The following is a 46,254-nucleotide window of genomic DNA, read 5'->3' on the forward strand; positions in this document are numbered from 1 at the left end:
GATCTGTGTTGATGTAAGTCATGTTGTTGGATGATGGTTGTGTTCGATCGGTATATGTTTAAAAGTTTGTAGGAAAATTCGCTATCGCGTTCGTCGAAACTAAACAGCTCGAACACTAGATGCATTCTTCCGGAAATTCACGATGTACTGGGTGATGGTTTCCTGTCGAGTATTTGGGTGTAAGAAAATGTGTGTTCGCTAGTCGTTTGCCGATCCAGCCTTTTTTGAATAAAGAGTGCAATATGCCCATGAAATATAAATGCGCACGTTGAAGCGACGACTTGCTGCCCGTGCCCGGACGACCCTCTGTCAGTAAGAAAACGAGTGTCGTTAGAGGGCGTAATAATAGGTAAACCATCCTCAGAAGGAGGGTTCTACCATGCGTAATCATCACTATGCCCTTGGCGCTGCGCTACTGCTCACCTTGGCCATGCCTTGGACGTTGGCGGCGGCTGCCGACCTCAATGCACCTATCGACATGCAGGCTGTCCAGCTGCAGCCGCAAGAGCAAAACGGCATCCGTTACCTGGAAGGCGGTATCGGCCAGGATGAAGCCAACGCCCTGCGCAAGACCAAAGGGTACGACTTGCATGTCGAACTCTCTGCAGGCCCGGGGAGCGAGTTCCAGAGTGGCGCCACAGTCGACATACAGAGCGCACAGGGCCAGCCCGTGCTGAGCGTTACCGACGTAGGCCCACTGCTGTATGTGCAGTTGCCACCGGGCCATTACAAAGTCACCGGCAACGCCCAAGGTGAGACGGTACAACAACAGGTGGCCGTCGACGGCAAAGCGCCTGCCACGGTGAACCTGCACTGGCGTTGAATGGTACAGTCCGGGCAGGAGTACATCTGTACTCCTGCCGAATGGGAGCGCACCGCCATGAGCCTGGACCTTCAGCTGGAGATGTTGGACGAGCGGGGTTTTGTGTTGATCCCCGGTGTGCTCGAACCCCTGCGTATCGCTTTGCTGCGCTGCGCCATCGATGACTTGCAGCCCATTCACTGGGATTACCAAGGGCTGCTCGAACACTACAAGTGCGTGTTCAACCGCAACCCCCTGTGGTTGCCCTTTCTTGATCTGCCACCGCTTATCAACCTGGCCGAGGCCGCGCTCGGCGAGGACTGCCACGTGATCGGCCAGACCGCCTGGCGCAGCCACCCCGGCTACCCCGGCATGGCGCTGCACCTTGATCACCTGCCCATGCAACTGCCCGCGTGGATCAGTGAGCGAGGTGCCTTTACCCAACCCATGCAGATCCTTACCGTGCAGTTATACCTCAGTGATATCGATCACAGCATCGGGCCGACCTGGATCGTGCCTGGTAGCCATCGGGCAGCACGCCCACCCGAGGCCGGCGAGTCCGAGTGGCAAGGGCGTGAAGCGCATCCGGTGTTGTGCAAGGCGGGGGATGCATTGGTGTTTCGCAGTGATGTCTGGCACAGCGGCGGCGCCAATTGCACGCAGTCGCGTGAGCGCGACATGCTGCAGGTGCATTACGGCCGACGCATGGTGGCGCAGAAGTTTTCGCCGTACTTGCACTGGCAATTCAACCCGCAGGTGTTGCAGGAGGCGACGCCGAGGCAGCGGCGGCTGTTGGGTGAGCATGAAGAGGCGGCCTACGACTGAACGGCGACAGGGCCCGTGATAAGGCCGTCGCCCTGGTATTAGCCAATGGTGGCAAACAGCTTTCAACTTTCTGATTATCTGGACAATAATCAGAGAAGTATTACTTGGTGTGACCGGTTTGGATGCGCCGGCCACCGCATAAGCTCGAGGGGCTCAAGCCCCCACTTTGCCCGTGTTGTAGACCATCAGGAGATGTCATTGATGAAAACCCGTCTCGCTGCTTCGCTGGCCGCTGCAGTGCTGGCCTTCGCGGGGGCCAACCTGGCCCAGGCCGCGCAGGTATCGGCTGCAGTTGGCGCCACCAGCCAAGGCGACATGACCTACCGTATCGGCCTTTCGTTCGACTGGGACAAGAAATGGCTGGAAAGCAGTACCGGTTATGTGACCGGTTACTGGGATGCGGCCTATACCTATTGGGAAGGCGGCGACGCCAGCGGCGCGCACTCGCTGTCGTTCAGCCCGGTATTCACCTACGAGTTCAGCGGTTTCACCTACACCCCCTACATCGAGGCCGGTATTGGCTTGGCGGCGTTTTCCAAGACAGAAGTGGGCGACCAGCGCCTGGGTTCGGCGGTCAACTTCGAAGACCGCATCGGTTTTGGCCTGAAGCTGCCGGGTGCGCAGAAGGTCGGCATCCGCGCGATGCATTACTCCAACGCGGGTATCAAACAGCCTAACGACGGGATCGAGTCGTACGCGCTGTTCTACAGCAAGGCGTTCTGAGTTTGATGCGCTTTTTGTAGGAGCAGCCTTGCGCTGCGAAGAGGCCGGTACTGGCACTGCATATATGTTGCCGGTACCGGCCTCTTCGCAGCACAAGGCTGCTCCTACAGTCAGCTAGAAGGTGTACGAAACCCCGGCCTGCACCGTTCGCGGTGCGCCCGGGTACACGTAGTTGTTGAACGCCCCTTCGTCATAACCCTTGTTGAAGACGTTCTTCACATCCAGGTTCAGCCGCACGTGTTCATTGACCTTGTAGAAGCTGAGCAGGTCAACCACGCTGTAGCGCTCCATGGTGTAGGTCGTCACGGCTGTCTGGCCGGCGCGATCATCCACGTACTTCAGGCCAACCCCCAACCCCAGGCCCTTGGCCAGGCCGTCCTGGAACTCGTAAGTGTTCAGCAGGCTGAAACTGTTGCGCGGGATGTTGGCCAGGTGGGTGCCGGTAGGCAAGCTGGTGTCCTTGGTCACTTCGGCATCGACATAGGCGTAGCCACCGATCACGCGCCACTCAGGGGTGATGTTGCCCGCAATGTTGATGTCCAGCCCGCGGCTGCGCACCTCACCTGCTGCGATGCTGTAGACCCCGGTGGGGTCGTTGGGGTCGCGTGCCAGCACGTTTTCCTTGACGATGTGGTACACCGCCGCATCGATGCTCAGTTGGCGATCGAGCGCTTCCCACTTCACGCCCAGCTCGTAGGATTTACCCTTCTCCGGGTCGAAGCTGCCGCCCCCCGCAGGGGCGCCACTGTTGGGCTTGAATGACCGCGCCGTGTTGGCATAGACCGCCACCGTGTCGGTCAGGTCGTAGATCAGGCCAACGCGCGGGGTGACGCCGTTCTCGCCCTTGCTGAAGTCAAGGGTGTCGACCAGCTTGTCGTCATAGTCGTGCTCGAAGCGCTCGAAGCGGATGCCGGCCAACGCTTTGAGGCGCTCGGTCAACGCCACCTGGTCCTGAATGAAGAAGGCCCAGGTCTGCAGGTTTTCCTTGTCCCAGGTGGTGGTGCGTGTCAATGCGGGCCTTGGCTGGCCGAGCACCGGGTCGTAGATATCGATGGGGTAGGTGCCGACGGCTGCCGAGGAACGCTGGATGATCGAGTTGTAATCGTAGTTTTCGTACTCGATGCCGGTCAGCAGGGTGTGGCTAAAACCACCGGTGTCGAAATGCCCGGTAAGGTTCAACTGCCAGTCACGGTCAGTCCATTCCAGCTTGCGGTAGTTGAAGTTGCGCTGCAGGGTACGCCCGTCAGCGGGTGCGCCGTTGGCTTCCACCGCGTTGCCCTTGAGCGAGCCATCGAGGAACTGGAACCCGCCCCCCAACGTCCAGTTGTCATTGAGCAGGTGCTCGAAGCGCACCTGGGCCATGTTGTTGTCGTTGTGCAACAAGTTGTCGCTGCCTTTCTCCCAGATGTAGGTGTCGCGAGAGGCACTGCCGGTCTGGGTGGCATAGCGGGTCAGGCCGCGGTCCAGTGGGTGGTTGTTGCGCATGAAGTCGCCTTCGAAGACGATTCTGGTGCTGTCGTTGACCTGCCAGCTGACCACGGGCGCCACGTCGTAGCGCTCGCTCTCGACATCATCGCGAAAGCTCTCGCCACCTTCGCCAAGCACGTTCAACCGGTAAGCGAGCGAACCGTCCTCATTCAGCGGGCCGGTGGCATCGAGGGTGGCGCGGTGCATGCCTTGGTCGTCGATCTGGCTGCCCAGGGTGACCTTGCGTTCAGCCAGGGGTTGCTTGCTGACCACGTTGAAGGTGCCACCAGGGTCGCCACGGCCATACAGGCTGGTGGCTGGGCCGCGGATCACTTCAAGGCGCTCGACGGTGTTGGCGTCGGGGGCGTTGGGGTAGCCGCGGTTGATCGGGAAGCCATTGCGGTAGAACTCGCCCGTGGTAAAGCCACGCACCGTGAACGTGGTCAGGCCCTGGCCGCCAAAGTTGTTGGCGCGGCCAACGCCGCCGGCGTAGTCCAGGCCATCTTGCAGCCGTGTGGCGCCGGTGTCTTCGAGCACGTCCTTGGGGACCACGCTGACCGATTGCGGGGTTTCGTGCAGGGCGGTGTCGGTGCGCGTGGCGCTTGCCGAACGGCCGGCCTTGTAGCCGACGACCGGGCCATCGGCGCGCTCACTGTCGGCAGTACCGGTGATACTCAAGGCCTGGAGTTCGATCTGGGCGGGGTCGCTGGGCGATTCGGGCTCAGCCCAGGCCAACGGGGAGACAGCATGAAGCACACAAAGCGAAACGAACGTGCGACGCATCGACGGTACGATCCTGGAGTAGGGCGCAAGGGATAGGGATAGAAAGCGTCGCGAAACTACTACGAATCATTATCAAATGCATTCTTTTTAAATGGAGCGCGCGTACCAAACTCCAAGCTCAGTCTCCGCCCATACGCGATCCCGGTAGGAGCAGCCTTGTGCTGCGAAGAGGCCGTAAACCCCAATACCTATCTGTTGCTGGAACAGGCCTCTTCGCAGCACAAGGCTGCTCCTACCGGGACAGGCAGTTTGCCGATTAATGCATCGCCTTGATCGCCAGCACATTGCACAGCGGATGCTCCAGCACATGCGCCGTGGTACCGCCCAAAAAGGTCTGCATGGCGTCGTGGCGATGGCTGCCCATGACGATCACATCGACCCGGCTATGGCTGACGAACTGGGCAATCGCACGAATCGCTGGCCCCTCGACGAAATGCCTGCGCTCCAAGGGCACCTGGTGATGGTCGCCCAGGCGGTTGAATGCTGAACGCTGTGCGGTACGCACACTGCCATCGAAGCCAGGCATGGTGACGGTGCCGGCACCGAAGTCGGCGATGTGGGTTTTGGCCGCGTCGCACACATGCAACAGGTGCAGTTCGGCATTGCACTGCAGCGCCAACGCATGGGCGCTGTGAATGACCTGCTCGTCGAGGTGTTCACCGGCGCCATGGCTGTTCAGGTCCACTGCGGCGGCAATCTGCTTGGGCAGAGGCAGGCGGATATCACTGACCAGGTGCACGGCGACCGGGCTGTCCTTGAGCAACTGCCAGTCCAGGGGTGTCACCAGCAAGCGTTTGAGCACCGGTTCGTGCTGCACGTCCTTGATCAGCAGGTCGCAGCCCAAGCGTTCGATGCGCTCGAGCACGCTGGCCAACGGGTCGCGGGTCAGCAGCAGTTCGGTCGACACATCCAGGCCGGCGTCGGCCATCTGCTCGGCTTCATCGGCCAGCCACTGGCGATTGTCGCTGAGCAGCCGTTCACGCTCCCGGCCATCGCTCATCAAACCGAAAGTGTCGACATCGTCGACGAATACGTTGATATCGAGTAGCGCACCGCTTGACTCTGCCAATGCCGCTGCGCGTTGTAGAGCCGGCGTGTGGCGCATCTGCGGGCCGAGCATGACGAACAAACGCTTGAACTGGCTCATCTCACACCTCCGCGTGTGGAAGCCCCCCGGTTCATGCCTGGTGATCTGGCCCTGTTCAGTCTAGACCCACGTAGGCACCCTTGGGCGCCGCTTCGCTTGCGCTTGCCGCAGACGGAGCCTGGGTGTCAGCGGCCTCTTTCCACCCGCCACCCAACGCCGCGTACAGATTCACCTCTGCCACCAACTGCGCCAGGCGGTCATTGATCAGCCCCTGCTGGGCACTGAACAACGAGCGCTGCGCGTCGAGAAAGGTCAGGCTGCTGTCCACGCCGATCCGGTAGCGGTGTTCAGCAAGGTTGTAGTAACGCTGGTTGGAGGCCACCAAGTCGCGTTGCGCCTGCAATTGCCGCTGGTAAGTCGCCCGCGCCGCCAAGCCGTCGGCCACTTCCTGAAAGGCGCTTTGGATTGCTTTTTCGTACTGCGCTACCTGAATGTCCTTCTGCAACTGGGCATAGTCCAGGCTGGCACGCAGGCTGCCGGCGGTGAAGATCGGCAGGTTGATCTGTGGCTGGAACAGCCAGGTCCCTGACCCTGCATCGAACAGCCCACTGAGCGCCGGGCTGGTACTGCCGGCATTGGCGGTCAGGCTGATGCTCGGGAAAAACGCCGCACGCGCGGCGCCAATATCGGCGTTGGCCGCACGCAGCTGGTATTCGGCCTGGAGGATGTCGGGGCGGCGTTGCAGCAGGTCTGACGGCAGCCCGGCTTGCAAACCGGCGATCTGTTCGTCGGCCAGCGGCAAGGCGCCGAGGCCGTCGGCCACAGGGGCGCCCACCAGTACCGTCAGTTGGTTGAGGTCTTGGGCGACTTGGCGTTTGTAACGGGCGACGGCCGCCCGGGTACTGTCGACACTGGTCCGCGCCTGGATCTGGTCCAGGGCCGACACTGTGCCGGCGCGGCGCTGGTTGGCGGTCAGGCGCAGGCTGCGCTCGTCCGCGGCCAGGGTTTCGTTGGCCAGCGTCAGCAGTTCCTGGTCGGCACGCCAGGTCAGGTACACGCTGGCGACACTGGCCACCAGGCTCAATTGGGTGCTGCGCCGGGCCTGGTCGCTGGCCAGGTAAGTCAACAGCGCTTGGTCACTGAGGCTGCGCAGGCGACCGAACAGGTCCAGTTCATAAGCACTCACGCCTAGCGTCGCAGCAGTGGTGGAACTGATCATGCCCTGGTCGGTACCGGTCATGCGCCGCGGCAGGTACTGGCGTTGCCCCTGGCCATTGGCCGAGACCTTTGGCAACAGCTCGGCGCGCTGAATGCGGTATTGGGCGCGGTAGGCTTCGACATTGAGCGCCGCGCTGCGCAGGTCGCGGTTATTGGCCAGGGCGCTGTCGATCAGTTGGCGCAGGGTCGGGTCGTGGAACACCTGGCGCCAGTCCTCGATGGCCGGGTGCTTCTGCACATCGCCGGCGTAGGCCGGCCCTTGCGGGTACTGGGTGGCGACGGGGGTGTCCGGGCGCTGGTAGTCAGGGGCCAACGAACAGCCGCACAACAGCGCCGCGCACAGGATAAGGCTGGGTCGGGGCATCAGAGGGTCTCGCAGAGTCAGGCGCCTGCCATCCATTTGGTCAGCCCATGGCGGCCACTGACCCCCAGCTTGGCGGTGGCGCGCTTGAGGTAGGTTTCGATCGAGCTGTTCTTCACGTTAAGCCGCTGCGCCATTTCTGGCACCGTGCCGCCCGTCAGCAGGCCCAGGCAGACCTCCTGCTCACGCGTCGAAAGCCGCACGGCTTCCTGCACCAGCCGTTCGCCAAAGGAGTGGCGTAACGCGCCCGCCTGCAGATCGCACAGCGGCGACCCGGCCTGCCGCGCGGCCCCTTGGTTGAGCAACTGGCCGTGGTGCTCGACCAGGGGCAGCAAGGTGTCGGACAGGCTTTTCAACTGCGACAACTCACTCAACGAAAAGCCCCGCTGGCTAGGCAGGCGGTGAAAGCAGATGACCCAGCGCCGGGCGCCGCTGCAAGACACCAAGTTGCACTGGTGGGCGCTGTGGCGCGGGTGGTCGGTGTCCGGGGGGGCCTTGAACTCGATCAGCAGCGGGTCCTTCATCTGCATGATGCTCTGCAGCAAAGGATGGCGCAGAGGATCGACGCCGGGCAGTTCAGGTGCAGGGCCGGCGCTGCCGAGTACCCTGATGCGGCTGATGCTGGCGCCACGTGGCTCGAGGGTCCATTCGCTGAGGTCGAGCCTGTGGATCGGCACTTGGGCATCGACCAGGTGCAACATCTGTTCGGCAAAGCCCTCGGCGCCGGTACTGGCGATCAGTTCGCCAAGTTGCAGATACAGCTGGGGGTCGGGGCGGTGTTCGAGGCTGTCGGTCAGCTTCATAGCGTTGTCATCCTTGATCCAAAGCGTTACGGCGGGTGGTGTCGCTGGCGAGTCCTCCGGGTGGTGAGTGGTTTGTGGCGGTATTCAAGCCCGGCCTGGGGGCCGCGTCTGTAATGGAAAACAGGGACAGAAAGTGCCACCGATTACGGATCAGTGGGGCAGGGCACTTACAGGCGAGACGCTGCACATGAACGGATCAGCCAGCCAATTGACGTCAGAAGCGTGGCGATCAACGCCTGATCCCGACCGATGGCCCCTGGCGTAGGCCAAACCGGGCAGCCGCTGTGGCAAATCTCCTACATGTTTTTCAGCAGCCATCGACAGGCCCGGTGCGTGTCCGGGTTTCGGGGGCCATACAGCCTGAAGGTAGGGTGCTTGAATCCGCGGATGATCAACCAGAAGGACCTGCCGAACCATGCCTGCCGCCCAAACCTTTGCCTTGACCGTTGCCCAGCGCGACATCTGGCTGGACCAGATCAGCCACGGCGACTCGCCGCTGTACAACATCGGCGCGTACGTCGAACTGGCCGGCGGGGTGGATGCCGAGCGGCTAAACCGGGCACTGGCGCACCTGGTCGCCCAGCATGATGGCCTGCGCACCGTGCTGGTGACGCACGCGGGCCAGGGTGGGGTAGCCCGCCAGTACTTTGCCGAGGCCCTCGATGTGCCGCTGGTGCAGCACGATGTCCGCAGCGCGGATGACCCGTTCGGCGCTGCCCAAGGCCTGTTGCAAACACAGATGCAGACACCGTACCGCCTGGATGCCAGCCCATTGTGGGGGGCGACATTGATCCGCCTGGGCGAGCAGCGGTACCTGTTTGCCGTGCAGGCCCATCACCTGATTCTCGATGGCTGGGGCGTGGACCAGTGGTTCAAGCAGATCGCCGACCATTATCGCCTGCTTGAACAAGGGCTGGCATTGCCAGACAGCGCCCCGTCTTACCGCGCGTTCATCGAGGACGATGCCCAGTACCAGGGTTCGCCACGCCATGACCGCGACCGCGATTACTGGCTGGCCAAGTACCAGCAGCTACCCGATGCCTTGCTGGCACCCCGCGAGCGCAATGCGCAGCACGTGTCGCCGCCCAGTGCGGTACTCGAACAGCCCTTCGATACCCGCTTGCTGGCACGTATGCGTGCCCTCGGTACCACGCTGCAGGCCTCGCCCTTCCATGTGCTGCTGGCGGCGTTGCATGTGTGCAGTGCACGTTCCTGGCAGCGTGACGAGTGGGTAGTCGGCCTGCCGGTGCGCAACCGTGGCAACGCCCAGTTCAAGTCGACCCTGGGGCTGTTTACCCAAGTTAGCGCGCTGCGCATGGACTTTGGCCGTGAACGCTCGTTCAGCGCGCTGGTACAAGAGATCCGCGATGCGCTCAAGCAAGACTTTCGCCATCAGCGTTTCGCCCTTAGCGAACTCAACCGCAGCCTTGGTGCATTGCGTGAAGAGCGGCCCCACCTGTTCGAGCTGATGGTGTCGTTCGAGGAGGATGGCAACGACCTGCGCTTCGGTGACGTACCCGGCCACACGGTGATGGTCTGCAATGGCCACGAGCCCACGCCCTTGAGCATCCACCTGCGCTGCAACAGCCAACGCGACAGCGCGTGCCTGCACCTGGTGCACAACCGTGCCTGGTTCAGCGATGAAGACGTGACAGCGTTGGCCGAGCGCCTGCTGCATGTGCTGGAGCAAGGCCTGGAGCAGCCGGAACAGAGCATCGCGGCGTTCGACCTGCTGACCGCCCGCGAGCACGCCCGCCTGCGGCAGTGGAATGCGACGGCGCAAGCAGCGCCTGAACAGGTTGAGGCGTTGATCCATCGTCGTATCCAAGCCCAGGCCAACGCCACGCCACACGCCGTGGCAGCGCTGCACGACGGCCAGCGCCTGAGCTATGGCGAACTCGACCGGCGTGCCGACGCGCTGGCCCGGCACCTGGCAGCCCTTGGCACCAAACCTGACCAGCGGGTTGCGGTGGTCGCCCAGCGCGGCCTGGACACCTTGGTCGGCCTGCTGGCCGTGCTCAAGGCCGGGGCCGCTTACGTGCCGATTGACCCAGCCCACCCGCAGGAGCGCCTGGCCTATCTGCTGCAAGACAGCGCGCCGGCCGTGGTGCTGACCCAGTCGCGGCTGCTCGACCGCCTTCCGCCCCATGGCCTGCCACAAATCGTGTTGGACCGCTGGGACTGGAACACGGCAACCGCCGCAATGCCAGCACCTGTGCAGCCGCAAGCGAGCGACCTGGCCTATGTCATCTACACCTCCGGCTCCACCGGCCAGCCTAAGGGCGTGATGGTCGAGCACCACATGCTGGCCAACCTGGTCGACTGGCACTGCAATGCCTTCAACCTGGGCCCCGGGCGCCACCAGTCGAGCCTGGCCGGCTTCGGCTTTGACGCCATGGCTTGGGAGGTGTGGCCCGCGCTGTGCAGTGGCGCTACTTTGCACCTGGCACCGGTGCGTGACGGTGCTGAAGACATCGACGCGTTGCTCAGTTGGTGGCGCGCCCAGCCGCTGGATGTCAGCTTTCTGCCCACCCCGGTGGCTGAGCATGCCTTCGCCCAGGGCGAGCTGCACCCAACCTTGCAGACCCTGCTGATTGGCGGCGACCGCCTGCGGCGCCTGGCCCGCGAGCGGCGCTACCGGGTCATCAACAACTATGGCCCCACCGAAGCCACGGTGGTGGCGACGTCGGGCGAAGTAAACGCCGGCGGCCCGCTGCATATCGGCCGCCCGGTGGCCAACACCCAGGTGTACGTCCTCGATGAGCAGTGCCGTCTACTGCCGATCGGCGCCCCTGGCGAATTGTATGTGGGCGGCAAGGGGGTGGCCCGGGGTTACCTCAACCGGCCGCAGATGACCGCCGAGCGTTTTCTCGACGACCCGTTCAGTGCGCTGCCAGGGGCACGCATGTACCGCACGGGCGACCTGGTGCGCTGGCTGCCCGATGGCACGCTGGAGTACCTCGGGCGCAATGACGACCAGGTGAAAATCCGCGGTGTGCGGGTTGAACTGGCCGAAATCGAAGCTGCCCTGGCCAGCCATGCGGCGGTGCGCGAGTGTGTGGTGATGCTGCGCGAAGGCCAGTTGCAGGCTTGGTTCATTGGCGAGGCGGCGGTGGAGCCCAGGGCGCTGCATGACCACTTGCGCGAACGCCTGCCAGTCGCTTTGTTGCCGGTGGCCTATGTCAACCTGGCCAGTTGGCCATTGACTGCCAATGGCAAACTCGACCGCCGTGCCTTGCCGACAGCGGACGAAGCCGCCAAGGTGCGTCGCGAGCACGAGGCGCCGATCGGCGACGTCGAGCAACGCCTGGCCTTGCTGTGGGCCGAATTGCTGCAGGTCGAGCGGGTAGGGCGCCAGGACCACTTCTTCGAGCTGGGCGGCCACTCGCTGCTGGCCGTGCAACTGATCGAGCGCATGCGCCAGCAAGGCCTGCAAGCCGATGTACAGGTACTGTTCGGCCAATCGACCCTGGCCAGCCTTGCGGCCAGCGTAGTGGTCGGCGAAGCCGCGCGCGTGCCGGCCAACCGGGTTCCGCCAGGGTGCCAGCACATCACGCCGGGCATGCTCACCCTCAGCGAACTGTCGCAGGTTGATATCGACCGCATCGTTGCCACGGTGCCGGGGGGCGCAGGCAACGTGCAGGAAATCTATCCGCTGGCGCCCCTGCAACAAGGCCTGCTTTACCACCACGTCACCGATGCTCGCGACCCGTACCAGCAACAGGCTTTGTTTACCTTTGCCAGCCGCATGCAGTTAGAGGCCTTCACCGAAGCGTTGCAGCAGGTGGTCGACCGTCACGACATCTTGCGCACCAGCCTGGCCTGGGAGGGGCTAGAACAGCCCCAGCAGGTGGTCTGGCGCCAGGCCCTTCTGACGGTCGACAACTGGGTGGGGGAGGCACACGCAGGCAACATTGCCGGGCAAATGCGCAGCCACTTCGACCCCCAGCAACGGCCCTTGGACCTGCGCCAGGCACCGATGCTGGCGCTGGCCTGCGCCGAGGATGCCCAGCACGGGCGTTGGTTGGGCTTGCTGCGCTTCCACCACTTGGTCAACGATGCCGTTTCGCTGCAGGTGCTGTTGGGCGAGCTGGACGCCTTCATGGCTGGGCGCAGCGAGCCGTTGCCGGCACCTGTGCCGTATCGTGACTACGTGGCGTTAAGCGCTGCCCCCGAGCGCCAGGCCCGGCACGAAGCCTTCTTCCGCGAGCAACTGGCTGGCGTCGAGCCGCCAGCGCCGATTGCCGGGCTGGGTGGCGAGCCGGTCGACGAGGGTGACCTGCACAGCCACAGCCAGGTGATCGATGCGCCGCTGGCAGGCCAGTTGCGCGCTCAGGCCCGGCACCACGGCGCGAGCCTGGCCAGCCTGCTGCACCTGGCCTGGGCTCAGGTGCTTGGCGCCCTCGGTGGGCGTGATGAGGTCACCCTGGGCACCGTGTTGCTGGGCCGCAGCATGGCTGGCAACGGGGCTGATCGTGCCCTGGGCATGTTCATCAACAGCGTGCCCTTGCGGGTAGGCCTGGCGAATCGCTCGGTCGACCAGGCGCTGAGCGAGACCCACGCGCGGCTGGCCGCCTTGCTTGGCCATGAAGATGCGCCGCTGATCCTCGCCCAGCAGTGCAGTGGCTTGCCCGCCGGCACGCCGCTGTTCAACAGCCTGATCAACTACCGCCAAGGGGCAGTAATGCTCGGTCCGGTATTGCCGGGCGTAGAGCTGGCCGAAGCCAGTGAAGTACACAGCCATGGCCTGGTCCTCACGGTGGACGACCATGCCGACGGGCTACAGTTCGCCCTGCGCGCGCCGCGTGCGATTGGCGCGCAGCGGGTGCTGAACTACCTGTTGACCACCTTGCGCCAACTGGGCAATGCCCTGGCCGAGCACCGCAGCACGCGCTTGGATGCACTGTGCGCGGTGCCAGACGGCGAGCTGCACCGCTTGCTGCAGGGTTTCAACGCCACCGAAGACCCGCAAAGCCCGGTCAGGCAGACCTTGCCGGCGCTGTTCCAGGCCCAGGTGCGGCGTACACCCCATGCCATCGCCCTGCAGGCTGAGGACGGCTGCCTCGATTACCAGGCCCTCAACGCCCAGGCCAACCGCCTGGCCCACCACCTGATCGCCCTGGGTGTTAAGCCCGATGCGCGGGTGGCGGTTTGTGTCGAACGTGGCGTTGCACTGATGGTCGCCTTGCTGGGCGTGCTCAAGGCCGGCGGCGCCTACGTGCCACTCGACCCCGCTTACCCGGCCGAGCGGCTGCGCTTCATGCTGGAAGACAGCACGCCGTCGGTGGTGCTGGTGCACGGCGCTACCCTGGGCCTGTTCGAGCCAATGCCAGGCCCTGTGCTTGACCTTGACCGGGGCGATTGGCACGCCTGCTCGGCAGCCGACCCGCAAGTGCCGGGCCTGGGCCCGAGGCAGTTGGCCTATGTGATGTACACCTCGGGCTCCACCGGCACCCCGAAGGGGGTGATGGTCGAGCACCGTGGCCTGTGCAACCTGATGCACTGGGGTTCGCGCATCTGCCCGCCACGCCCGGGCGATGCCTTGCTGCAACGGGCGCCGTTCACCTTCGACGGTTCGGTCTGGGAGCTGTTCTGGCCGCTGACCGCTGGTTTGCGCCTGGTCCTGGCGCGCCCTGACGGGCACCGTGACCCGGCGTACCTGGTGCAGTTGGTGCAGGCCAGGCAGGTGACCACGATCAAATTCGTCCCGGCGCTGCTGCATCAGTTTCTGGAAGAGCCGGGTGTTGAGCGTTGCACTAGCCTGACGGACATCTTCTGCGGCGGCGGTGAACTGACATTGGCGCTGGTACAACGCCTGCGCGAATGTCTGCCCACGGTGCGCCTGCACAACGTCTATGGCCCGACCGAAGCGACGGTAGACAGCACCGCCTGGACCCTGCAGCCGCACGAACCGCTGCCGTTGATCGCGCCGCCGATCGGCCGGCCGATCGCCAATACCCGCCTGTATGTGCTCGATGCGCATGACCGCCCGGTGCCACTCGGCGCGGTGGGCCAGTTGCACATTGGCGGCGTCGGCGTGGCCCGCGGCTACCTCGGGTTGCCGGCATTGCAGGCTGAGCGCTTCATCGCCAGCCCATTCGTCGAGGGCGACCGCCTGTATCGCACGGGGGACTTGGTGCGGTACCGCCTGGACGGTGAGCTGGACTTTGTCGGCCGCAACGATTTCCAGGTCAAGCTGCGTGGGTTGCGGGTCGAGCTGGGGGAAATCGAAGCGTCGCTGACGGCGCACCCGGCCATCGGGCAGGCCGTGGTGCTGATGCGCGAAGAGCGCCTGGTTGCCTACTTCACCTGCCGCGAGGGCAGCAGCGCACCCGCGCTTGAAGTGCTGCGCAGCCACGTGCTGGCGCGCATGCCCGATTACATGGTGCCGCAGGCGTTCGTTGCCCTGGGCGAGCTGCCGTTGAGCAACAACGGCAAGGTCGACCGCCAGGCCTTGCCAGCGCCCGGGGCCGAGTCGGTGATCAGCCGCCAGTACCAGGCCCCGCGTGGCGAGTTGGAAACCGCGCTGGCCGAGATCTGGACCGATGTGCTGAAGATCGAGCAGGTTGGGCGTGACGACAACTTCTTCGAACTGGGCGGCCACTCACTGCTGGCGGTCAGCCTGGTGGCACGCATGCGCCAGGCCGGGTTGCATGTGGATGCCCGCACCTTGTTCAGCCAGCCGACCCTGGCTGCGCTGGCCGCCAGCACCCGCCTCGAGCAGGTCGAGGTGGTGATACCGCAGACCACCATTCCCAGCCTGGGTAAACGCAGGCGCATCTGAGATCGCCGGGGCCGCGTTGCGGCCCATCGCCGGCAAGCCAGCTCCCACAGGGTGCTCACAAGGTCTGAGCCTGCGCAGATACCTGTGGGAGCCGTCTTGCCGGCGATGGCGCTTTCCGAAATTGTCCCCGCTTCCCATGTCAGACCGACCGGTCACGATCCTTTAGCGTGTCCACGATTCCCATTCCAGGCAAAGCAGGATGCTTACCGATGCACTTCAGCGAACTGATGGCTGCTCTTTCCACCCGTGCGATCCGACTCCAGCGTGAAGACCAGGACCTGATCGTCCTCGGCGATGACGATACCCTGGACGATAGCTTGTGGGAGGCGTTGTCACGGCACAAGCCGGCGTTGCTGGAGATGCTCGCCGAACGCGATGACGACTGGCTCAGCCCGGCCTTCCGCATAACCCCCGACATGCTGCCGCTGGTCACGCTGGACCAGGAAGCCATCGACCGCATCGTCGCCAGCGTGCCGGGCGGCGCAGCCAACGTTCAGGACATCTACCCGTTGGCCCCGCTGCAGCAGGGCATGTTGTACCACCACCTGTCCGCCACCGAGGGCGACCCGTACCTGTCGCAGGTGCAACTGCGCTTCGCCAGCAAAACCCACCTGGAAGCCTTCGCCGAGGCGCTGCAGTGGGTGATCCAGCGCCATGACATCCTGCGCACCGCACTGCACTGGGAATACCTCGACCAACCGGTGCAGGTGGTCTGGCATGAAGCGACGCTGGTCCGCGAAGCCGTGCCAGTCGCTGGCAGCACAGCCCTTGCCGAGCTGTGCGCGCGCTTCGACCCGCGCCAGTATCGTCTCGACCTGCGCCAGGCACCGCTGATGCAACTGATGCACGCGCAAGGCGAGGGCACTACGTGGGTGGCGCTGCTGATGTTCCACCACGTGGTGATGGACCATACCGCCTTGGATATCGTGCGCCGTGAAATCCAGGCGCACATCGCCGGCCAGTCCGACCGACTGGCGGCCCCCATGCCGTTTCGCAATGTGCTGGCCGCCGCTCGCCAGGCACTGGATGAGGACGCCCATGAGCGCTTCTTCCGCGAGATGCTGGGCGACATCGATGAGCCCACGCTTGCCTTCGCCCTGCAGGACAAAGGTGATGTGCAACTGGAGCAAGCACGCCTGACCCTGCCGCCTACGCTCAGCCAGCGCCTGCGCAGCCAGGCCCGGCAACTCGGCGTGAGCCCGGCAAGCGTGTTGCACCTGGGCTTTGGCCGGTTGATCGGGCAACTGTCGGGCCGCCAGCAGGTGGTGTTCGGCAGCGTGCTGCTGGGCCGCATGACCACCGGCGACGGCAGCGAGCAGGCGCTGGGGATGTTCATCAACAGCTTGCCGTTGCGCATCGACCTGGGCCCAACCAGCGTGCGTGACGCCCTGCTGGCCACCCACCGACGGCTCAGCGCCTTGCTCGGCCACGAACAGGCGTCGCTGGCCCTGGCCCAACGCTGCAGCGGTGTGGCCGCGCCGGCGCCGCTGTTCAATAGTCTGCTCAACTACCGGCACAGTGACGCCGGTGATGCCGCCGAGATCATCCCGGTGGCTGCTGGCATCGATATCGTCGGCGCCGAGGAACGCACCGATTACCCGCTGACTGTCAGCGTCGACGACCTGGGCGACGCGCTGCGCCTGACCGTGCAGAGCCTGCCGGCGTGGAGCGCGTCACGCCTGTGCGCGCAGTTCGAACAGGTGTTGGCAAGCCTGGTCGACGCCCTGGAACACACCCCCGCGTCAGCGCTGCAAGGGTTGCAGGTATTGCCGCCTGCCGAGCGTGATCAGGTGCTGCAACAGTTCAACCACACCGCTCAGCTTTACCCGCAGGGGCAGACCGTACACGCCATGGTCGAGGCCCGTGCCGCCACCGCGCCAGCAGCGGTTGCGCTGTTGCAGGATGGCCAGGCGCTGCGTTACGACGAACTCAACCGCCGTGCCAACCAACTGGCTCACCAACTGATCGAACGCGGCGTTCAGGTGGGGGACCGCGTGGCCCTGTGCCTGCCGCGCAACAGCGGGCGCGTGGTTGCGTTGCTGGCAGTGCTTAAAGCGGGCGCGGCCTACGTGCCGGTGGACCCGGCGTACCCAGCTGAGCGCATTGCCTACCTGCTGGCTGACAGTGCCCCGGCACTGGTCGTGAGCGAGACTGCGGTAAATGGGCTGCCGGCCCAGGTGCCGCGCCTGGACCTGGACCACATCAGCACCTGTACTGCGCACGACAGCAACCCACAGCGACCTGGGCTGGGCGCGCAGCAACTGGCCTATGTGGTCTACACCTCCGGCTCCACCGGCCAGCCCAAGGGGGTGATGATTGAGCACCACACGCTCGCCAACCTGGTGCATTGGCACTGCCAGGCCTTTGCGCTGGACGCCGATGCGCACACGTCAAGCGTGGCCGGTTTCGGGTTTGACGCCATGGCCTGGGAGGTTTGGCCAGCCTTGTGCGCCGGGGCCACGTTGCACCTGCCACCCGCCCACATCGCCAACGAGCATGTCGATGAGTTGCTCGACTGGTGGCTGTTGCAGCCACTGAAGGTCAGCTTCCTGCCCACCCCGGTAGCGGAGCAGGCCCTGCGCCGCGAACACCAGCACCCGACCCTGCGCACCTTGCTGGTGGGCGGGGACCGCCTGCGCCAGTTCGAGCGAGCGCCAGGCTTTGCCCTGATCAACAACTATGGGCCGACCGAATCCACTGTTGTCGCCACCTCTGGGCAGGTCTTGCCCAACGGCGCACTGCACATCGGCCGGCCCATCGCCAATACCCGCGTCTATGTACTGGACGAAGGCTTGCAGCCAGTCCCGGTTGGCGTCGCGGGTGAGCTGTTCATCGGCGGCGCGCAAGTGGCGCGGGGCTACTTCAATCGCCCGGCGTTGACCGAGCAGGCTTTTCTTGTCGACCCGTTCAGCGAGCAGCCCAACGCACGCATGTACCGCAGCGGTGATCGGGTGCGCTGGAATGCCGACGGCACCCTCGACTACCTCGGCCGCAACGACGACCAGGTGAAGATCCGTGGTGTGCGGGTTGAGCTGGGTGAAATCGAGGCCACCCTCGCGGCGCAGCCGGGTATCGACGCCGCCGTGGTGCTGGTGCGGGGCGAGCGTTTGCTGGCCTGGTTCACCGAGACTGCCCCTGTCTCTCTTGACGCCTTGCGCCAGGCCCTGCAGGCCCGTTTGCCGGCGCACATGGTGCCGCTGGCGTTCGTGCGCCTCGATGAGCTGCCGCTGACCAGCCATGGCAAACTCGACCGCCGCGCGCTGCCTGACCCAGAGACCTCGCAGTTGTTCGGCCAGGCCTACGAAGCGCCCACGGGCGAAACCGAAGCGACGATGGCGGCGATCTGGGCCGATGTGCTGGGTGTGCAGCGGGTAGGGCGCCATGACAACTTCTTCGAACTGGGCGGCCACTCGCTGCTGGCGGTGACGTTGGTCGAGCGCTTGCGCAAGGCTGGCCTGCTGATCGATGTGCGGGTGCTGTTCGCCCAACCGACCCTGGCGGCCTTGGCCGGCGCGGCGGGCATCGGCCACGAAGTGAAGGTGCCGGCCAACTGGGTGCCCGCGCAGGCCCAACGCATCACGCCGAGCATGCTCAGCCTGATCGACCTGGACCAGGCAGCAATCGACGACATCGTCGCAACGGTGCCGGGTGGCGCCGCTAATGTGCAGGAAATCTACCCGCTGGCCCCGCTGCAGGAAGGCATTCTCTATCACCACCTGAGCGCCGAGCAGGGCGACCCCTACCTGCTGCAGACCCGTCTGGCCTTCGACAGTGTCGAGCGCTTGCTGGCCTGGGCCGGTGCGCTGCAACAGGTCATCGATCGCCACGATATCCTGCGCACCGCCGTGCTCTGGCAAGGGCTGGCGCAGCCGCTGCAGGTGGTATGGCGCAAGGCCGAGCTGGTGGTCAGCGAAATCGACGACCTGGCCGATGACGATGGCCTGGCGCGGATTGAACAGTTGCATGCCCGGTTCGATGCGCGGCACCACCGGTTGGACCTGACCCAGGCGCCATTGACCCGCCTGTATTACAGCCTGGACCCTGCCAACCAGCAGGTGGTGGCGATTCTGCTGTTCCATCACCTGACCCTCGACCACACGGCCATGGATGTGGTCGCCCGCGAAATGCGCGCCTTGCTGTTCGGCCAGGGGCACACGCTGCCGGCAGCGGTGCCATACCGCAATTACGTGGCCCAGGCTCGCCTGGGTGACCAGGCGGCCCACGAAGCGTTCTTCCGCGAGATGCTGGCGGATGTCGAAGAACCGACCTTGCCACTGGGCTATGCCGATGTGCAGGGCGATGGCCGCGGCATCGAAACGGCATTCGAGGCACTGGACGGCGAAGTTGCCCACGGTTTGCGCACCCAGGCGCGGCAACTGGGCGTCAGTGCCGCCAGCCTCATGCACCTGGCCTGGGCGCGCGTACTGGGCGTGCTGGCCAACCGCGATGATGTGGTGTTTGGCACGGTACTGATGGGCCGCCTGCAGGGCGGCGAGGGCGCCGACCGGGCATTGGGGATGTTCATCAACACCCTGCCGCTGCGGGTGGACACCACGCTGGCCGTGCGTGCCGCCGTGCGCGCCACCCACCGCAACCTCTCGGCCTTGCTGGGCCATGAGCACGCGCCGCTGGCCTTGGCCCAGCGCTGCAGTGGCGTGACCGCGTCCGCGCCGTTGTTCAGTGCCTTGCTCAACTATCGGCACAGCGCCGACGCGGCCGCCGCCGAGGCAATCTGGGAGGGTGTGCGCCTGCTTGGTGGCGAGGAGCGCAGCAACTACCCGCTGACCCTCAGCGTCAATGACTTGGGTGAAGGTTTCACTTTCAGTGTATTGGCTATCGCAGGGATGGGTGCGGCGCGGGTCGCCGCCTGGATGGTCAATGCCGTCACCCAGCTGCTGCAAGCATTGCAGCAAGGGCAGGAGGCGCGGGTCGACAGCTTGTCGATCTTGAGCGACGAAGCGCGCCAACAGCTGCTGGGCAGTTTCAACGCCACCGCACAGCACTACCCGCAAGGGCTGACGGTGCACGCGCTGGTGGAGGCCCGAGCAGCCGAGACCCCGGATGCCACGGCCGTGAGCCAGGATGGCCAGGCACTCAGCTATGGTGACCTGAACCTGCGGGCCAACCGCCTGGCGCATCAGTTGATCGCACGCGGCGTGCGCGGCGGTGACCGCGTGGCATTGTGCGTGGGCCGCAGCGCCGAGCGAGTAATCGGCCTGCTGGCCGTGCTCAAGGCCGGCGCTGCCTATGTGCCGGTCGACCCGGGCTATCCTGCCGAACGCATAGCCTACCTGCTGGCCGACAGCGTGCCCGCCCTGGTGCTGAGCGAAACGGGCATTGCCGGCCTGCCAGCTGACATACCCCGCCTGAACCTCGACCAGGCCGCCGCCGATGATGCCCTGGACAGCAACCCGCACGTACCTGGGCTGGATGCGCACCACTTGGCCTACCTGGTCTACACCTCCGGCTCCACTGGCCAGCCCAAGGGCGTGATGATCGAACACCACACCCTGGCCAACCTGGTGCACTGGCACTGCCAGGCCTTCGCGCTGGAGGCCGGTGTGCGTACCTCGAGCGTTGCTGGCTTTGGCTTCGACGCCATGGCCTGGGAAGTATGGCCGGCGCTGTGTGGCGGTGCCACGCTGCACCTGCCACCTGCGCACATCGGCAATGAACATGTGGATGAACTGCTCGACTGGTGGCTCGAGCAGCCGCTGGCGGTCAGCTTCTTGCCCACGCCGGTGGCCGAACAGGCGCTGCGCCGCGAACGGCAACACCCGACCTTGCGCACCTTGCTGATCGGTGGCGACCGCCTGCGCCAGTTCGACCGCGATCCAGGCTTCGCCCTGATCAACAACTATGGGCCGACCGAGACCACGGTGGTCGCCACGTCTGGCCAGGTCTTGCCGGGTGCGGCGTTGCACATCGGCACGCCCATCGCCAATACCCGCGTCTATGTGCTCGATGCCCATCGCCAAGCGGTGCCCGTGGGCGTCGTGGGCGAGCTGTACATCGGCGGCGCGCAGGTAGCGCGGGGCTATTTCAATCGCCCTGAATTGACCGAAGAGCGCTTCCTCGCCGACCCGTTCAGCCGCAAGCCCGGCGCGCGCATGTACCGCAGTGGCGACCTGGTGCGCTGGAACGCCGATGGCACGCTGGACTACCTCGGCCGCAATGACGACCAGGTGAAGATCCGCGGCGTGCGCGTGGAGTTGGGTGAAATCGAGGCGGCGCTGACGGCCCAGGCCGGTATTGCCGATGCCGTGGTATTGGTGCGTGGCGAGCGTCTGCTGGCCTGGTTCACCGAACAGGTGCCGGTGGCGGTCGAGGCCGTGCGTCACGCGCTGCAGGCCAGCTTGCCGGGGCACATGGTGCCGCAGGCGTTCATCCGCCTGGACCAATGGCCGTTGACCCGCCATGGCAAGCTGGACCGCCGGGCCCTGCCTGAGCCGGATGCGGCCCAACTGATCAGCCAGGGCTATGAAGCCCCTGCCAGCGAGACCGAAGCGGCCATGGCCAGCGTCTGGGCCGACGTGCTGGGCGTGGAACGGGTAGGGCGGCACGACAACTTCTTCGAGCTGGGCGGCCACTCGCTGCTGGTTGTGACCCTGATCGAACGCTTGCGCCAACAGGGCCTGCAGACCGACGTGCGGGTGCTGTTCGGCCAGCCCACCGTGGCTGCACTGGCTGCCGCGCTGGGCAAAGGTCGCCAGGTCAGCGTGCCCGAGAACCGTATTCCAGCGGGCTGCACCCACATCACCCCCGCCATGCTGCCTTTGCTGACGTTGGACGCCAGTACCCTCGAGCACATCGTCGCCACGGTGCCAGGTGGTGCTGCCAACGTGCAGGACATCTACCCGTTGGCACCGCTGCAGGAGGGCATTCTCTACCATCACCTGAGTGCCGCAGACGAAGACCCGTACCTGCTGCAGTGGCGCGTCGCATTCGACAGTCACGCCCGCCTGCTGGCCTTCGCCCAGGCCTTGGACAAGGTCATCGCGCGCCACGATATCCTGCGTACCGCCGTGCTCTGGGACGGCCTGGTGCAGCCGGTGCAGGTGGTATGGCGCAGCGTGCCGGGCTCGGTGCTGGTCAATAGCAGCGAAGCCACCGGCCCTCTCGACCTGAGCCAAGCCCCACTGATCCGCCTGCTGCAGACCCCACAGCCAGGCACCGAAGGCCTCGAAGCCACCCTGCAGTTCCACCACATCGCCTTGGACCACACGGCCATGAAGGTGGTGCTGGAAGAAATCCGCGATCACCTGCGCGGCCAGCAGCCCAGCCAACCGGCCGTGCCGTACCGCAACTACGTGGCCCAGGCGCGCCTGGCCATCAGCGAGGCCGAGCACGAGGCGTTCTTCCGCGCCGAGCTGGCCGACATCGACGAACCGACCTTGCCCTATGGCCTGGCCGACCTGCAGGGCCAGGCCAGCGCCTTCGAGTTGGCCACGGTGCAACTGGCCCCTGAGCAGTACCGGCGCCTGCGCAGCCAGGCCCAGCAGTTGGGCGTGAGCGCTGCCAGCGTGCTGCACCTGGCCTGGGCGCGGCTGGTGGCCGCCACCAGTGGCAACGACCGCGTGGTGTTCGGCACCGTGCTGTTGGGCCGCCTGCAAGGGGGCGCCGGGGCTGATCGGGGCCTAGGCATGTTCATCAATACCTTGCCGCTGCGCCTGGACCTGCAAGGGCTAGGCGTGCGTGCAGGGGTGCGCCTGGCCCACCAGCGGCTGAGTGCGTTGCTGATGCACGAGCACGCCTCGCTGGCCTTGGCCCAGCGTTGCAGCGGCGTGGCTGCGCCGACGCCGTTGTTCAGCGCCATGCTCAACTACCGGCATGGCGCCAGCCAGCCCGAGCAGCAAGCGCAACGCGAAGCCCTGGAAGGCATCCAGGCACTGCCCAGCGGCGGCCACGGCAACTACCCGCTGAGTGTCAACGTGGACGACCTGGGCGACGGCCTGCGGCTGACGGCCCAGGTCAGCGCCCAAGTGGGCGCGCAGCGTGTCTGCGACCAACTGCTGCAGGTGCTGCACGGGTTGCTGGATGCGCTTGAGCACGCGCCTGACACGCCAGTGCAGCAGTTACCGGTATTGACGCCTGATGAGCGCCGGCGACTGCTGGCCAATGCCCCGCAAACGCCTCACGACATGGCGCAACCGCTGCACGGGCTGTTCGAAGCCCAGGTACGGCGCACGCCCACTGCCATTGCACTGGTCGCCGAGGAAGGCGAGCTGAGCTATCGCCAGCTCGATGAGCAAGCCAATCGGCTTGCCCATCATTTGATCGGCTTGGGCGTCAAACCGGATGATCGTGTAGCGATCTGCGTCGAGCGCGGGCTGTCGATGGTGGTCGGCTTGCTGGCCATCCTCAAGGCAGGCGGCGCCTATGTGCCAGTTGACCCGGGCTACCCGGCTGAACGTATCCGCCACATGCTGAGCGACAGTGCGCCGCTGGCCGTGCTGATGCACAGCGCTACCCGTGAGGTCGTACACGGCACCCCGGTGCAGCTGGTCGACCTCGATCAGCCTTGCTGGGAAGCCCAGCCGATCAGCAACCCTCGCGTAGCCGCGCTGAACGCGAGCCACCTGGCGTACGTGATCTACACCTCCGGCTCCACAGGCCAACCCAAAGGGGTGATGGTCGAACACCGCAACGTGGTCAACCTGGTGCGCTGGAGCCAGCGCCTTTGCCAGCTACCTGGCAAAGGCGCTGTGCTGCACAAGACCCCGGTCAGCTTCGATGCCTCGGTGTGGGAACTGTTCTGGCCGTTGTGCAGCGGCCTACGCCTGGTACTGGCGCGCCCGCACGGCCAACGTGACCCGCACTACCTCGCGCAATTGATCGAGGCGCAGCAGGTCAGCGTGGTGCAATTCGTGCCGGCGTTGCTGCAGCAGTTCCTTGAAGCACCTGCCAGCGCTCGCTGCGCCAGCCTCAGCGATATCGTCTGCGGTGGTGGTGAGTTGACCCAGGCGCTGGCCGCCCAGGTACGCGAGTGCCTGCCGGGTGTGCGCCTGCACAACGTGTATGGCCCGACCGAGACCACCGTCGATTGCAGCGCCTGGACGCTGGAACCGGGCGCGGACCTGCCGCACGGGGCGTTGCCGATTGGTACCGCCATCGACAATACCCGGCTGTATGTACTCGACCACTACGACCAACCCGTGCCGTGGGGCGTGGTCGGCCACCTGCATATCGGCGGCGCGGGCGTAGCGCGGGGTTACCTGGGTTTGCCCGAACAGCAGGCCGAACGCTTCATCGCCAGCCCCTTCGTTGACGGTGATCGCCTGTACCGCAGCGGTGACCTGGTGCGCCAGCGCGAGGATGGCAACCTGGTCTTCCTCGGCCGTAACGACCACCAGGTCAAAATCCGTGGCCTGCGCATCGAGGCGGGCGAGATCGAAGCCTGCCTGGTGCGTGTGCCCGGTGTGCGCGAGGCCGTGGTACTGGCTTACGACGCCCCGGCCAGTGGGCCGCGCCTGGTCGCCTACTTCACCGGTGAGCCGCGCGAGGCGGACAGCCTGCGTCAGGCGCTGCTGCACGACCTGCCGGAATACATGCTGCCGGCACAGTACATCCACCTCAACCAGTTGCCGTTGACGCCCAATGGCAAGCTCGACCGTAAAGCGCTGCCGGCGCCGGATGCCGCCTTGCATGAACGCCCCTACCAGGCGCCGCAGGGCCAGACCGAAACCCTGCTGGCCCACCTGTGGGCGCAACTGCTGGGCGTCGAGCACGTGGGCCGTCACGACAACTTCTTCGAGCTGGGTGGCCACTCGCTGCTGGCGGTAAGCCTGACCGCGCGGCTGCGCCTGGAAGGTCTGCAAGTCGATGTACGGACCCTGTTCGGCCAGCCTACCGTCGCGGCCCTGGCCGAGACCTTGGGGCGCAACCAGCAAGTGCTGGTACCTGAAAACCGCATCCCTGCCGGTTGCACCCACATCACCCCGGGCCTGCTGAGCCTGATCGACCTCGACCAACCCTCGATCGATCGCATCGTCGCGCGCGTGCCGGGCGGTGCGGCCAATGTGCAGGACATCTACCCGCTGGCTCCGCTGCAGGAAGGTATCCTTTACCATCACCTAAGCGCCGAGCACGACCCCTATGTGCTGTATTCCCGGCTGCGTTTTGACAACGGCGAACGCCTGCAAGCCTTCGCCAGCGCGCTGGACCAGGTCATCGCCCGCCACGACGTGCTGCGCACAGCTGTGCTATGGGACGGCCTGCCGCAGGCTGTGCAGGTGGTCTGGCGTCACGCACCGCTGCAGGTCCTGCGCGACGACGATGCGGCTACCGTTGGCCTGGACTTGAGCCAAGCGCCGCTGATTCGTCTGCTTCATCGCCAGGCACCGGGCAGCGGGTGCATCGAAGCCACCTTGCAGTTCCACCACATCGTCCTCGACCACACCGCCCTGGAGGTGGTCGGTGAGGAGTTGATTGGCTTCCTGCAGAGCACGCCGCCGGTCCAAACCCCCGTGCCGTATCGCAACTATGTGGCCCAGGCGCGCCTGGGTGTCAGCCAGGCCGAGCATGAGGCGTTCTTCCGCGAGCAGTTGGCGGATGTCGACGAGCCGACGTTGCCGTTCGGCCTTAGCGATGTGCAAGGCGATGGCCTTGGCATGCAAGAAGCCAAGCTGGCGCTGTCGGCCGAGCTGGCCGCAGGGCTGCGGCGCCAGGCACGGCACCTGGGCATCAGTGTCGCCAGCCTATTCCACCTGGCTTGGGCGCGCCTGTTGGCCGCTGCCAGCGGCAAGGACCGCGTGGTGTTCGGCACGGTGTTGCTGGGGCGCCTGCAAGGCGGTGAAGGCGCCGAGCGGGCGCTCGGCATGTTCATCAATACCTTGCCGCTGCGGGTCGACCTGGGCGAGGTGAGCCTGCGCGAAGGGGCGCAGGCCGTGCATCAGCGCCTCAGTGCACTGCTAGCGCACGAACACGCGTCCTTGGCGTTGGCCCAGCGCTGCAGCGCTGTGGCTACACCGTTGCCGTTGTTCAGCGCCATGCTCAACTACCGCCATGGCGCAGAAGCCAGCGCCGAACAGCGGCAGGCGTGGCAAGGCATCGACGTGCTCGAAGGCCAGGAGCGCACCAACTACCCGTTGAGCCTGAACGTCGACGATTTGGGGGAGGGCTTCCGCCTGGTTGCCATGACCCCGGCCGACGTAGGCGCGGCGCGTATCTGTGGGCAGATGAACCAGGTGTTGGAGGCCATGGTCGAGGCGCTGGAGCAGACACCGGAACTGCCGGTGCAGCGCTTGCCGGTGCTGGAAGCGCAGGAGCGTGAGCGTGTATTGCTGGGCTTCAACGACACGGCGGTGGACTATGACCTTGAGCAGACCCTGCACGGGATGATCGAGGCGCAGGTGTTGCGTACGCCGGATGCGGTCGCGGTTAAAGCCGAAGAAGGGGTACTGAGCTATCGCCAGCTGAATGAGCAGGCCAACCGATTAGCGCATCACCTGATTGAACTGGGTGTTAAACCTGATGATCGGGTGGCGATCTGCGTCGAGCGTGGGCTGTCGATGGTGGTTGGCCTGCTGGCCATCCTCAAGTCTGGTGGCGCATATGTGCCGGTTGACCCCGATTACCCAGCGGAGCGCGTGCGACATATGCTGAGCGACAGCGCGCCGGTGGCGGTGCTGGTGCACAGCGCTACGCGTCACGTACCGGATTCGGCCCAGGTTATCGACCTGGATCAGCCGACCTGGAACGCCCAGCCGTCCAGCAACCCAGTTGTCACCGGCTTGACCCCGCGTCATCTTGCCTACGTGATCTACACCTCAGGCTCCACCGGCTTGCCGAAAGGCGTGATGAACGAGCATGCCGGCGTGGTCAATCGACTGCTTTGGATGCAAGACGCCTACAACCTCGGCGCTGACGACGTGGTCTTGCAGAAGACCCCATTCAGCTTCGACGTGTCGGTGTGGGAATTCCTCTGGCCGCTGCAAACCGGCGCACGTCTGGTCATGGCGCGCCCCGGCGGCCATCGCGATCCGGAGTACCTGCGTCAGGTGATCCGCAGCGAAAACGTCACCACCTTGCACTTCGTGCCTTCGATGCTGGATGTATTCCTGGCCCATGGTGACGTCTCGGCGGCTTCGTTGAAGCGCGTCCTGTGCAGCGGCGAAGCCTTGCCGGGCGGCCTGGTCCGACGCTTCCACGCGCAATTGCCAGCCGTTGAACTGCACAACCTGTACGGCCCGACCGAAGCAGCGGTGGACGTGAGCGCCTGGCATTGCGTGACGGCGCCGGACAACACCCCCATCGGCAAACCCATCGCCAACACCACGCTGTACGTACTCGACAGCCAAGGCCAGCCGGTCCCGCAAGGCGTGGCCGGCGAACTGTTCATCGGCGGCGTGCAAGTCGCCCGAGGCTACCTGAACCGCGCCGAACTGACCGCCGAACGCTTCCTCGACGACCCGTTCAGCACCCGCCCTGGTGCACGCCTGTACCGCACCGGCGACCTGGCGCGGCACCTGGCCGATGGCAACATCGAATACCTGGGCCGCAACGATGACCAAGTGAAGCTGCGCGGCCTACGCATCGAGCTGGGTGAAATCCAGGCTGGCCTGACGGCCATCGAAGGCGTGAAAGAAGCAGTCGTGGTCGCCCGCGACCAGCGTCTGGTGGCGTATTACACCGGTGAGCAGCAGGCCGCAGACGTTCTGCGCACGGCATTGCTGGCCCACCTGCCGGAGTTCATGGTGCCCGCGCTGTTCCTGCACCTGGACGCATTGCCCCTGAGCCCCAACGGCAAACTCGACCGCAAGGCTTTGCCATTACCGGATACCGACGCCCTGCAAAGCCGCGTGTACGAAGCCCCAGAAGGCGAAACCGAAACCCTGTTGGCCGCGATCTGGGCCGAGCTGCTGGGCGTTGAGCGGGTAGGGCGGCATGACAACTTCTTCGAACTGGGCGGCCATTCGCTGCTGGCGGTGACCCTCACCTCCCGCCTGCGTGATCAAGGCCTGGAAGCCGACGTGCGCGCCCTGTTCGACCAACCGACCTTGGCGGGCTACGCAGCCATCACAGACAGAATGGAGATCGTCCTGTGAGCATCAACCAACTACTGGCAACACTGACGGCCAAAAACGTGCAACTGGCGTTGAAGGACGGCCAACTGGCCGTCCAGGGCAACCGTCAGGCCCTGACCGACCCCGCGTTGGTGGCGCAACTGCGTGAACACAAGCCAACGCTGGTGGCGATGATCGAGCGCGGCGAGTACGTGGCCGTGAAACAGGGTGCGGTACACGTGCCGTCCAACCTCATCGGCCCGGGCTGCACGCGCATTACGCCGCAGCACCTCAACCTGATCGACCTCGACCAGGGCACCCTTGACCGCATCGTCGCTTGCATCCCCGGCGGCGCGGCCAACGTGCAAGACATCTACCCACTGGCACCGCTGCAGCAAGGCATGCTGTTCCACCACGCCAGCGCCACCGACAGCGACCCGTACGTGATGCAGGCGCGTTTCGTGTTTGCCAGCGAGGCCCGCTTGCAGGCGTTTGCCGATGCGCTGCGTGGTGTAATTGCCCGCCACGACATCTTGCGCACCTCGGTGCACTGGGAAGGGCTGGAAACGCCGGTGCAGGTGGTCTGGCGCCGCGCCGACCTGCAGGTGGCGACGTTACCCGACAACGACCCCACGCGCGGCAGGCTCGACCTGACCCAGGCACCGCTAATCCGCCTGCTACGTGAGGCCGAGCAAGCCGATGGCGCACTGACCGCCACCCTGCAGTTCCACCATATCGCCATGGACCACAGTGCCTTGGAGGTGGTGCGTCACGAACTGATCGCGTTTCTGGCCGGCGAGGGTGATCGGCTGGGTACCCCGGTGCCGTTTCGCAATTATGTGGCACAAGCCGTGCTGGGTATCAGCGAGGCCGAACACGAGGCGTTTTTCCGCGACATGCTGGGGGGGATCGACGCGTCGACCCTGGCCTGCGGCATCCAGGATGTGCAAGGCGTGGGCGAGGTGCACAACGAGCACGCGCTCGACCTGCCACTTGCGCTGTGCCAGCAGCTACGCAGCCAGGCGCGTAGCCTGTGCGTGAGCGTCGCCAGCCTCTTCCACCTGGCCTGGGGCCGCGTGCTGGGCGGGCTGACGGGGCGCGAACAGGTGGTGTTCGGCACAGTGCTGATGGGGCGCTTGCAGGGCGCCGAAGCCACCGACCGGGCGCTGGGGATTTTCATCAATACCCTGCCAGTACGCGTTGACCTGGACAGTGCTGATTTGCCGACGGCGATCCGCGCTACCCACCAACGGCTGAGCGCATTGATGCGCCATGAACACGCGCCACTGGCCCTGGCCCAGCGGTGCAGCGGTGTGGCGGCGCCGGCGCCGCTGTTCAATGCCTTGCTCAACTACCGCCACAGCGCAGTGGACAGCACCCAGCCACGCCGCGCAGCCCTGGCCGGCATCGACATCGTCGAGTCGGCCGAGGCCACCAACTACCCCTTGACGCTTAGCGTCGACGACCTGGGCGAAGCGTTTCGCCTGACCTTGCTGGCCAGCGCCGAAGTGCCGGCGCAGCGCGTCTGTGCTTACCTGCAGCAGACCCTCGAAAGCCTGGTGAAAGCACCGCAGTCGTCGGTCCTGGCGCTGGCCATGCTCCCCGACAGCGAGCGCACGGAGCTGCTGGAAGCGTTCAACGATTATCCGGCCCCGTATGAGCGGCAACTGACCCTGCACCAGCGCATTGCACAGCGCGCCGAGCTGCACCCTGACACCGTCGCCGCCACCTGTGACGGTACGCGCTTGAGTTACGCCGAGCTCAACCGGCAGGCCAATGCCCTGGCGCAGCACCTGATCAACCTGGGCGTGCGGCCTGACGACCGCGTCGCCGTGGTAGCGCGGCGCAGCCTTCAGACGCTGGTGGGCTTGTTGGCGGTACTCAAGGCCGGAGCCGGTTACGTGCCGGTAGACCCCGCCCACCCGGATGAGCGCGTGCACTACCTGCTGAATGACAGCGGCCCGGTAGCGGTGCTGACGCAGCAGGCGCTGCGTGAGCGCCTGGGGCCTGTCGCGGTGCCGGTGGTGCTGCTCGACCAGCCGCACTGGCCTGTATGCGAGAGCGACCCGGTTGTGCCGGGGCTGAGCGCGAGCCACCTGGCCTATGTGATCTATACCTCCGGTTCCACCGGGCAGCCCAAGGGTGTGATGGTCGAGCACCAGACCGTCAACAACCTGGTCGACTGGCACTGCCGCGCCTTCGACCTGTGCCATGGCCGGCACACTTCGAGCCTGGCCGGTTTTGGTTTCGACGCCATGGCCTGGGAAGTCTGGCCGGCGTTGTGCGCCGGGGCCACGTTGCACCTGGCGCCGGCGTCGGAGGGCAACGACGACCTGGATGCCATGCTTGCCTGGTGGCAGGCGCAGCCCCTGGACGTGAGCTTCTTGCCGACGCCGGTGGCCGAGTATGCCTTCAACCATCAGCTCGAACACCCGACCCTACGCACCCTGTTGATCGGCGGTGACCGCCTGCGCCAGTTCAACCGCACCCAGCGCTTTGCCGTGGTCAACAACTACGGCCCGACCGAAACCACGGTAGTGGCCAGCTCCGGCGCGGTGGAAGCGGGCGGGGCGCTGCACATCGGTCGGCCGGTCGATAACGCCCGTCTGTACGTACTCGACCCACACCTGCAGCCTGTCGCGCTGGGTGTGCCAGGTGAGCTGTACATTGGTGGCGCCGGGGTTGCCCGGGGCTACCTGAACCGCCCGGCGCTCACCGCCGAGCGCTTCCTGGACGACCCCTTCGTCGCCCGTGGGCGCATGTACCGCACAGGCGACCTGGTGCGCTGGCTGGCGGACGGCACTCTGGACTACCTGGGGCGCAACGATGACCAGGTCAAGATCCGCGGCGTGCGCATCGAACTGGGCGAGATCGAAAGCCGGCTGAACGCCCTGGCTGGCATCGATGAAGCGGTGGTGCTGGCCCGCGAGGACCAGCCCGGGCAGCCGCGCCTAGTGGCCTACTTCACTGCCCAGGCAGGCGTCGAACCGCTCACCCCAGAAGGCCTACGCAGCCAATTGCAGGCGCACCTGCCGGAATACATGGTGCCGGTGGCCTATGTCGAGCTGCCGGCGTTGCCGCTGACGGCCAACGGCAAACTCGACCGCCGCGCATTGCCACGCCCGGAGCGCTCGGCGCTGTTCGAGCAGGGCTACGAGGCCCCCGAAGGGGCGTTGGAGCAGGCGCTGGCAGCACTATGGGCCGAGTTGCTGCACGTTGAGCGAGTCGGCCGTCGCGACCATTTTTTCAGCTTGGGCGGGCATTCACTGCTGGCGATGCGCATGGTCTCCCAGGTGCGCCTGCGCCTGGGTGTCGAACTGAGCCTGGCCGACCTGTTCGCCAACCCCGAGCTGGCCGCCGTGGCCGAGGTACTGGCCCATGCCGGGCGCTGTGAGCTGCCAGCGATACGCCCGGTGCCGCGCGATGCGCCGCTGCCGATGTCGTTCGCCCAACAGCGGCTGTGGTTCCTGGCGCAAATGGAAGGCGGCAACCAGGCTTACAATGTGCCGCTGGCCCTGGGCCTGCGCGGGGCACTGGATGCCGATGCGCTGGAGGCGGCCTTGCTGGACATCATCGAGCGCCACGAGACCTTGCGCAGCCGCTTCGTACCACGCGATGACAGTGCCGAGGTGGTGCTGGCTACCACTGCGGGTGCCGATTGGTTCCAGCGTGAAGACCTGAGCGTCGAGGCGCTGCCGGCCCGCTTGCATGAAGTGGCCAGCGCGCCTTTCGACCTGGCCCACGGGCCACTGCTGCGTGCGCGTTTGCTGCGTTTGAGCGCAGAGCATCACGTGCTAGCGCTGACCGTGCACCACATCGTTGCCGATGGCTGGTCGCTGGGCGTGCTGACCCGCGAACTGAGCGCGCTGTATACGGCCTGCTGCCAGGGCCAGGATAATCCGCTGCCGGCCCTGGACATCCAGTACGGCGACTATGCCGTGTGGCAGCGCCGCTGGTTGGCCGGCGCCCAGTTGCATCGCCAGGCCGATTACTGGCGCCAGGCCCTGGACGGTGCACCCAGCCTGCTCAAGCTGCCCAGTGATCGCCCACGCCCCGAACGCCAGGACTTTGCCGGCGCAAGCCTGCCACTGCAGTTGCAGCCCCGCCTGGCGGCAGGCCTGCGCAGCCTGGCCCAGCGCCACGGGGTAACCCTGTACATGGCCGTGCTCAGTGCCTGGGCCGCCGTGTTGACGCGGCTGTCCGGCCAGGGCGAAATCGTCATCGGTTGCCCTGTGGCGGGCCGCGGCCGTGCCGAGCTGGAGCCGCTGGTGGGCCTGTTCGTCAATACCCTGGCCGTGCGCATCGACACGGCTGCCGCACCGACGGCGCAAACCCTGCTGGAGCAGGTCCGTACACGCGTGCTGGAGGCTCAGGCGCACCAAGACCTGCCATTCGAGCAGGTGGTGGAAATCGTCCGCCCAGTGCGCAGCCTTGGCCACACCCCCTTGTTCCAGGCCACGCTCAACTGGCAGGCGATCGAAGGTGGCGCCTTGCAACTGCCGGGCCTGCAGTTGGAGGCCGTGGCCCAGGCTGGCCAGGTCGCCAAGTTCGACCTGACGCTGAACCTCGGCGAATTCGGCGACACGCTGGCCGGCAGCCTGGACTACGCCACCTCGCTGTTCGACGAAGCAACCGTGCGGCGCTATGTTGGCTACTTCGAGACCTTGCTCTGGGCCATGATCGGCGATGATCAACAGCCGCTGGCACAGGTGCCGTTGCTTGGCGACGCCGAGCGCCACACCCTGCTGCACAGTTTCAATGCCACGCAGCGCGATTACCCCCGTGACCTGGCCGTGCAGCAGCTGTTTGAGCAGCGCGTATCGCGCCATCCCCTGGCCGTGGCGGCAGTGCAGGGCGGCCAGGCGCTGTGCTACGGGGCACTTAACGAACGCGCCAACCGCCTGGCCCATTACCTGATGGGCGCAGGTGTGGCACCGGGTGCCTATGTGGCCGTGCTGCTGCCGCGCTCGTTGCACCTGCTGGTGGCGCAACTGGCTGTGCTCAAGTGTGGCGCGGTCTATGTACCGCTCGACATTCATGCCCCGACCGAGCGCCAGGCCTTCATGGTCGAGGATTGCCAGGCCACCGCGTTGCTGACGCTTGCTGGCACACCGGTTGAGTATGCGGTGCGGCGGGTCGACCTGGACCAACTGGTCCTCGATGACCAGCCTGGCCACAACCCTGGGGTGGCCCAGGACGCTGGCAGTGCGGCCTATGTGATGTACACCTCTGGCACCACAGGCAAACCCAAGGGCGTGTGCGTGCCGCACCGGGGTATTGCGCGGTTGGTGCTGAACGAGCGGTATGCCGGGTTGCTGGCCAGCGACCGCATCGCTTTCGCATCCAACCCGGCGTTCGATGCCAGCACCCTGGAAGTGTGGGGCGCGTTGCTCAATGGCGGGCAGGTGCGAGTGATCGACCACCGCACGCTGGTCGACCCAGCGCTTTTCGCGAAGGCGCTGGCGGAGCAGGGCATCACCGTTCTGTTCTTGACCACGGCGTTGTTCAACCAGTACGTGCAGTTGATCCCCGAGGCCCTGGCCGCGCTGCGCGTGCTGATCAGCGGCGGTGAGCGTGCCGAACCTGCAGCCTTCCGCACGCTGCTGCACAAAGCACCTGGGCTGCGCCTGCTCAATGGCTACGGGCCCACCGAAACCACCACGTTCGCGGTTACCTGCGAAGTGCGCGGATTGGCGCCCGATGCAGCCCAAGTGCCGATTGGCCGGCCGATCGGCAATACCCAGGTGTATGTGCTGGACGCCTGGCAACAGCCCGTGCCGCAAGGCGTGGTCGGTGAACTGTATATCGGCGGCGACGGCGTGGCGCTGGGTTACCTGAACCGCCCAGAATTGACGGCGCAGCGGTTTATCGATGACCCGTTCAGCCCGCAACCGGGCGCTCGGCTGTACCGCACCGGCGACCTAGTGCGCTGGCAGGCAGATGGCCAACTGGAGTGCCTGGGGCGCAATGACGACCAGGTCAAAATTCGCGGTTACCGGATCGAGCTGGGCGAAATCGAGCAGCAGTTGGCACTGGCACCGGGTGTCGGTGAAGTCGTGGTGATGGCTGTGCCGAGCGAGCAGGGCCCACTTCGGCTGGTAGCCTGGTTTACCCGGCACGAGGCCCCAGTGGAGGCCGCTGACCTGCGAGCCTTCCTGCGTGGGCGCTTGCCGGATTACATGGTGCCTACCGCATTTGTGGCATTGCCGCGGATGCCACTGAACAACAATGGCAAAGTTGATCGCCAGGCCTTGCCGGCGCCGGCACCCCAGGACTTGGCGGTGACAGCGTACGAAGCACCGGAAGGCGAGCGCGAGCAGGCGCTGGCCACGTTGTGGGGCGAACTGCTGCACCTGGAACGCGTCGGGCGTCACGACCGCTTCTTCGAATTGGGCGGCCATTCACTGCTGGCGATGCGCATGCTGGCCCAAGTTCGCCAACGCCTGGGGCTGGAGCTGGCATTGGGCGACCTGTTTGCCGATGACAGCCTGGCAGCGGTGGCCGCCTGCCTTGCGCGTGACGGCGACACCTTGCCGGCCATCCAGCCGGGCCCGCGTGACGGTGCTTTACCGCTTTCGTTCGCCCAACAGCGGCTGTGGTTTCTGGCGCAGATGGAGGAAGCCAGCGCGGCCTATCACATTCCCCTGGCCCTGCGCCTGGAGGGCCGTTTGGACTCTGGGGCGCTGGAGCGTGCGTTAAGGCGTCTGGTCGAGCGCCATGAAAGCCTGCGCAGCCATTTTGTCGAACAGGAAGGCGAGCCGCAGGTGGTGCTGGCCACCGGTAGCGAAGGCTTCCTGTTTGACCGGGACCTTTGCCAGGGCCTGGATGAAGCCGCTATTGCGGCGCTGATCCGCCAGGAGGCGAGCCAACCCTTCGTGCTTAGCCGCGACCTGCCGGTGCGTGGGCGCCTGCTGCAGCTGGCCGAGGACCACCACCTGCTACTGCTGACCTTGCACCACCTGGTGGCCGACGGTTGGTCGCTGGGGGTGTTGGTGCGCGAGCTTGGCGAGTTGTACCAAGCCTTCAGTTGCGGTGGCGACGACCCCTTGCCGGCCTTGCCCGTGCAGTACATCGACTATGCCTTGTGGCAGCGGCGCTGGCTGAGCGGCGATGCGCTGCGCCAACAGGCGGATTACTGGGTTGGCCAGCTGGCCGGGGCACCGGCGCTGCTCAGCTTGCCTTGGGATCACCCACGGCCAGAGCGTCAGCAGTATGCCGGTGACAGCGTCGCGCTGAGCCTGGACCCGCGCCTGAGTGCCGAGCTCAAAGCCGTGTGCCGGCGCCATGGCGTCACGCCTTACATGCTGTTCATGGCGGCTTGGGCAGTGTTGTTGAGCCGGCTTGCCGGCCAGGATGAAGTGGTGATCGGCTCGCCGGTAGCCAACCGCAGGCAGGCTGAAGTGGATGGCCTGGTCGGCATGTTCGTCAATGCCATGGCGTTGCGCGTGGACACCTCGGGGGCACCGGATGTGGCCACGCTGCTGGCCCGGGTAAAGGCCGTGGTGCTGGGCGGGCAGGCGCATCAGGACTTGCCGTTCGAGCAGGTGGTCGAGTTGCTGCGCCCGCGCCGAAGCCTTGCGCATACGCCGCTGTACCAGGCCACCCTGGACTGGGACGCCAGCCCGGAGCGCCAGGCGCTGCAATTGGCCGACCTGTCGATGAGCGCAGTGAGTGGGCCTGCGTGCATTGCCAAGTTCGACCTGAGCCTGAGCCTGGGTGAGCGCGCCGAAGGTTTTGCCGGCGGTATCGTGTTTGCCACAGCCCTGTTCGAACGCTCGACCATCGCGCGTTATGCGGGGTATTTCGAACAACTGCTGTGGGCCTTCGTGGAGAGCGATCGGGCCATTCCGGGCCATGTCGGGTTGCCGGATGCCGATGAGCGCAAGCGGTTGCTGCAGGGCTTTAACGACACGGCGGTGGATTATGACCTTGAGCAGACCCTGCACGGGATGATCGAGGTGCAGGTGTTGCGTACGCCGGATGCGTTGGCGGTTAAGGCCGAAGAGGGGGCGCTGAGCTATCGCGAGCTGAATGAGCAAGCCAACCGGCTGGCGCATCACCTGATCGGTCTGGGTGTTAAACCTGATGATCGGGTAGCGATCTGCGTTGAACGTGGGCTGTCGATGGTGGTTGGCCTGCTGGCCATCCTCAAGTCTGGTGGCGCGTATGTGCCGGTTGACCCCGATTACCCAGCGGAGCGCGTACGGCATATGCTGAGCGACAGCGCGCCGGTGGCGGTGCTGGTGCACAGCGCTACGCGTCATGTACCGGATTCGGCCCAGGTTATCGACCTGGATCAGCCGACCTGGAACGCCCTGCCGTCCAGCAATCCAGTTGTCACCAGCTTGACCCCGCGTCACCTGGCCTACGTGATCTACACCTCAGGCTCCACCGGCTTGCCGAAAGGCGTGATGAACGAGCATGCCGGCGTGGTCAACCGCCTGTTGTGGATGCAAGACGCCTATTACCTCGGCGCTGAAGACGTGGTCTTGCAGAAGACCCCGTTCAGCTTCGACGTGTCGGTGTGGGAGTTCTTCTGGCCGCTGATGACCGGCGCGCGCCTGGTCATGGCGCGTCCTGGTGGCCATCGCGATCCGGAGTACCTGCGTCAGGTGATCCGTAGCGAAAACGTCACGACCTTGCACTTCGTGCCCTCGATGCTGGATGTGTTCCTGGCCCATGGGGACGCCTCGGCCGAAGGCCTCAAACGCGTCCTGTGCAGCGGCGAAGCCTTGCCGGGAAGCCTGGTTCGACGCTTCCACGCGCAATTACCAACCGTTGAACTGCACAACCTGTACGGCCCGACTGAAGCAGCGGTGGACGTGAGCGCCTGGCACTGCGTGACGGCACCGGACAACACCCCCATCGGCAAACCGATCGCCAACACCACGCTGTACGTACTCGACAGCCAAGGCCAGCCGGTCCCGCAAGGCGTGGCCGGCGAACTGTTCATCGGCGGCGTGCAAGTCGCCCGAGGCTACCTGAACCGCACCGAACTGACCGCCGAACGCTTCCTCGACGATCCGTTCAGCACCCGCCCTGGTGCACGCCTGTACCGCACCGGCGACCTGGCGCGGCACCTGGCCGATGGCAACATTGAATACCTGGGCCGTAACGATGACCAGGTGAAGCTGCGCGGCCTGCGTATCGAGCTGGGTGAAATCCAGGCTGGCCTGACGGCCATCGAAGGCGTGAAGGAGGCAGTTGTTGTCGCCCGCGACCAGCGTCTGGTGGCGTATTACACCGGTGAGCAGCAGGCCGCAGACGCTCTGCGCACGGCATTGCTGGCCCACCTGCCGGAGTTCATGGTGCCCGCGCTGTTCCTGCACCTGGACGCATTGCCCCTGAGCCCCAACGGCAAACTCGACCGCAAGGCTTTGCCATTACCGGATACCGACGCCCTGCAAAGCCGCGTGTACGAAGCCCCAGAAGGCGAAACCGAAACCCTGCTGGCCGCGATCTGGGCCGAGCTGCTGGGCGTGGAGCGGGTAGGGCGCCACGACAACTTCTTCGAACTGGGCGGCCATTCGCTGCTGGCGGTGACCCTGACCTCGCGCCTGCGCCAACAAGGCCTGCATGCCGATATCCGCGTACTGTTCGGCCAGCCGACCTTGGCAGCGCTCGCCGCTGCGGTGGGCGGTGAAACCCGCATCAGCGTGCCAGCCAACCGCATTCCGGCAGACGGCACACGCATCACGCCGGACATGCTACCGCTCGCCGAGCTGTCCCAGGCGGCCATCGACACCCTGGTCGCGCAGATCCCCGGTGGCGTGGCCAATGTCCAGGATGTCTACGGCCTGGCCCCGCTGCAGCAAGGCATTCTCTACCATCACTTGGCCAGCGAAGGCGCAGACCCCTACGTGCTGCAGGCACGCTTCGCCTTCCCGACGCAAGCCGAGCTCGATGCCTTTGCCGCAGCGCTCGACCAGGTCATCGCCCGTCACGACATCCTGCGCACCAGCATCCACTGGCAGGGCCTTGAGGAGCCCGTGCAGGTCGTCTGGCGCGCTGTGCCGGCAGTCGGCGTAGCCCTGCGCGGTGATGAAAGCAGCACCACGCTCGACTTGAACAAGGCCCCCTTGATCCGCCTGCTCCCTAGCCACGGCGAGGGGCGCGTGGAAGCCACGCTGCTGATCCACCACATCATCCTCGACCACGCAGCCGTCGAACAGCTGGTGGCCGAGATCACCGCTGTGCTGCAAGGCCAGGCCCTGTCGCAGGCCAGCGTGCCCTACCGCAACTATGTGGCGCAGGCACGTCTGGGCGCCGATACCCAGGCTGACGAGGCACTGTTCCGCGAGCTGCTGGGTGACATCGACGAACCCACCACGGTATTCGGTCTACGCGATGCGCTCAGTGACGGCAGCCGTGTACTGGACAGCCGTCTGGCCCTGGACACGGCACTGGCCGGCCGTTTGCGCGAGCAGGCGCGCCTGCTTGGCATCAGCGTCGCCAGCCTGGTGCACCAGGCCTGGGGGCAGGTGCTGGCGCAACTGTCAGGGCGCGAGGAAGTGGTGTTCGGCACGGTGTTGCTCGGTCGCCTGCAAGGCGGCGAGGGGGCTGAACGGGCCCTGGGCATGTTCATCAACACCTTGCCGCTGCGGGTGAGCGTGGGTGCCACGGCGGTGGCCGAGGGCGTACGCCTGACCCACCAGCGGCTGGCCCGCCTGCTGGCCCATGAGCAAGCCTCGCTGGCGTTGGCTCAGCGTTGCAGCGCAGTGCCGGCGTCTCAGGCGCTGTTCACCAGCCTGCTCAACTTCCGCCACAGTGCACCGGCCAAGGCCGAGCTGCGCCAGGCCTGGCAGGGTATCGAGCAACTGGCCGCGCATGAGCGCAGCAACTATCCATTGGTGGTCAACGTCGACGACGTGGGCGACGCCTTTGTGCTGACCGTGCAAGGGGTGCCGGAAGTCGATGGCGCGCAGGTCTGCCGCCTGCTCAGCACCGCCCTTGAGCAACTGGCCCAGGCCCTTGCGCAGGCGCCGAGCACGGCCCTGCACAAGGTGAGCCAGCTGGCAGTTGCCGAGCGCGAACTGGTGTTGCAAGGCTTCAATGCCACCCGCCGCGATTACCCACGGGAACATGCGCTGCACACCCTGTTTGGCACCTATGCCGCGCTCAGCCCAGCTGCACCGGCGGTGGTTCACGGTGGCCGGCAGTGCAGCTATGAGCAGCTCGAACAGCACGCCAACCGCCTGGCTCACCACCTGTTGGCCCTGGGCGTACGCCCTGGCGATCGTGTGGCCCTGCTGCTGCCCCGCAGCATCGAGTTACTGGCGGCGCAACTGGCGGCCAGCAAATGCGCGGCGGTGTTCGTACCGCTGGACAGCAACGCGCCTGCCGAGCGCCAGGCCTTCATGATCGAAGACAGCCAGGCGCGTGTCTTGCTCACCTTCAGCAGCGAACAGCGGGTAGGCAATGCCCTGCGCGTCGAACTGGACCGCCTCGACCTCACCGGGTATGCGCAGCAGTCGCCGGGCCTGGTGGTAGCCGCCGAAAGCGCCGCCTACATCATGTACACCTCTGGCTCTACCGGCACCCCTAAGGGGGTGCAAGTGCCGCACCGAGCCATCGTGCGCCTGGTGATCAACAACGGCTTTGCCGAATTCACCTGCCAGGACCGCGTCGCGTTCGCCTCCAACCCCGCGTTCGACGCCAGTACCCTGGAAGTCTGGGCGCCGCTGCTTAATGGCGGCACTGTGGTGGTCATCGACCAGGACCAGGTGCTGTCGCGCCAGGCGTTGCGTGAGGTGTTGCTGGCGCAGCGCGTCAGCGTGCTGTGGCTGACTGCCGGCCTGTTCCATCAATTTGCCGATGACCTGCTGCCGGTATTCGCCAAGCTGCGCTACCTGATGGTGGGCGGCGATGTGCTGGACCCGGCCATCGTCGGCCGGGTGTTGCGCGAAGGCGCCCCACAACACCTGCTCAATGGCTATGGCCCAACTGAGGCCACCACCTTCAGCACCACCCACCTCATCGCCACGGTCGACGAGGGCAGCATCCCGATTGGCAGGCCGATCGGCAATGCCCGTTGCTACGTGCTCGATGCCCGTCAGCAGCCGTTGCCGGTTGGCGCGGTCGGTGAGCTGTACATCGGCGGCGCTGGCGTCGCCTTGGGGTACCTCGGCCAGCCGGCTCTTACCACTGAGCGCTTCCTCGACGACCCGTTCAGCCGTGAGCCGGGTGCGCGCATGTACCGCAGTGGCGACCTGGCCTGCTGGCAGGCCGATGGCACGTTGCGTTACCTGGGCCGTGCCGACCAGCAGATCAAGCTGCGAGGCTTCCGCATCGAGCTGGGTGAAATCGAAGCGCGCTTGGGCGCGTGTGCCGGTGTGCGTGACACGGCTGTGGTCGTGCGTGAGGACGTGCTCGGTGACAAGCGCCTGGTGGCCTATTTCACCGCTAACAACCCAGCCCCTGGCATTGCCGAGCTGCACCAACAGCTGCAAGGCCAGTTGCCGGACTACATGCTGCCAGCGGCCTACGTGTGCCTGGATGAATTGCCGCTGACCGCCAACGGCAAGCTTGACCGCCGTGCCTTGCCGCAACCCGGCCACGAGGCAGTACTCAGCCGCGCCTTCGAGGCGCCACAGGGTGAGGTCGAGACCACCCTGGCGGCGATCTGGGCCGACCTGCTGAAGGTCGTGCAGGTCGGGCGCCACGACCACTTCTTCGAGCTGGGCGGCCATTCGCTGCTGGCCGTGACCCTGGTTGAGCGCATGCGCAAGGCCGGCCTCAGTGCCGATGTGCGTGTACTGTTTGCCCAGCCCACCCTGGCGGCGCTGGCCGCCGCGGTGGGCAGCGGTCGCGAGGTGCAGGTGCCCGCCAACCGTGTGCCACACACTGCCCGCCACATCACCCCGGACATGCTCAGCCTGATCGAGCTCGACCAGGCCAGTATCGACCGTATCGTCGCCACGGTGCCGGGCGGCGCTCTTAATGTGCAAGAGATCTACCCGCTGGCCCCGCTGCAGGAGGGCATCCTGTACCACCACTTGAGCGCCGCACAGGGCGACCCGTACCTGCTGCAGTCGCGCCTGGCCTTCGACAGCCTGGCGCACTTGCAGCGCTGGGCGGGCGCCTTGCAGCAGGTCATCGACCGGCACGACATTCTGCGCACCGCAGTGGTCAGCGAAGGGCTTGCACACGCAGTACAAGTGGTTTGGCGGGAAGCGCGGATGCAGGTGAGCGCAATCGAAGGCCTGGCTACTGGGTCGGTGATCGATGCCTTGCAGGCGCGCTTCGACGCCCGTCACCAGCGCCTCGACCTGTCGCGGGCACCCTTGCTGCGCCTGCTGCATGCCGATGACCCGGCCAACCAGCGCGTGGTGGCGATTCTGCAATTCCATCACCTGGCCCTGGACCATACCGCCATGGAAGTCATCGCCAGCGAGATGCAGGTGTTGCTGGCGGGCCAGAGCGAACGCTTGCCGGCGCCAGTGCCTTATCGCACCTATGTTGCCCAAGCCCGCCTTGGGGCCGACGATGCCAGCCATGAAGCGTTCTTCCGCGAGATGCTGGGGGACCTTGATGCCCCGACCTTGCCGTTTGGCCTGAGCGACGTACAGGGTGACGGCCACGCTATCGAAGAAGCCCACCTGGTCATCGACGCCATCGTGGCGCGCGGCTTGCGCGAACAGGCTCGGCAGCTGGGCGTGAGTGCCGCGAGCCTGGCGCACCTGGCCTGGGCACGGGTGCTGGGTGTGCTCGCCAACCGCACCGATGTCGTGTTTGGCACCGTGCTGATGGGGCGCTTGCAGGGCGGTGAAGGGGCCGACCGGGCATTGGGCGTGTTCATCAACACCTTGCCGCTGCGCATCGACTTGACTGCACCGGTGGCGCAGGCAGTGCGCGCCACCCATCAGCGGCTCTCGGCGCTGTTGGCGCACGAGCATGCCTCGCTGGCGTTGGCCCAGCGCTGCAGTGGCGTGGCGGCGTCCACACCGTTGTTCAGCGCCTTGTTCAACTACCGCCACAGCACGGCAGGGGTGCCTGCCGACGGCGATACCCACAGCCAGGGTGTCCGTCTGCTGGGCGGTGAGGAGCGTAGCAATTACCCGCTGACCCTGAGTGTCGACGACCTGGGCGAAGGCTTTGCCTTGAGTGTGCTGGCCCAGGCAGGCATTGGCGCCGAGCGGGTCGCTGGCTGGATGAACCAGGCCCTGGTCGAACTGCTGCAGGCGCTGACGCAGTCTGCGGCCAAGCCGGTCGAGGCGTTGTCGATCCTGGACCCGGTGGCACGGCAGCAGGTGCTGGAAGCGTTCAATGCCACTGCACGCGACTACCCGAAAGGGCAGGCCGTGCACACCCTGGTCGAAGCCCAGGCGGCCCGCGCACCGCAAGCGGCAGCGCTGGTGCAGGATGGCCAGGTACTGAGCTACGGCGAGCTTAATCGCTGCGCCAACCGCCTGGCGCATCACCTGATCAACCGCGGGGTGAAGGTCGGCGACCGGGTGGCATTGTGCTTACCGCGCACCCTGGAGCGCCTGGTCGGCCTGCTGGCCATCCTCAAGGCCGGTGCGGCCTATGTGCCGATCGACCCGGCCTACCCAAGCGAACGCATCGCCTACCTGCTTGAAGACAGCACGCCGGCATTGGTGCTGGTCGATGCGGCCACCCTGGCGCTGGTAGGGGACACCCCACGTGTCGAGCTGCACCGCGATGCCTGGCAGGGCGCAGCCGAAAGCAACCCCTGCGTGGCAGGCCTGGATGATCGCCAACTGGCATATGTGATCTACACCTCCGGCTCCACCGGCCAGCCGAAAGGGGTGATGGTCGAGCATGCGACCCTGGCCAACCTGGTGCACTGGCACTGTGAGGCCTTTGCCTTGAAAGCCGGCAGCCATACCAGCACGGTGGCCGGTTTTGGCTTCGATGCGGTGGCCTGGGAGGTGTGGCCGGCGCTGTGCACGGGGGCCGTGCTGCACGTGCCGCCCGCACGCATCGCCGGTGAGCACGTCGACGAATTGCTCGACTGGTGGCTGGAGCAGCCGCTGGCTGTCAGCTTCCTGCCCACACCCGTGGCCGAACAGGCGCTGCGCCGCGAGCGTCAACACCCAACCCTGCGCACGCTGCTGGTCGGCGGCGATCGCCTGCGCCAGTTCGAGCGCGACCCGGGTTTTGCCCTGGTCAACAACTATGGCCCGACCGAAGCCACCGTGGTGGCCACGTCGGGGCAACTGCTACCCGCGGGAGCGCTGCATATCGGTAAGCCTATCGCCAACACCCAGGTGTATGTGCTCGACGAGCGCCGCCAGCCGGTGCCGGTGGGCGCCGTAGGCGAGTTGTACATTGGCGGCGCCGGGGTGGCCCGCGGTTACTTCAACCGCCCGGCACTGACCGAGGAGCGCTTCATTGCCGATCCGTTCGCCGCCCAACCCCATGCGCGGCTCTACCGCACAGGTGACCTGGTGCGCTGGAACGCTGACGGCACCCTGGATTACCTGGGCCGTAACGACGACCAGGTGAAGATCCGCGGCGTACGGGTGGAGCTTGGCGAGATCGAAAGCGTACTTGCCGCGCAGCCTGGTATCGGCGATGCGGTGGTGCTGGTGCGTGGCGAGCGGCTGCTGGCCTGGTTCACCGAAACCACACCGGTGGCAGTGGACACACTGCGCCAGGCTTTGCAGGCAAGCCTGCCCGCACACCTGGTGCCGTTGGCCTTCACCTGCCTGCCAGCACTGCCGTTGACCAGCCATGGCAAGCTCGACCGCAAGGCGTTGCCCGACCCGGATCCGGCGCTGCTTGCAGGCCAGGCCTATGTCGCCCCGCAGGGCGAAGTGGAAATGGCCCTGGCAGCGGTGTGGGCCGACATGCTGGGCGTTGAGCGGGTGGGCCGGCACGATAACTTCTTCGAGCTGGGTGGCCACTCGTTGCTGGCGGTGAACCTGACCGCGCGCTTGCGCCGCGAGGGCGTGCAGGTGGATGTGCGTACGTTGTTTGGCCAGCCGACGGTGGCGGCACTGGCGACGACCCTGGGCCAGGTGCAACAGGTGCAGGTACCGGACAACCTGATCCCGGCCGGCTGCCCGCACATCACCCCCGGCATGCTGCCGCTGGTGGCGCTGGAGCAGGCGGCCATCGACCGTATCGTTGCCCAGGTACCCGGCGGTGCCCGCAATGTGCAGGACATCTACCCGTTGGCACCCTTGCAGGAGGGCATCCTGTACCACCACCTCAGCGCGCAGGGGCACGACCCTTATGTGCTGCAGTCGCGCTTTGGGTTCGCCAGCCGCGATCACTTGAACAACTTCGCGGCAGCATTGGACAAGGTCATCGCCCGCCACGACGTGCTGCGCACCGCGGTGCTCTGGGAAGGCCTACCGCAGCCGGTGCAGGTGGTCTGGCGGCAGGCGCCGTTGTCGGTCATGGCGCGTGGTCGCGACAGCGAGGCAATGCTTGACCTGAGCAAGGCACCGCTGATCCGTCTGCTGTACACGCAGCAGCCGGGCGCGGCCCGCATCGAAGCCACCTTGCAGTTCCACCACATCGTGCTCGACCACACGGCCATGGAAGTGGTCGGCGAGGAGCTGATCGGTTATCTGCAGGGTGCGGCCGAGCCGGCCCAGGCACCGGTGCCGTACCGCAACTACGTGGCCCAGGCGCGGCTGGGTATCAGCCAGGCCGAGCATGAAGCGTTCTTCCGCGGGCAACTGGCGGATATCGACGCGCCAACGCTGCCGTTCGGCCTTAGCGATGTGCAGGGTGACGGCCGTGACATCGAGGAGGCCCAGGTGTGGCTGCGTGACGACCTGGCACAACGGCTCCGCCAACAAGGCCGGCAATTGGGTATCAGCGTCGCCAGCCTGTTCCACTTGGCTTGGGCGCGCCTGCTGGCGGCCGCCAGTGGCCAGGACAGCGTGGTGTTCGGCACCGTACTGCTGGGCCGCCTGCAAGGCGGTGAAGGCGCCGAGCGGGCGCTGGGCATGTTCATCAACACCTTGCCGCTGCGGGTCGACCTGGGCGGTATCAGCCTGCGTGAAGGGACCCATGCTACTCATCAGCGCCTCAGTGCCTTGCTGGCCCACGAGCATGCATCGCTGGCCTTGGCCCAGCGCTGCAGTGGCGTGGCTGCGCCATTGCCGTTGTTCAGCGCCATGCTCAACTACCGGCACAGCACGCAGTTCACTGACAGCCAGCGGCAGGCGACGCAAGGTATCGACAACCTAGAAAGCCAGGAACGCAGCAACTACCCGCTGGGCTTGAACGTGGATGACCTGGGGGAGGGCTTCCGCCTGGTTGCCATGACCCCGGCCGACGTAGGCGCGGCGCGTATCTGTGGGCAGATGAACCAGGTGTTGGAGGCCATGGTCGAGGCGCTGGAGCAGACGCCGGCACTGCCGGTGCAGCGCTTGCCGGTGCTGGAAGCGCAGGAGCGTGAGCGTGTGCTGCTGGGCTTCAACGACACGGCGGTGGATTATGACCTTGAGCAGACCCTGCATGGGATGATCGAGGCGCAGGTGTTGCGGACGCCGGATGCGTTGGCGGTTAAGGCCGAAGAGGGGGCGCTGAGCTATCGCCAGCTGAATGAGCAAGCCAACCGGCTGGCGCATCACCTGATTGATCTGGGTGTTAAACCTGATGATCGGGTGGCGATCTGCGTTGAACGTGGGCTGTCGATGGTGGTTGGCTTGCTGGCCATTCTTAAGGCCGGCGGCGCGTATGTGCCGGTTGACCCTGATTACCCAGCTGAGCGCGTGCGGCATATGCTGAGCGACAGCGCGCCGGTGGCGGTGCTGGTGCACAGTGCTACGCGGCACGTACCGGATTCGGCCCAGGTTATCGACCTGGATCAGCCGGCCTGGAACGCCCTGCCGTCCAGCAACCCAGTTGTCACCGGCTTGACCCCGCGTCACCTGGCCTACGTGATCTACACCTCAGGCTCCACCGGCTTGCCGAAGGGTGTGATGAACGAGCATGTCGGCGTGGTCAATCGTCTGCTGTGGATGCAGGAGGCCTACAACCTCGGCGCAGACGACGTGGTCTTGCAGAAGACCCCGTTCAGCTTCGACGTGTCGGTGTGGGAGTTCCTCTGGCCGCTGCAAACCGGTGCACGTCTGGTCATGGCGCGCCCCGGCGGCCATCGCGAGCCAGAGTACCTACGCCAGGTGATCCGCAGCGAAAACGTCACCACCCTGCACTTCGTGCCCTCGATGCTGGATGTGTTCCTGGCTCACGGCCAAATATCGGCAGATGGTCTCAAGCGCGTGCTGTGCAGCGGCGAAGCCTTGCCGGGCAGCCTGGTCCGACGCTTCCACGCGCAGTTACCAACTGTCGAATTGCACAACCTGTACGGCCCGACCGAAGCAGCGGTGGACGTGAGCGCCTGGCACTGCGTGACGGCACCGGACAACACCCCCATCGGCAAACCGATCGCCAACACCACGCTGTACGTACT

At 65.7% G+C, this 46,254-nt stretch carries 10 protein-coding genes; 6 read left to right on the top strand and 4 right to left on the bottom strand.

What is annotated here, in order from left to right; all coding sequences use genetic code 11:
* The first annotated feature begins 379 nt into the window (after positions 1-379).
* From QOS90_RS19455 to QOS90_RS19465, 3 genes are all read left to right on the top strand, one after another.
* The gene (locus QOS90_RS19455) at positions 380-823 is read left to right on the top strand and encodes a hypothetical protein (RefSeq protein WP_027596789.1); all 444 of its coding nucleotides are present in this window, start codon (positions 380-382) and stop codon (positions 821-823) included.
* A 57-nt stretch (positions 824-880) separates the two neighbouring features.
* Positions 881-1,627, top strand: coding sequence for a phytanoyl-CoA dioxygenase family protein (locus tag QOS90_RS19460; protein ID WP_085273518.1), 747 nt, complete (start codon positions 881-883; stop codon positions 1,625-1,627).
* 201 nt (positions 1,628-1,828) lie between these two features.
* Entirely contained in the window at positions 1,829-2,350 is a 522-nt protein-coding gene (locus QOS90_RS19465) for an acyloxyacyl hydrolase (protein WP_027596791.1), read from the top strand.
* A gap of 114 nt (positions 2,351-2,464) precedes the next feature.
* Here QOS90_RS19465 and QOS90_RS19470 read toward each other — a convergent pair whose 3' ends face one another.
* The 4 genes from QOS90_RS19470 to QOS90_RS19485 all read right to left on the bottom strand — a co-directional run bounded on the left by QOS90_RS19470 (position 2,465) and on the right by QOS90_RS19485 (position 8,069).
* A complete protein-coding gene (locus QOS90_RS19470) occupies positions 2,465-4,600 on the bottom strand; it encodes a TonB-dependent siderophore receptor (RefSeq protein ID WP_085273364.1) in 2,136 nt (711 codons plus the stop codon).
* 256 nt (positions 4,601-4,856) lie between these two features.
* The gene (locus QOS90_RS19475; protein ID WP_027596793.1) at positions 4,857-5,747 is read right to left on the bottom strand and encodes a universal stress protein; all 891 of its coding nucleotides are present in this window, start codon (positions 5,745-5,747) and stop codon (positions 4,857-4,859) included.
* A gap of 55 nt (positions 5,748-5,802) precedes the next feature.
* The gene (locus QOS90_RS19480) at positions 5,803-7,269 is read right to left on the bottom strand and encodes an efflux transporter outer membrane subunit (protein WP_027596794.1); all 1,467 of its coding nucleotides are present in this window, start codon (positions 7,267-7,269) and stop codon (positions 5,803-5,805) included.
* A gap of 17 nt (positions 7,270-7,286) precedes the next feature.
* Positions 7,287-8,069, bottom strand: coding sequence for a helix-turn-helix transcriptional regulator (locus tag QOS90_RS19485; RefSeq protein ID WP_027596795.1), 783 nt, complete (start codon positions 8,067-8,069; stop codon positions 7,287-7,289).
* 415 nt (positions 8,070-8,484) lie between these two features.
* On the opposite strand from QOS90_RS19485, the gene QOS90_RS19490 reads away from it, so the two are divergent.
* The 3 genes from QOS90_RS19490 to QOS90_RS19500 form a co-directional block, all read left to right on the top strand.
* The gene (locus QOS90_RS19490) at positions 8,485-14,853 is read left to right on the top strand and encodes a non-ribosomal peptide synthetase (RefSeq protein WP_085273363.1); all 6,369 of its coding nucleotides are present in this window, start codon (positions 8,485-8,487) and stop codon (positions 14,851-14,853) included.
* A gap of 209 nt (positions 14,854-15,062) precedes the next feature.
* A complete protein-coding gene (locus QOS90_RS19495; RefSeq protein WP_283600557.1) occupies positions 15,063-27,899 on the top strand; it encodes a non-ribosomal peptide synthetase in 12,837 nt (4,278 codons plus the stop codon).
* Positions 27,896-46,254 (top strand): non-ribosomal peptide synthase/polyketide synthase (locus QOS90_RS19500; RefSeq protein WP_283600558.1); only part of this gene is annotated, 18,359 nt, incomplete at its 3' end. The genes QOS90_RS19495 and QOS90_RS19500, both read left to right, overlap by 4 nt.

The organism is Pseudomonas sp. LAIL14HWK12:I10 (assembly GCF_900184205.1).
GTDB lineage: Bacteria > Pseudomonadota > Gammaproteobacteria > Pseudomonadales > Pseudomonadaceae > Aquipseudomonas > Aquipseudomonas kermanshahensis.

Excerpts from the sequence above, each read along its gene's own strand:
- QOS90_RS19455 (WP_027596789.1), top strand. The coding sequence starts at position 380 with ATGCGTAATCATCACTATGCCCTTGGCGCTGCGCTACTGCTCACCTTG.
- QOS90_RS19460 (WP_085273518.1), top strand. The coding sequence starts at position 881 with ATGAGCCTGGACCTTCAGCTGGAGATGTTGGACGAGCGGGGTTTTGTG.
- QOS90_RS19465 (WP_027596791.1), top strand. The coding sequence starts at position 1,829 with ATGAAAACCCGTCTCGCTGCTTCGCTGGCCGCTGCAGTGCTGGCCTTC.
- QOS90_RS19470 (WP_085273364.1), bottom strand. The coding sequence starts at position 4,600 with ATGCGTCGCACGTTCGTTTCGCTTTGTGTGCTTCATGCTGTCTCCCCG.
- QOS90_RS19475 (WP_027596793.1), bottom strand. The coding sequence starts at position 5,747 with ATGAGCCAGTTCAAGCGTTTGTTCGTCATGCTCGGCCCGCAGATGCGC.
- QOS90_RS19480 (WP_027596794.1), bottom strand. The coding sequence starts at position 7,269 with ATGCCCCGACCCAGCCTTATCCTGTGCGCGGCGCTGTTGTGCGGCTGT.
- QOS90_RS19485 (WP_027596795.1), bottom strand. The coding sequence starts at position 8,069 with ATGAAGCTGACCGACAGCCTCGAACACCGCCCCGACCCCCAGCTGTAT.
- QOS90_RS19490 (WP_085273363.1), top strand. The coding sequence starts at position 8,485 with ATGCCTGCCGCCCAAACCTTTGCCTTGACCGTTGCCCAGCGCGACATC.
- QOS90_RS19495 (WP_283600557.1), top strand. The coding sequence starts at position 15,063 with ATGCACTTCAGCGAACTGATGGCTGCTCTTTCCACCCGTGCGATCCGA.